64 protein-coding genes, 1 tRNA gene, 1 rRNA gene, 3 pseudogenes and 1 riboswitch are annotated in these 56,150 nt (G+C 41.3%); of the genes and pseudogenes, 56 read left to right on the top strand and 13 right to left on the bottom strand.

Features of this window, described 5'->3' with window-relative positions; genetic code table 11:
- Position 1 precedes the first annotated feature (1 nt).
- Both C6344_RS10070 and C6344_RS10065 read left to right on the top strand, forming a co-directional pair.
- Positions 2-1,033, top strand: a complete 1,032-nt coding sequence (locus C6344_RS10070) for a nitronate monooxygenase (RefSeq protein ID WP_060597197.1) — start codon at positions 2-4, stop codon at positions 1,031-1,033.
- 24 nt (positions 1,034-1,057) lie between these two features.
- Positions 1,058-1,306, top strand: coding sequence for a hypothetical protein (locus C6344_RS10065; RefSeq protein WP_106071465.1), 249 nt, complete (start codon positions 1,058-1,060; stop codon positions 1,304-1,306).
- A 21-nt stretch (positions 1,307-1,327) separates the two neighbouring features.
- On the opposite strand, the gene C6344_RS10060 is transcribed toward C6344_RS10065, so the two are convergent.
- Positions 1,328-2,068, bottom strand: a complete 741-nt coding sequence (locus C6344_RS10060; RefSeq protein WP_060597195.1) for a protein-glutamine gamma-glutamyltransferase — start codon at positions 2,066-2,068, stop codon at positions 1,328-1,330.
- A gap of 156 nt (positions 2,069-2,224) precedes the next feature.
- Here C6344_RS10060 and C6344_RS19240 point away from each other — a divergent pair.
- From C6344_RS19240 to C6344_RS10035, 8 genes and pseudogenes are all read left to right on the top strand, one after another.
- Positions 2,225-3,274, top strand: a pseudogene (locus C6344_RS19240) (HAMP domain-containing protein); the annotation flags it as partial.
- The gene (locus C6344_RS19235) at positions 3,266-4,216 is read left to right on the top strand and encodes a methyl-accepting chemotaxis protein (protein WP_370876321.1); all 951 of its coding nucleotides are present in this window, start codon (positions 3,266-3,268) and stop codon (positions 4,214-4,216) included. The pseudogene C6344_RS19240 and the gene C6344_RS19235, both read left to right, overlap by 9 nt.
- Positions 4,217-4,341: 125 nt before the next feature.
- Positions 4,342-5,388, top strand: a pseudogene (locus tag C6344_RS19230) (cache domain-containing protein); the annotation flags it as partial.
- Complete coding sequence (locus C6344_RS19225) at positions 5,383-6,333, top strand: methyl-accepting chemotaxis protein (protein WP_374955724.1); 951 nt, start codon at positions 5,383-5,385, stop codon at positions 6,331-6,333. The pseudogene C6344_RS19230 and the gene C6344_RS19225, both read left to right, overlap by 6 nt.
- Before the next feature lie 176 nt (positions 6,334-6,509).
- Complete coding sequence (locus C6344_RS19300; RefSeq protein WP_106072922.1) at positions 6,510-8,486, top strand: methyl-accepting chemotaxis protein; 1,977 nt, start codon at positions 6,510-6,512, stop codon at positions 8,484-8,486.
- A gap of 165 nt (positions 8,487-8,651) precedes the next feature.
- Positions 8,652-9,695 (top strand): annotated as a pseudogene (locus C6344_RS19210) (HAMP domain-containing protein); the annotation flags it as partial.
- Complete coding sequence (locus C6344_RS19205; protein WP_411265999.1) at positions 9,687-10,640, top strand: methyl-accepting chemotaxis protein; 954 nt, start codon at positions 9,687-9,689, stop codon at positions 10,638-10,640. The pseudogene C6344_RS19210 and the gene C6344_RS19205, both read left to right, overlap by 9 nt.
- 90 nt (positions 10,641-10,730) lie before the next feature.
- A complete protein-coding gene (locus C6344_RS10035; protein WP_106072920.1) occupies positions 10,731-11,255 on the top strand; it encodes a type 1 glutamine amidotransferase domain-containing protein in 525 nt (174 codons plus the stop codon).
- Positions 11,256-11,316: 61 nt separating this feature from the next.
- Here C6344_RS10035 and C6344_RS10030 read toward each other — a convergent pair whose 3' ends face one another.
- Entirely contained in the window at positions 11,317-12,321 is a 1,005-nt protein-coding gene (locus tag C6344_RS10030; protein WP_066030481.1) for a Gfo/Idh/MocA family protein, read from the bottom strand.
- A gap of 201 nt (positions 12,322-12,522) precedes the next feature.
- On the opposite strand from C6344_RS10030, the gene C6344_RS10020 reads away from it, so the two are divergent.
- The 4 genes from C6344_RS10020 (at position 12,523) to C6344_RS10005 (ending at position 15,935) form a co-directional block, all read left to right on the top strand.
- The gene (locus tag C6344_RS10020; protein ID WP_060597179.1) at positions 12,523-12,915 is read left to right on the top strand and encodes a DoxX family protein; all 393 of its coding nucleotides are present in this window, start codon (positions 12,523-12,525) and stop codon (positions 12,913-12,915) included.
- 65 nt (positions 12,916-12,980) lie between these two features.
- Positions 12,981-14,123, top strand: coding sequence for an AI-2E family transporter (locus C6344_RS10015; protein ID WP_106048260.1), 1,143 nt, complete (start codon positions 12,981-12,983; stop codon positions 14,121-14,123).
- A gap of 127 nt (positions 14,124-14,250) precedes the next feature.
- Positions 14,251-15,084, top strand: coding sequence for an undecaprenyl-diphosphate phosphatase (locus C6344_RS10010; protein WP_050944681.1), 834 nt, complete (start codon positions 14,251-14,253; stop codon positions 15,082-15,084).
- A gap of 377 nt (positions 15,085-15,461) precedes the next feature.
- Positions 15,462-15,935, top strand: a complete 474-nt coding sequence (locus C6344_RS10005; protein ID WP_060597177.1) for a hypothetical protein — start codon at positions 15,462-15,464, stop codon at positions 15,933-15,935.
- Between the two features lie 41 nt (positions 15,936-15,976).
- On the opposite strand, the gene bioB is transcribed toward C6344_RS10005, so the two are convergent.
- From bioB to C6344_RS09990, 3 genes are all read right to left on the bottom strand, one after another.
- Positions 15,977-16,972 carry a biotin synthase BioB gene (bioB, locus tag C6344_RS10000; RefSeq protein WP_034659758.1) on the bottom strand — a complete coding sequence of 332 codons (996 nt, stop codon included), beginning with the start codon at positions 16,970-16,972 and terminating at the stop codon, positions 15,977-15,979.
- 162 nt (positions 16,973-17,134) lie between these two features.
- Entirely contained in the window at positions 17,135-17,485 is a 351-nt protein-coding gene (locus C6344_RS09995) for a hypothetical protein (RefSeq protein ID WP_034659757.1), read from the bottom strand.
- Between the two features lie 198 nt (positions 17,486-17,683).
- Entirely contained in the window at positions 17,684-18,061 is a 378-nt protein-coding gene (locus C6344_RS09990; protein ID WP_060597175.1) for a helix-turn-helix domain-containing protein, read from the bottom strand.
- A 158-nt stretch (positions 18,062-18,219) separates the two neighbouring features.
- Between C6344_RS09990 and C6344_RS09985 the strand changes: the two genes are divergently transcribed.
- The 18 genes from C6344_RS09985 (at position 18,220) to C6344_RS09905 (ending at position 29,481) form a co-directional block, all read left to right on the top strand.
- The gene (locus C6344_RS09985) at positions 18,220-18,483 is read left to right on the top strand and encodes a helix-turn-helix transcriptional regulator (protein ID WP_106072919.1); all 264 of its coding nucleotides are present in this window, start codon (positions 18,220-18,222) and stop codon (positions 18,481-18,483) included.
- Positions 18,480-18,632 (top strand): hypothetical protein, encoded by a 153-nt coding sequence (locus C6344_RS18845; protein WP_164847178.1) that lies wholly within the window; start codon positions 18,480-18,482, stop codon positions 18,630-18,632. The genes C6344_RS09985 and C6344_RS18845 overlap by 4 nt, the downstream gene beginning before the upstream one ends.
- Positions 18,610-18,852 carry a hypothetical protein gene (locus tag C6344_RS09980; RefSeq protein WP_106048262.1) on the top strand — a complete coding sequence of 81 codons (243 nt, stop codon included), beginning with the start codon at positions 18,610-18,612 and terminating at the stop codon, positions 18,850-18,852. The genes C6344_RS18845 and C6344_RS09980 overlap by 23 nt, the downstream gene beginning before the upstream one ends.
- 50 nt (positions 18,853-18,902) lie before the next feature.
- The gene (locus C6344_RS09975; RefSeq protein WP_034659754.1) at positions 18,903-19,301 is read left to right on the top strand and encodes a RusA family crossover junction endodeoxyribonuclease; all 399 of its coding nucleotides are present in this window, start codon (positions 18,903-18,905) and stop codon (positions 19,299-19,301) included.
- The gene (locus C6344_RS09970) at positions 19,298-19,504 is read left to right on the top strand and encodes an XtrA/YqaO family protein (protein ID WP_066030484.1); all 207 of its coding nucleotides are present in this window, start codon (positions 19,298-19,300) and stop codon (positions 19,502-19,504) included. The genes C6344_RS09975 and C6344_RS09970 overlap by 4 nt, the downstream gene beginning before the upstream one ends.
- 126 nt (positions 19,505-19,630) lie before the next feature.
- Positions 19,631-20,149 (top strand): sigma-70 family RNA polymerase sigma factor, encoded by a 519-nt coding sequence (locus C6344_RS09965; protein WP_106072918.1) that lies wholly within the window; start codon positions 19,631-19,633, stop codon positions 20,147-20,149.
- 152 nt (positions 20,150-20,301) lie between these two features.
- Complete coding sequence (terS, locus tag C6344_RS09960; RefSeq protein WP_060597166.1) at positions 20,302-20,946, top strand: phage terminase small subunit; 645 nt, start codon at positions 20,302-20,304, stop codon at positions 20,944-20,946.
- Positions 20,947-20,954: 8 nt separating this feature from the next.
- Positions 20,955-22,256 (top strand): PBSX family phage terminase large subunit, encoded by a 1,302-nt coding sequence (locus C6344_RS09955; protein ID WP_189313029.1) that lies wholly within the window; start codon positions 20,955-20,957, stop codon positions 22,254-22,256.
- Positions 22,253-23,710 carry a phage portal protein gene (locus C6344_RS09950; protein WP_095285856.1) on the top strand — a complete coding sequence of 486 codons (1,458 nt, stop codon included), beginning with the start codon at positions 22,253-22,255 and terminating at the stop codon, positions 23,708-23,710. Before C6344_RS09955 ends, C6344_RS09950 begins: the two co-directional genes overlap by 4 nt.
- Before the next feature lie 38 nt (positions 23,711-23,748).
- Positions 23,749-24,837, top strand: coding sequence for an XkdF-like putative serine protease domain-containing protein (locus C6344_RS09945; protein WP_106072916.1), 1,089 nt, complete (start codon positions 23,749-23,751; stop codon positions 24,835-24,837).
- 22 nt (positions 24,838-24,859) lie between these two features.
- Entirely contained in the window at positions 24,860-25,783 is a 924-nt protein-coding gene (locus C6344_RS09940) for a phage major capsid protein (protein ID WP_034659746.1), read from the top strand.
- A 13-nt stretch (positions 25,784-25,796) separates the two neighbouring features.
- Positions 25,797-26,180, top strand: coding sequence for a protein YqbG (gene yqbG / locus C6344_RS09935; protein WP_060597160.1), 384 nt, complete (start codon positions 25,797-25,799; stop codon positions 26,178-26,180).
- Entirely contained in the window at positions 26,177-26,533 is a 357-nt protein-coding gene (locus tag C6344_RS09930) for a YqbH/XkdH family protein (protein WP_034659744.1), read from the top strand. The genes yqbG and C6344_RS09930 overlap by 4 nt, the downstream gene beginning before the upstream one ends.
- Positions 26,530-27,027, top strand: coding sequence for an HK97 gp10 family phage protein (locus C6344_RS09925; protein ID WP_060597157.1), 498 nt, complete (start codon positions 26,530-26,532; stop codon positions 27,025-27,027). The genes C6344_RS09930 and C6344_RS09925 overlap by 4 nt, the downstream gene beginning before the upstream one ends.
- Before the next feature lie 4 nt (positions 27,028-27,031).
- On the top strand, positions 27,032-27,487 hold the full coding sequence (locus C6344_RS09920) for a phage tail terminator family protein (RefSeq protein ID WP_106072915.1): 456 nt from the start codon (positions 27,032-27,034) through the stop codon (positions 27,485-27,487).
- Complete coding sequence (locus C6344_RS09915; RefSeq protein WP_003212736.1) at positions 27,474-27,686, top strand: YqzN/YkzM domain-containing protein; 213 nt, start codon at positions 27,474-27,476, stop codon at positions 27,684-27,686. The genes C6344_RS09920 and C6344_RS09915 overlap by 14 nt, the downstream gene beginning before the upstream one ends.
- Positions 27,687-27,689: 3 nt before the next feature.
- Positions 27,690-29,036, top strand: a complete 1,347-nt coding sequence (locus tag C6344_RS09910; protein WP_106072914.1) for a phage tail sheath family protein — start codon at positions 27,690-27,692, stop codon at positions 29,034-29,036.
- A gap of 1 nt (position 29,037) precedes the next feature.
- Entirely contained in the window at positions 29,038-29,481 is a 444-nt protein-coding gene (locus tag C6344_RS09905) for a phage tail tube protein (RefSeq protein ID WP_003213309.1), read from the top strand.
- A gap of 292 nt (positions 29,482-29,773) precedes the next feature.
- On the opposite strand, the gene C6344_RS09900 is transcribed toward C6344_RS09905, so the two are convergent.
- Positions 29,774-29,863: a putative holin-like toxin gene (locus tag C6344_RS09900; RefSeq protein ID WP_081311383.1), complete on the bottom strand. Its 90-nt coding sequence runs from the start codon at positions 29,861-29,863 to the stop codon at positions 29,774-29,776.
- A 152-nt stretch (positions 29,864-30,015) separates the two neighbouring features.
- Here C6344_RS09900 and C6344_RS09895 point away from each other — a divergent pair, with 152 nt between their 5' ends.
- From C6344_RS09895 to C6344_RS09810, 18 genes are all read left to right on the top strand, one after another.
- Positions 30,016-30,456 (top strand): phage tail assembly chaperone, encoded by a 441-nt coding sequence (locus tag C6344_RS09895; RefSeq protein ID WP_008344099.1) that lies wholly within the window; start codon positions 30,016-30,018, stop codon positions 30,454-30,456.
- A gap of 41 nt (positions 30,457-30,497) precedes the next feature.
- Positions 30,498-30,635 (top strand): hypothetical protein, encoded by a 138-nt coding sequence (locus C6344_RS09890; RefSeq protein ID WP_095285871.1) that lies wholly within the window; start codon positions 30,498-30,500, stop codon positions 30,633-30,635.
- Positions 30,636-34,757 (top strand): transglycosylase SLT domain-containing protein, encoded by a 4,122-nt coding sequence (locus C6344_RS09885; protein ID WP_223254323.1) that lies wholly within the window; start codon positions 30,636-30,638, stop codon positions 34,755-34,757.
- The gene (locus C6344_RS09880) at positions 34,750-35,418 is read left to right on the top strand and encodes a LysM peptidoglycan-binding domain-containing protein (protein WP_003213616.1); all 669 of its coding nucleotides are present in this window, start codon (positions 34,750-34,752) and stop codon (positions 35,416-35,418) included. Before C6344_RS09885 ends, C6344_RS09880 begins: the two co-directional genes overlap by 8 nt.
- Before the next feature lie 11 nt (positions 35,419-35,429).
- Complete coding sequence (locus C6344_RS09875) at positions 35,430-36,440, top strand: XkdQ/YqbQ family protein (RefSeq protein ID WP_106036562.1); 1,011 nt, start codon at positions 35,430-35,432, stop codon at positions 36,438-36,440.
- Complete coding sequence (locus C6344_RS09870) at positions 36,437-36,703, top strand: DUF2577 family protein (RefSeq protein WP_034659738.1); 267 nt, start codon at positions 36,437-36,439, stop codon at positions 36,701-36,703. Before C6344_RS09875 ends, C6344_RS09870 begins: the two co-directional genes overlap by 4 nt.
- 14 nt (positions 36,704-36,717) lie before the next feature.
- A complete protein-coding gene (locus C6344_RS09865) occupies positions 36,718-37,140 on the top strand; it encodes a DUF2634 domain-containing protein (RefSeq protein WP_106048270.1) in 423 nt (140 codons plus the stop codon).
- Complete coding sequence (locus tag C6344_RS09860; protein ID WP_106072913.1) at positions 37,133-38,182, top strand: baseplate J/gp47 family protein; 1,050 nt, start codon at positions 37,133-37,135, stop codon at positions 38,180-38,182. The genes C6344_RS09865 and C6344_RS09860 overlap by 8 nt, the downstream gene beginning before the upstream one ends.
- The gene (locus C6344_RS09855; protein ID WP_106048274.1) at positions 38,166-39,089 is read left to right on the top strand and encodes a YmfQ family protein; all 924 of its coding nucleotides are present in this window, start codon (positions 38,166-38,168) and stop codon (positions 39,087-39,089) included. The genes C6344_RS09860 and C6344_RS09855 overlap by 17 nt, the downstream gene beginning before the upstream one ends.
- Before the next feature lie 11 nt (positions 39,090-39,100).
- Positions 39,101-39,484, top strand: coding sequence for a phage tail-collar fiber domain-containing protein (locus C6344_RS09850; protein WP_003212666.1), 384 nt, complete (start codon positions 39,101-39,103; stop codon positions 39,482-39,484).
- Between the two features lie 273 nt (positions 39,485-39,757).
- The gene (locus tag C6344_RS09845; RefSeq protein WP_066030496.1) at positions 39,758-40,906 is read left to right on the top strand and encodes a hypothetical protein; all 1,149 of its coding nucleotides are present in this window, start codon (positions 39,758-39,760) and stop codon (positions 40,904-40,906) included.
- A gap of 2 nt (positions 40,907-40,908) precedes the next feature.
- Positions 40,909-41,256 carry a hypothetical protein gene (locus tag C6344_RS09840; protein WP_066030497.1) on the top strand — a complete coding sequence of 116 codons (348 nt, stop codon included), beginning with the start codon at positions 40,909-40,911 and terminating at the stop codon, positions 41,254-41,256.
- Complete coding sequence (locus C6344_RS09835; RefSeq protein ID WP_081311384.1) at positions 41,257-41,403, top strand: XkdX family protein; 147 nt, start codon at positions 41,257-41,259, stop codon at positions 41,401-41,403.
- A gap of 146 nt (positions 41,404-41,549) precedes the next feature.
- Positions 41,550-42,635 carry a pyocin knob domain-containing protein gene (locus C6344_RS09830; RefSeq protein ID WP_066030498.1) on the top strand — a complete coding sequence of 362 codons (1,086 nt, stop codon included), beginning with the start codon at positions 41,550-41,552 and terminating at the stop codon, positions 42,633-42,635.
- 135 nt (positions 42,636-42,770) lie between these two features.
- Complete coding sequence (locus C6344_RS09825) at positions 42,771-42,983, top strand: BhlA/UviB family holin-like peptide (RefSeq protein ID WP_066030499.1); 213 nt, start codon at positions 42,771-42,773, stop codon at positions 42,981-42,983.
- A 12-nt stretch (positions 42,984-42,995) separates the two neighbouring features.
- Positions 42,996-43,259 (top strand): phage holin, encoded by a 264-nt coding sequence (locus C6344_RS09820; protein WP_034659731.1) that lies wholly within the window; start codon positions 42,996-42,998, stop codon positions 43,257-43,259.
- A 19-nt stretch (positions 43,260-43,278) separates the two neighbouring features.
- The gene (locus tag C6344_RS09815) at positions 43,279-44,088 is read left to right on the top strand and encodes a peptidoglycan recognition protein family protein (protein ID WP_060597133.1); all 810 of its coding nucleotides are present in this window, start codon (positions 43,279-43,281) and stop codon (positions 44,086-44,088) included.
- A 112-nt stretch (positions 44,089-44,200) separates the two neighbouring features.
- Positions 44,201-44,389, top strand: a complete 189-nt coding sequence (locus tag C6344_RS09810) for a hypothetical protein (protein ID WP_060597132.1) — start codon at positions 44,201-44,203, stop codon at positions 44,387-44,389.
- Positions 44,390-44,441: 52 nt separating this feature from the next.
- Here C6344_RS09810 and C6344_RS09805 read toward each other — a convergent pair.
- Positions 44,442-44,513 (bottom strand) — tRNA-Ala (locus C6344_RS09805).
- A 72-nt stretch (positions 44,514-44,585) separates the two neighbouring features.
- Positions 44,586-45,143 (bottom strand): transcriptional regulator GbsR, encoded by a 558-nt coding sequence (gene gbsR, locus C6344_RS09800; RefSeq protein ID WP_034659712.1) that lies wholly within the window; start codon positions 45,141-45,143, stop codon positions 44,586-44,588.
- Positions 45,144-45,349: 206 nt separating this feature from the next.
- On the opposite strand from gbsR, the gene betB reads away from it, so the two are divergent.
- Both betB and gbsB read left to right on the top strand, forming a co-directional pair.
- A complete protein-coding gene (gene betB / locus C6344_RS09795; protein WP_060597130.1) occupies positions 45,350-46,819 on the top strand; it encodes a betaine-aldehyde dehydrogenase in 1,470 nt (489 codons plus the stop codon).
- Between the two features lie 27 nt (positions 46,820-46,846).
- A complete protein-coding gene (gbsB, locus tag C6344_RS09790; RefSeq protein WP_034659709.1) occupies positions 46,847-48,055 on the top strand; it encodes a choline dehydrogenase in 1,209 nt (402 codons plus the stop codon).
- Positions 48,056-48,095: 40 nt separating this feature from the next.
- Here the strand turns inward: gbsB and C6344_RS09785 are convergent, their stop codons facing one another.
- A complete protein-coding gene (locus C6344_RS09785) occupies positions 48,096-48,575 on the bottom strand; it encodes a DinB family protein (protein WP_060597213.1) in 480 nt (159 codons plus the stop codon).
- 204 nt (positions 48,576-48,779) lie between these two features.
- On the opposite strand from C6344_RS09785, the gene C6344_RS09780 reads away from it, so the two are divergent.
- The gene (locus C6344_RS09780; RefSeq protein WP_060597128.1) at positions 48,780-49,310 is read left to right on the top strand and encodes an NfeD family membrane protein; all 531 of its coding nucleotides are present in this window, start codon (positions 48,780-48,782) and stop codon (positions 49,308-49,310) included.
- An 11-nt stretch (positions 49,311-49,321) separates the two neighbouring features.
- Complete coding sequence (floT, locus tag C6344_RS09775; RefSeq protein WP_106036566.1) at positions 49,322-50,869, top strand: flotillin lipid rafts scaffold protein FloT; 1,548 nt, start codon at positions 49,322-49,324, stop codon at positions 50,867-50,869.
- Between the two features lie 30 nt (positions 50,870-50,899).
- Here floT and ftsW read toward each other — a convergent pair whose 3' ends face one another.
- The 3 genes from ftsW to C6344_RS09760 are packed head-to-tail and all read right to left on the bottom strand — an operon-like array spanning position 50,900 to position 53,843.
- On the bottom strand, positions 50,900-52,033 hold the full coding sequence (gene ftsW, locus C6344_RS09770) for a putative lipid II flippase FtsW (RefSeq protein WP_106073043.1): 1,134 nt from the start codon (positions 52,031-52,033) through the stop codon (positions 50,900-50,902).
- 5 nt (positions 52,034-52,038) lie between these two features.
- Complete coding sequence (gene rodA, locus C6344_RS09765; protein WP_106072912.1) at positions 52,039-53,193, bottom strand: rod shape-determining protein RodA; 1,155 nt, start codon at positions 53,191-53,193, stop codon at positions 52,039-52,041.
- Between the two features lie 14 nt (positions 53,194-53,207).
- Positions 53,208-53,843: a helix-turn-helix domain-containing protein gene (locus tag C6344_RS09760; protein WP_066030505.1), complete on the bottom strand. Its 636-nt coding sequence runs from the start codon at positions 53,841-53,843 to the stop codon at positions 53,208-53,210.
- Between the two features lie 171 nt (positions 53,844-54,014).
- On the opposite strand from C6344_RS09760, the gene C6344_RS09755 reads away from it, so the two are divergent.
- On the top strand, positions 54,015-54,569 hold the full coding sequence (locus tag C6344_RS09755; RefSeq protein WP_066030506.1) for a GNAT family N-acetyltransferase: 555 nt from the start codon (positions 54,015-54,017) through the stop codon (positions 54,567-54,569).
- Positions 54,570-54,809: 240 nt separating this feature from the next.
- Here the strand turns inward: C6344_RS09755 and thiT are convergent, their stop codons facing one another.
- Positions 54,810-55,385, bottom strand: coding sequence for an energy-coupled thiamine transporter ThiT (gene thiT, locus C6344_RS09745; protein ID WP_106039159.1), 576 nt, complete (start codon positions 55,383-55,385; stop codon positions 54,810-54,812).
- A 98-nt stretch (positions 55,386-55,483) separates the two neighbouring features.
- Positions 55,484-55,585, bottom strand: a riboswitch (TPP riboswitch).
- A gap of 435 nt (positions 55,586-56,020) precedes the next feature.
- Between thiT and C6344_RS09740 the strand changes: the two genes are divergently transcribed.
- Positions 56,021-56,150: ribosomal RNA gene (locus tag C6344_RS09740) — 16S ribosomal RNA — on the top strand; the annotation flags it as partial.

The following is a 56,150-nucleotide window of genomic DNA, read 5'->3' as shown; positions in this document are numbered from 1 at the left end:
AATGGGAGATATCACGAAATTACTGCAAATCAAATATGGAATTATTCAAGCGCCAATGGCAGGAGGCGCCGTGACATCGCAGCTGGCAGCCGCTGTTTCACAGTACGGGGGACTTGGCAGTTTGGCAAGTGGATATGTGCAGCCTGACAATTTGAGGCAGCAGATCAGACAGGTCAAACAGCTGACAACTCGCCTGTTTCAGGTCAATGTATTTGTACCAGAGCCAATTCCAGAAGTCAAAAAAGAGGATGTGGCATTTTGGGAGAAGAGACTGCCTGCACGACCAGCCGCTGATAGGCTGCCGAGCCAAGAGGAATTGTGGGATGATTTTGAACAGAAAATCAACATTATTCAGGAAGAAGACGTACCGGTCGTTTCCTTTACCTTCGCTTGTCCAAATGAACAAACGATTCATCGCTTAAAACAAAAGGGGATCTTTTTAATTGGAACCGCCACAACAAAAGAGGAAGCACTGCTTTTAGAGGAAAAAGGGATGGATGCCATTGTTCTGCAAGGAAGTGAAGCAGGGGGGCACCGAGGTACCTTTTTACCTGCAAAAGGAGATGCCCTGGTGGGACTCTTTAGTCTGATCTCTGACGTCAAGCCGCTCTGTCATGTGCCATTGATCGCCGCAGGCGGGATCACAGAACGAGCAGGTGTGAAAGCCGCTCTAGCGCTTGGAGCGGATGCGGTTCAAATCGGCACACGATTTTTAGCCAGCCAGGAAAGTGCTGCGGCAGACGTATACAAAAAGGCGATTTTACAGGCAGAAAGCAGTGAAACAAAGATCACGAGGCTTTTTTCTGGGAAAAGAGCAAGAGGAATTGTGAATCAGTGGATGGAGGAAGAAAGACAGAATGAAGATAGGGTTCTTCCTTATCCGGTTCAGCATGTATGGACGACACCGATGCGAAAAGCAGCCGCGGCTGCAGGAAACCCTGATCAAATGGCTCTTTGGGCAGGACAGGGCGTTAGCCGTATTCACTCGATTTTAACCGTTGAGGAGATCATGCATGAACTGACGCATATATAAATTCATGTTGGGTGGTGTGAAAGGATGGACATCTTAAAGCATTCATACCGAAAAAAAGGACAAATTGAATTTTGGTTTGATGAATTTCCGTACTCTTCTGCCGTCCTTACGCCCATTCGTCATTACTATTTTGTTCGTTACGTAAAATGGAGCCGGCACGATCCGCCGGTCACAAGAAAAGACTTAGAAAAAATGGAGATCCTTGCGAACAAGATGCTTGGCACGCTGCAAGATTATCGTAAACGCAAGGCATACAAAAGCCCCTTGTCATAACCAATAGACAAGAGGCTTTTTTTAGCTGCCAAACATTTGCCTGAGATAAATCACATCCATCCGGGTGGTCTGCGGCAATAGATAAGCAGATTGAACAGCACCTGGCCGCCTTCTCTTATTCAATTTGTCGATAATTTCTGCCGCTGTTAAAATCCCAAGTCCATGTCCGTAATATTGATCTTCTCCTAAGTAAATCACATTTTCCCCGCGCCACTGTGACTGCTGATAGCTAAACTCTGGATTTTCAAAATATAAGCAATCCCCATAGATAAAGTCATTCCCGCGTTCTGTATAAATCGACAATGTATCATAATGCCAGTCATACAGGGTTAAGCTGCGAAGCCTTCGGTTAAACTTCTCGTCTCCTACCGTTTGCAAGACCCCCATATAAAATACGATCACAATGGCTGTGGCACATTCAAATGCATATTGTGAGCCATTTTCAAAAATGTCTTTAATTCCTCTAGATGGTTCCACTTGATAGCGCAGCTCTAGTGCTCCTGCTTCCGATACACGCCAAAAGGCATCATTTGCACGAGATTTTTGGAAGATGGCAAATGAGGCACCACTTTTATGCAAATCTCTTGCAGCATTCATAATGTTCGATCTCAATGTGACCTCAAATAACAAATCAGATGCTTGCCTGTAGCGGAACGTATCATTTGAGGCTTGTAACTGCATCAAAATGATCCGCTTTTGTCCCTCTAGCTGAAATGAAGCCAGCTGCTCATTTGTCACTGGCTGTCCTGAAAGAATAATCATATGAAAAGCGCCCCCTTTTGTATTAGCGTATGCAAGATGCTTGGGCAAGGAATCAATTTGTGAAAATAAACAAAAAGGCATCCTTTTTAATTGAAAAACATGAAAATAATATGAAGATGTCCGATATATAACATATCGTTTAAAAGGAGGAAAAACATGAAAAATGCAATAAAATGGTTGAAAAAACCATCGATTTCTAAGAGACTGATTATTTCATTCACGCTCGTTCTTGTCTTGCCAATTATTACACTCAGTACGATTTCATATCAGATTGCCAAAGAAGAATTAGATCATGAAATCATGTACGGAGCAAACACAAGAGTCAATGAACTGAATGACATGATTCAGCAAAAGCTTATCAATAAGGAAAACGCAGTAAAACTCTTTACTGAAACATCTACTGCTGCAGACTTTAAGAAGAACAACCAGGACGAACTGTATGAGCATTTCGAGATATACAGTAAAATCAATGAAGATGATGTGGTTGGCTTTTATGCAGCAAGTAAAAAGCGTGATTTCATTCAGTTTCCTAAAGTAGACATGCCAAAAGGCTATGATCCAACAACGCGTGATTGGTATCAACTAGCTATGCAGGATGACAGTGGTAAGCCAGTTGTTACTAATCCATACATCTCTGCCACAACAAACGGCATGGTTGTCACGATTGCCCAGCGTCTGAAGGACGGGTCGGGAGCGATCGGAATTGACATTGATGTGCAAGACATTGTCAATAAAATAAAAGAGATTAAAATTGGACGACAAGGATATCCAATTATTGCGAATAAAAATAAACAAATTGTGGCTCATCCAGAAGAAAAGTCAGGATCTAAGGTCACTGAAAATATTTCATCTATCCTTTACAGCGGAAAAGAAGGAACGTCAACTTATGAGAATAAAGGAGAACAAAAGCGTCTTGTTTTTGTGACAAATGATTTAACAGGTTGGAAAATTGCTGGAACGATGTTTGTATCAGAAACAGAAGAAGCAGCACAGCCAGTTTGGAATTCTGCCATTATTCTTTTAATTTCTTCATTTATCCTTGGCGGCGTTGCGATCTTCTTTATCGTTCGATCCATCACAATTGGACTTCGAAAGCTTGTTGATTTCTCAAACAAAGTGAGTGAAGGGGATTTAACCGAAACCCTTGAAACCAAATCGAAGGATGAAATAGGAGAGCTGACAAGAAGCTTTAGCAAAATGAGTGAATCCCTCCGTGACGTCATTCGAGCGGTACAGCAATCTGTCGACAATGTGGCTTCCGCTTCCGAGGAGCTGACGGCAAGTGCCAGCCAAACAAGTCAAGCAACTGAACATATCACGATGTCGATTGAACAATTTTCAAATGGAAATGAAGCACAAAACGAGAAAGTCGAATCTAGTACGAATCAGCTTGTGGCAATGAATGAAGGGTTACAAGACATGTCACATACGTCATCAGAAGTGGCTGCTGTCTCACTTCAATCGACAGAGGCTGCTGGTCAAGGCGGCCGAATTGTTGAAAGCACAGCGAGCCAAATGAAACATATTGATACATCTGTACAAGAAGCAGAACAAGTCATGAAACAATTAGAATACAAGTCTAAAGATATTACGAGCATTTTAAATGTTATTAACGGCATTGCAGATCAAACGAATTTACTTGCGCTAAATGCAGCCATCGAAGCAGCAAGAGCAGGTGAATCAGGACGCGGCTTCTCCGTCGTTGCAGAAGAAGTGAGAAAACTAGCTGTCCAATCCGCAGATTCAGCGAAAGAAATTGAAAAGCTCATTCAAGAAATTGTGTTAGAAATTGCTAAATCTCAAGATATGTTCAAAACGGTCAATCGAGAAGTACATGCAGGACTCGGTATGACAGAAGAAGCAAAAGAAAGCTTCCAGAACATTTATGAGGCGGCAGAAGGAATGTCGAAAAAACTGACTCAATTAAACGATACAGCGATTGATCTATCGAGCGGTTCAAAGCTTGTCTCACAAGCTATGCAGGAGATGCGCCAAGTCTCTAGAGAAAGTGCGGCAAACATTCAGGACATTGCGGCTTCTGCTGAAGAGCAGCTGGCATCTATGGAAGAAATCTCATCTTCTTCTGTGACACTTGCTAACATGGCAGAGGAACTAAAAGAGCTCACAAGTCAATTTAAAATTGATTAAAAAATGATGAAAAAATACCCAGAATTGTCTGGGTATTTTTTTTATGTTTAAACATCGTTTTCAGCCTGTAAAAATAAACCTTTCATCCGATAATAACTTTAGAGAAGTAAAGGGGGAAAGAGAAAATGGGGAAAATGATCCAATGGTTAAAAAAACCATCCATTTCAAAAAAATTAATTATTGCCTTTTTGGTAGTCCTTATCCTGCCAACCACTGCACTGACAATTAGTGCATTTTTTACATCAAAGACAGAGCTAGACAAACAGATTATGGGCAGTGCGATGAGTCAAGTCAATGCATTTGATACCTTAATCAATGAGAATATAGGAAACAAAGCAGATGCTGTGACCCTGTTTACAGATACACTCAAAGCGTCTAATCTTCAAGAAAAAAATAGAAATGCGACCATTAAAGAATTGCAGCAATTTGGAAAAATTAATGAAAAAGATGTTTCTGCTATCTATGCAGGCTCCGAAAAGGGATTGTTTATGCAATATCCTGTTCAAAAGATGCCTGATGGCTACGATCCAAGAGAGCGTCCATGGTATCAAGAGGCACTCAATGCAGAAAACGGCAAACAAGTCATCACAAAACCATACGTAGCAGCCTCCACAGGGAAAATGGTCATCACCATTACTCAAAAAATGAAAGATGGTTCAGGTGTTATTGGAATTGATTTAGAAATTGACACCCTACTGCAAAAATTAAAAGAAATCAAAATTGGGCAAAAAGGCTATGCCTTTATCATGGAGAAGGATAAAACAGTTTTAGCAGATCCGACCCAAAAGCCAGGAAGTCAGGTAAATGAGAATCTGGCGAATATTATTTTTAAAAACAAAGAAGGAAACGGCAGCTACACACTCAAAGGAATAGATAAAAAGGTTGCGTATGTGACCAATGAATTAACCGGCTGGAAAATCGGTGGAACGATGCTCGTATCAGAAGTAGAAGATGCAGCAAAGCCCGTTTTCAATACAGCCATTATTGTGTTCAGTGTGACACTTATCGTAGCAGGTACCCTTATCTTCTTTATCGTCCGCTCTATATCTAAAAGATTATCCAACCTTGCCCGCTTCTCGAAAAAAGTCAGCGAAGGTGATTTGCGCGATAAGCTTGAGATCCAATCAGATGATGAAATTGGCCAAGTTGGGAAAGGCTTTAATACAATGATTGACTCATTAAGAACCCTCATTGGTGCCGTCCAAACCTCGGTCGAAAATGTCGCTTCTTCATCAGAAGAACTGACCGCCAGCGCAGGGCAAACAAGTAAAGCAACAGAGCATATTACACTATCCATTGAACAATTCTCCAATGGAAATGAAAGTCAAAATGACAAAGTCGAATCCAGCTCAGACGAGTTAGAAGAAATGAACCGAGGCCTTCAGCACATGAATGAGTCGGCTGAATCCATTACTGCTTCATCGATCAAATCAACAGATATCGCAGGGGAAGGCGGACAGCTTGTGGAAAAAACCGCTTCTCAAATGAATGTGATTGATCAGTCCGTGAAAAAAGCAGAGAATGTCATCAGCGCTCTTGAAAGTAAATCAAAAGACATTACACAAATTCTAGGTGTCATCAATGGAATCGCTGACCAAACGAATTTACTTGCGCTAAATGCAGCAATCGAGGCAGCAAGAGCTGGGGAATCTGGCAGAGGCTTCTCCGTTGTAGCAGAAGAAGTAAGAAAACTGGCTGTTCAATCAGCCAATTCGGCGAAAGAAATCGAGAATTTGATTAAAGAGATCGTTCAAGACATCGATGTATCACAGGAAGTATTCACTGCGGTGAATCGAGAAGTTCAATCAGGCTTAAGCTTCACTGAACAAACAAGAGTCAGCTTCCACAATATTTTCGAAATGACAAAAGAAATTTCTGACCAGCTTCAAACGATGAATCAAACGGTTATCCAGCTTTCAAATGGCTCTGCCCATGTGTCAGAGGCTGTCCGTGAGATTGCAGACGTCTCACGTGAAAGCTCCGCAAATATTCAAGACATAGCGGCTTCAGCGGAAGAACAGCTGGCATCAATGGAAGAAATCAGCTCATCCTCTGCTACGCTCTCATCAATGGCAGAAGAATTGCGTGATTTGATCAGCAAATTTAAAGTCGAATAGACATAATGAAAAGAGTCCTACAGCTAGAGGGCTCTTTTTTCATTAAGTAAATCAAAAGAAATAGGTGAATTTAATCATTTTGATTAATTTTCGAACATTAAGTCTTGAAAAATAATTCTTATTACCTAAGAATAGAAGGGGAAGACCACAAATCATAATTCAAAAGGAGTAGAGTCATGAAAAAAATCAACTTTTTTAAGCACTTTACAATGTCGAAGAAATTAATTACTGCATTCTTAGCGATTCTCCTAGTGCCAATTCTCGTATTGGCAGCATTTTCTTATGAAGTGGCATCAAAGTCTCTCAATGATGAGATTATGTCTAGTGCTGCAAATGGTGTTCAGCAATTAAACGAACTCATTAATAAAGATGTACAGCCTAAAATTGATATCGTTTCCTATTTAGCCAAATCGGTAAAAAAGAGTGAATTGGCTTCTAAAAACAAGGATTTACTCAAGGTAAAATTAGAGCAATTATCGGAAACAGATGAAGATGTGGTGGAAGTATTCATTGCAGATCAAAATGGTAAACTAACCGAATATTCCAAGATTCACAAAGGTAGTGCCTCGAGCGCAAAAAACGAATCGTGGTTTCAACAATCGATGGGAGATGAGAAACTCATCATTTCAGATCCTTTTGTCGGCAAGTCATCAGATGACCTGCTCATCACAATATCAGAACAATTAGCAGATGGTTCTGGTGTGATTGGGATCAATGTGCGCTTGAACACGATCGTGAAAGATACAAACAGCATCAAAATTGGCAAAGAAGGCTATGCGTTTGTCGCGACTGCAGATCAGCATTATATTGCCCATAAAACAGACAAGCCTGGGGCGAAATTGACAGGTGATTTCATATCGAAATTGTATGATAAAAAACAAGGCAGCTTCAAATATGAATACAATGGAAAGCCGAAGCAAATGTTTTTTGACACAAATGAAGCAACAGGCTGGAAGCTTGCTGGAACAATGTATACGGGCGAAGTCAAAGAAGCTGCACAGCCAGTTCTCGACTTAACAATGATCATACTGGCAGCTGCGATTGCCATAGGCGGAATCGCGATTTATTTTATTATTAAATCGATTCGAAAGCCACTGATAGAGCTCTCTGAATCGGCTGAGAAAATCAGTCAGGGTGATCTGACCCAGCATATTGAAGTTCGTACACACGATGAAATCGGGAAGCTTGAGCAGAGTTTTAACGAGATGTCAGCAAAGCTGAAACACGTCATTCAAGCTGTTCAGAATTCCATTGAAAATGTGGCCTCCTCTTCTGAAGAGTTAACAGCAAGTGCAGGACAGACCACCCAAGCGACTGAGCATATCACATCATCTATTGAACAGTTCTCAAACAGCACTGAACACCAAAATGATATGATCGAAAAAAGCTCAGTCCAGTTGAACGAAATGGATCGCAGCTTATCCCATATGGTCGATACGACCTCACATATGATGGAATCGTCGATTGATTCGAGCAAAACGGCTCAGGCTGGTGGAGAACTCGTTCAAAAAACAGCAGGTCAAATGCAAACCATCGAGCAGGCAGTGAAAGAAGCAGAGCTTGTTATTCAAGGCTTAGAGCAGAAATCAAAGGATATTACTAACATTCTGGGTGTCATTAACGGCATTGCTGACCAGACCAATCTCCTTGCTTTAAATGCTGCGATAGAAGCCGCTCGGGCAGGAGAAGCAGGCAGAGGTTTCTCTGTTGTTGCAGAAGAAGTTCGTAAGCTGGCAGAGCAATCAGGAAGCTCTTCAAAGGAAATTGAAAGCCTGACGAACGAGATTGTGGAGGAAATTGAAAAGTCACAGAAAATGTTTAAACAAGTAGCAGGTGAAGTACAAGCTGGATTAAACATTACAGATGAAACGAAAGTCAGCTTTGAGAAAATCACCGATAAAACATCAGAAATGACAGAACAAATGAAACAAATGAACGGAACCGCCAAAGAACTCTCGCATGGCTCAAATGATATTTCACATGCGGTGAATCAAATCAAAGAGCTTTCAAGAGAAAGTTCCGCAGGCTTCCAAGATATCGCAGCATCCGCAGAAGAACAGCTGGCATCTATGGAAGAGATCAGCTCATCCTCTGCCACGTTATCTCAGATGGCAGAAGAGCTAAGAGAGCTCATTAAACAATTTAAAATGTAAGAGATATAGGGAAGCACCTGACGTTTTGACGTCAGGTGTTTTTCCATTCGATGCATATAATTTGGGTGTTTTGGACTTATTTAGACTTTAATAAATTAAAAAAGTAAACAACCTAGTAGTACTTCCGATATATATACTATCTTACTAAAAGGAGTTTTCTTTTTTATGAAATTCATACAGTATTTCAGGAAGCCATCTATTTCAAAAAAGCTCGTATTCTCTTTCTTATTTATTCTCTTATGCCCAATCATTGTATTGGCATTCTCTTCATATCATACGGCGAGCACCTCCTTAAATGATCAAATCATGCAAAGCGCCAAGGAGAACGTAGAGCAGCTAGATAAAAATATTACGAAGGTTGTGAAAGTGAAAACAGACGCAGCCGATTTCTTTAGCAAATGGATCACGGAGAAAAAGCTTAAGCAAAAAGGCACGACAGATATTCAAGGGCGCTTTGAGCAGTTCATGAGTATGAATGATGACACAGAAGGCATTTTTGTCGCTTCAAGTGATGGCAAAGTGTTTTCAAGATATCCTAATAAAAAAATGCCTGCTGACTATGTCGCAACGGAGCGGGATTGGTATAAAGACGGCTGGGCGAAAAACGGGGAGCTGTCTGTTTCAGCACCGTATCCAACGGCTTCAACCGGTACGCTTGTGGTCACAATCTCTAAAAAGTTAGAGGACGGATCAGGAGTCATTGCAATGAACCTAGACATTGCGAATCTAGTAAAAGAATCAAATAGCATAAACATTGGGAAACAAGGCTATGCCTTTATCGGAAGTCCGGATCGTACCTTTGTTGCCCATCCAACGAAAAAAGCTGGATCCAAATTATCTGGTGAATGGCTAGAAAAGCTTTATTCACAAGATGAAGGTTCTATGAGTTATATGTTTGAAGGAAAAGAAAAGCAAATGGAGTTCACCACAAACAAAGCGACTGGCTGGAAAATTGTCGGTACGATGTTTGTGACGGAAGTAGAAGAAGCTGCACAGCCAGTCTTTAACATGGCCGCTATCATTTTAGCAGGCGCGCTCATCATTGGCGGGATTCTGATCTTCTTGATCATCCGTTCCATTACAAAACCACTTTCTATACTTGTCTCTTCCTCAAGGAAGATCAGTGAGGGAGATTTAACAGAAAAAATTGATGTCCGGTCAAAAGATGAAATTGGACAGCTAGGCACAAGCTTTAATGAAATGAGTGAGTCATTAAGAGATGTCATCCAAGCTGTACAAACATCTGTAGAAAACGTGGCTTCTTCATCTGAAGAACTGACGGCAAGTGCAGGTCAAACAACAAAAGCAACCGAACATATTACATCATCTATTGAATCATTCTCAAACGGCAACGAAAATCAAAGCGAAATGGTGGAACAAAGTGCGTCTCATTTAAAACAAATGAACGAAGGACTGAACGAAGTCGCAGAAACGTCTGATGTCATCACAGCGTCATCTATTCAATCAAAAACAGCCGCGGAATCAGGCGGGCAGCTTGTGGAGCAAACCGTTGGCCAAATGAAGACGATCGACCATTCAGTGAAAGAAGCTGAAGGGGTGATCAACGGGCTGGAGCATAAATCAAAAGATATCACAAACATTCTAGGCGTGATTAACGGCATTGCGGATCAAACGAATTTACTTGCACTCAATGCTGCCATTGAAGCAGCACGTGCAGGTGAGTCAGGCAGAGGCTTCTCTGTTGTCGCAGAAGAAGTGCGTAAACTTGCAGTTCAATCATCGGATTCAGCAAAAGAGATTGAAAAGCTTGTGAAAGAAATCGTATCTGAAATCGAAACATCTCAAAATATGTTCAAATCAGTGAATGAAGAAGTGAAGAATGGTCTTTCCATTACAGATCAAACGAAAGAAAGCTTCTCACAAATTAATCTGCAAACAGCGGAAATCGCAACAAGAATCAATGAAATGAATACAACAGTACGCGAGCTTTCAAAAGGATCAGAGCAAATTTCTAAAGCGGTGAATGAAATTGCCGATGTATCACGAGAGAGTTCAGCAAGCATCCAAGATATCGCCGCATCTGCTGAAGAACAGCTTGCTTCTATGGAAGAGATTAGTTCTTCATCTACGACTCTTTCCCAAATGGCGGAAGAATTACGTGATTTAATTAAAAAATTCAAGATCAGCGAATAAGATCAAGTGGTTCTCCTCAAGGGGAACCGCTTTTCTTTTTAAGAGGTCATCTCGTACAATAGAGGAAATCGAAAGAATAGGAGAGATGTTATGCGTTTATCAGATAAGAAGGTCATTGCGTTTGTCAGTGATGATTTTGAAGATTTAGAGCTATGGTATCCGGTTCTGCGTTTAAGAGAAGAAGGGGCAACTGTGCATCTTGTAGGAGAAAAAGCAAATCATGAGTACATCGGAAAATACGGTGTGCCGGCTGTATCTGATGCAGATTTTTATTCCATTCAAGCGGATGAATATGATGCTGTACTTGTCCCTGGAGGATGGGCACCAGATAAACTGCGCCGTTATCCAGAAGTGTTAAACATCGTTCGTTCATTTGATGAAAAGGCGAAACCAATCGGGCAAATTTGCCACGCTGGCTGGGTGCTGATTTCAGCAGGAATCCTGCAAGGCAAAAAAGTAACAAGTACACCTGGTATTAAAGATGATATGACAAATGCTGGAGCGGACTGGTTTGATGAAGCAGTCGTTACAGATGGCCACCTCGTCTCGAGCAGACGTCCGCCGGATCTCCCTCCATATGTGAAAGCATTTGCGGATGTGTTAGCGGCAACATAAACAAAGGATCCCAAACAAAAAACAAAGGGCGAACTTGCACATCATGTTCGCCCTTTGTTCATCATTTCATGCCCCATTCATTTTGTCTATCGGCAGGATACATCACGCCCATTTGTTTTCTCGCCTCGTCCATGACGGACATGGTTTGAACAGATAAGGCAAATGTATTGACTGGAGACTGCCCCATTCCTTGCTGAATACACTCAATAAAATGACAGATTTCATAATACATGGCTGGCTGATCATCTTTGAGAGAGATATCGGTTTGATGTCCTTGACGATCGTGGATCGTGATACGCGAAGGACGGTGGAATTGATCAATCACCATCGTGGCGTCCTCTCCTTGAATTTCCGCAGATAAATGAGACGTTGAAATTTTAGAATGAAAAAGGAGTGCTTGATGCCCGTCATATTGTAAAAGGACAGAGCCGCTCCCATCTACACCAGAAGAAAGCTTATAGCCTCTCGCGGTGATTTGATTCGGCAGACCAAATAAATAGATCGCCGGGTAGACAAGATACACACCGATATCCATTAAAGAACCATTGGATAATTCAGGCTTAAAAGCATTTGGAATCTCGCCATTTCGGTAAGCATCGTATCTTGAGGAATATTTACAGTAATGAGCGACCACTTGCCGAATGGGCCCGAGCTGATCAAGATGCTGTTTGATTTGCAGGAAGTTTGGCAGAAATGTCGTTTTCATCGCTTCCATTAAACACACTTGATGTTTTTTCGCTGCAGCAATCATCTCTTCCACTTCTTTTCGGTGAGAGGCGAATGGTTTTTCGCATAAAACGTGCTTTTGGTGCTCCATCATCAACATGGCCTGCTCCTTATGAAGGGCATTTGGACTTGCAATATACACGGCATCAAACGCATCACTTTCCGCCATTTGATGTAAGTTCGTAAAAACTGTATCAATCCCGTATTTTTCGGCAAATGCCTGGCCTTTTTCAGCGGACCGTGAATAGACGGCTGTACATGTAAAATCAGCTGCTCCTTCACCGGCCTGTAAGAATCGATCTGTAATCCAGTTCGTTCCGATGACAGCAAATCGAATCATGTCATTCCCTCCTTCTGCTTTTCTCTGATTATACATCCTTTGAAAGCGTTTGTATGAAAGAACATTCTTTTTATTGAAGAGCGGATGAAACCTTTATATAGGCTGATGCGTCTTACATAAAGGATATAAATGTACGTAAAGTGGGTAGTTTCTTCCTTTATTCGGGTAATACTCTGATAGAAGGGAGAGGAGGAAACGAACATGAAGCGCACCCTGCATATAGGAAGTACATACGTCTTTGCGCTTTTATTCATAGCAGCCGGTATTTTTCATGTGATAGAGCCGAGCGGCTTTGCCCGTATGATGTCAGGCTGGCCATTTCCATATGTGATAGTCTATGCGACTGCATGCTTTGAATGGCTGATGGCTGTTTTGCTGCTTCTGCCAAATGTCAGGATTGCAGCAGCAAAAATCATGGCTGTCTATCTTGTACTCATTTTCCCTGCAAACTTATTTGCTGCACGAGAGGGAATTCCAATTCCAGGTCAAAAAAGCACAGAGCAGGCCTTGCTATGGATAAGGCTTATTGGACAGCCGATTCTCATTATATGGGCGATGTCCATTGCGAAATGGGAAAAAAAGCTGAAACAATGACCACCATATCATGATCAGGTAGTGTACAATTTATTAATAAAATAGTTCGAGTTTGGAGGAACGATATGAATTCTATGCAAATGTGGAGCAGTCGATTTAAAAAATTTTTTCTTGATAACAAGTTTGTTCTCTTTTTACTCGTCCTGCTATTAATTGGATTGAATATCCTTGTTTTCATGAAAACATCTTTTATTTTCACACCGCTCATTGTACTCGTCAAAACCATCGCCTTACCGATTATTTTAACGGGGGTCGTGTATTATTTATTAAATCCGATTGTCAACTTGTTAGAGAGGTTTAGAGTCAAACGGATCTTTTCAATTTTGCTTTTATATATTGTCATTATTGGTATCATTACAGTGACCATTGTGTCTATTATTCCTTTTTTACAAGCACAAACGATGAGTCTGTTTCATAACCTTCCGAAATATGTTGATACGGTAGAAGAACAGATTCGCCAACTAACGGGAAGCAACTTTATTAATCAAGCGCAGAAAGCGATGAATTTTAACGTCTCTGAATTGGTGAGTAAAGCGTCAAGTCAAGCGACGAAGATTTTGGAAAGCACCTTTACCGGAGTGGGGACTTTCTTAGGGGCGCTCACCGAAATCATCATTTCGATCGTGACCGTTCCGTTCATTCTGTTTTATTTATTAAAAGACGGCAAAAAATTACCTGACTATTTCCTGAAATTTATTCCGAATAAGTTTAGAGATCATACACATATCGTGCTTCACGAAATGAACCATCGCCTGAGCTCTTATATTCTCGGACAGATCATTGTCAGCTTCTGTATTGGTGTTCTTCTTTTAATCGGTTATCTGATTATTGGACTTGACTATGCGTTGCTGCTGGCGATCATTGCGGCATGTACAAGTGTGGTGCCTTACCTTGGTCCAACGATTGCGATTACACCAGCGATTGTGATTGCGCTTGTGACATCACCAGTGATGCTTTTAAAACTCATCATTGTCTGGACAGTGGTTCAGCTCATTGAAGGGAAATTTATTTCACCTCAGGTCATGGGGAAAAACCTTCATATCCATCCGATCACGATTATTTTTGTTCTATTAACAGCAGGTAAATTGTTCAGCGTAGTCGGCATCATTGTCGCGATTCCAACATATGCCGTCCTGAAGGTCATCACGACCCACTTGTTTGATTGGTTCAAAATGCGATCCAATTTGTACAAAGAAGAAAAGGTTTAATGTCATAATCTTTTTTTGAAAAAAATATAGTATCATAAAGACGAGCTTTCGATGAAGAAAGCTTGTCTTTATGTGGACATAGATGGTTGGACTGTTCAAAAGATCAGAATTGAAAGGAAAGAAAATCATGAATCTATGGGATTTATTCGTGGCACTGGTTTTAGGAATTGTCGAAGGATTAACAGAGTATGCACCTGTCTCATCTACAGGTCACATGATCATAGTCGATGATCTATGGTTAAAATCAAAGGAAATCATTACGCCAGAGGCGGCAAACACATTTAAAGTCGTGATTCAGTTAGGTTCTATTTTAGCAGTCATGATTGTGTTCAAGGATCGTATCTTGAACTTGTTAGGCTTAAAGAAAAATATCACCGAAGAACAAAAGCGCAGCGGGCATAAGCTGACCATTGCTCAAATTGCAGTAGGACTCGTCCCAGCCGTCATTTTAGGATTCTTATTTGAAGACTATATTGATAAATACTTGTTTGACGTGAGAACAGTCGCTGTCGGTTTGATTTTAGGCGCAGTGTTGATGCTTGTCGCTGACTGGATCAATAAACGTAAAACAGAAACAAGCTCTGTCGATAACATGACGTACAAACAGGCGCTTTATATCGGACTGTTTCAATGTTTGGCATTATGGCCAGGCTTCTCTCGCTCAGGTTCGACGATTGCAGGCGGGGTTATTCTTGGTTTGAATCACCGTGCTGCAGCTGATTTTACATTTATCATGGCGATGCCGATTATGGCAGGCGCAAGCTTGTTAACACTTGTGAAAAATGCCGAATATTTAACAACAGACATGCTGCCATTCTTTATCGTCGGCTTTGTGAGTGCATTTGTTGTGGCTCTCTTTGTTGTTCGATTCTTCCTAAAACTGATCAATAAAATCAAACTTGTGCCTTTTGCGATATACCGAATTATCCTAGGTGTGATTTTATTTATCCTGTTCATGTAATGCTGTAAACTACTCTTATAAAAGAGTAGTTTCAGCGTATAGACAAACCTTCGCATTCGTTGTCAGGTCTGCGCGCCGGTGCTCACGAATGTCAAATTCGCTCCGCGCCGGTGCTCGTCCTTCCTAGACTGCAAAGGTTTTCAAACACGCTGAGCTGAAAAGAAGACAAAGGGCTAAAATAAAGATCATTTTAGCCCTTTGTCAACAATCTGAAACTACTCTTATAAAAGAGTAGTTTTTTTGTTGTTTCAGCTCTTTTAAACAGTAAAATCACCCTCTTAATTGGTAGAAAAAGAAGTTTTTTCATAATTTAGTGTTTAAGAGACAGAGGAAGGGGTAGTACATAAACATACCAATTAAAGGAGGAGTTAGAAATAATGAGAAAAACAAGCAAATTTGTTGTTAGTTCTATGATTGCTACGTCAATGGTTGCTGTCCCTCTATCTCTTACGACTTTTGGTCAAACGGCTGAAGCTGCTACGACAACAGGTGTTGATGGAAGTGTCTCTATTGATCCAGTAGCCATTGCCGATAAAATTGAACAAGCAGTAAAATCATCTCAAAATCGTGATGGATTTGTAAAAAATGCGGCGTACAGTGCCTTCTATGAAGCAGGTCAAAACTATAACGTAGTTGTCCAAAACTTAAGCCAAGATCATGACTTTAGCGGACTGAACAATGTTGTCTACTATGATAGTGTTGAATATGATGGTATTACGTTTGGTATTTGGGTATTTGAAGATGGTACGTTCGTCAACAATGGTGACGGCGGCTATATTAACTGGACATTTGTTGGCAGCTTTGACCGTGAGGAAGGAAGCGGCACTGTCGATTTCCATAAAAGATTCTAATCTTATTGCCAAAAGTCTGCCGATTCACCGGCAGACTTTTTTTATAACGCACATTCTTCTATGTCAAAACCTAAATCTTCAATGATGTGATGATCCGTTTGGACTTGCTGGCCTTTTGTTGTTAAATAATCGCCTACGAAAATGGAATTTGCCGCATAAAGGGCAAGCGGCTGAAGCGTCCGTAAATTGAACTCTCTGCCTCCAGATACTCGAATTTCCTTGGTTGGATTGACAAATCTCATGAGTGCTAACACTTTCAATGCTTTGATCGGATGTGTTCGTTCTTGATGCTCAAGCGGTGTTCCCTCGATTGCATGAAGAAAGTTGACTGGAATGGAATCCGCATCAAGGGCTCTGAGCGCAAAAGCCATTTCGACAATTTGCTGGTTGGTTTCACCCATCCCAATAATAACCCCTGAGCAAGGTGACATGCCGGACTGTTTGACCTCCTCAAGGGTCGACAAACGATCATGATATGTATGAGTTGTCGTAATGTGAGCATGATGATCTTGATGTGTATTGATATTGTGATTATACCGATGAACCCCTGCTTCCTTCAGCCGCCTCGCTTTGTCTTCATTTAATAACCCAAGACATGCACACACCTTCAAAGGCATGGTCTCAGTGATCTCTTTTACTGCTGCCGTCACCTCATCTAACTCTCTGTGAGAAGGTGCTCTGCCGCTTGCGACAATACAATAAGTCCCCGCTTTTCTCTTGAGCGCCTCACGCGCGCCAGCCACAATCGTTTTTTGATCAAGCATTGTATATCTTTCAACCGGTGCTTTTGAAATGATCGACTGTGAACAATAACCACAGTTTTCAGGGCAATAACCGCTTTTTGCGTTAAAAATCATATTTAATTTCACCTTGTTTTGAAAAAAATGAAATCGTACTTGATAGGCTGCATGCATCATAGATAATAATTCTTTATCGTCAGCTGCAAGAATGTCTAGACCTTCTTGCAGCGTGATCCGTTCATTTTTCAGCGCTTTCTCCGCCATCGCTTCCCAAGACAAAGATATTTGTTTTCCCATCATAAGCTCCTCTCATTATGTTAACTTATTTTTATTAAAAGTTAACATAAGAGATGGTCGTTGGCAAGCATAGGATAAATGAAGTCTATGAATATACATGTAGACACACAAAAAGGCGATGATCATGAAGTCATCGCCTTTTCATATGTAAAGCAATATGGCTTATCGAACAGTAATATAGTTAATCACACGTTCTCCAAGTGAATTATAGTAAGAAACCGTCACTGAACCGCGTTGTACGGCACGAATCCAAGTGAAGTTTGGAGCTGTTTGATCTAATTGAATCGCATAAGTTGCGCCCGTCACAGTAATTTGGCTTGCTGGAAGAGAGACGGCGATCGAAGAACCTACAGGAAGCGTACGGGTCAACGTAATCACTTTATTCATAATAGGAGCTTTTGCTATGACTGGTTCTTTTGGCTGTGCAGCTGCATGAGCACCTTCAGTTTGGAAGAACGTAAGAGCACCTAAAGCAGCTAAAGACAATGTACAAGCTTTCATTAATTTTTTCATCGGTAACACTCCTTTTTTTGGTATATACATATATTAATAATAATAGAATTATATGTCAATAAAATTATGTAGAAAAAAGAGTATTTATGGTGAAAATTGTCATGTATTATTCATATGCCTTCTCTTTTTTAGGGGAAAAAGAGGCATAAAAAAAAGCTGGGCTATCCCAGCAATGTAAAGCTTTATGAAAAGAGATCATCAATCGTCGTCTCGCTGTTTTGGCTGACGGCCTTTTAGCTTCTCTTTTTCTCTAATGTAGTGAATAAAATCGATGGTTTGTCTTCGCGCTTCTTCGGAAAAATCGGAGGCAGCTTTAAACGCAATTTGCAAATCAGGATCGTTTGCAAGGTCGGCATCAGTTCCGCCTTTGTCCTTACCTGTGAGAAGATAATCCGTTGAGACCCCATATAACTCGGCGATTTTCACAATCATCTCACCGTCAGGCTTTCTCAAGCCATATTCCCAATTTGCATAAGTGGACATCGCCTTTAATCCGAGTTTTTTAGCAACCGTTGACTTGCTCCATCCATGCTTCTCTCTTAATTCAGTTAAAATCTTTCCAGTCAAATTATCCATTGGAAACACCTTTTTTCATGTTATGAGTAAATTTTATCATGAATTACACGGAAAAGATAAATAATTACACAAAAAGAATAAAAAATGATTGACTTACTCGTTTCGTGTATATTATCATAATGAATATAACTTACACATATTGAGTAAGAGGTGGAAAGATGAAACTTGAACATTTACGAGAAGAACGCATTTTACAAGGAAAAACACAAACCTATATGGCGAAAAAGTTAGGATATAAGTATACGAGCGGCTATGCAAATATAGAAATGGGCAGAACGAAGCCTAGCTTAGAAATCGCAAAGCATATTGCAGATCTGCTGAATAGGGGTGTTCAAGAGCTTTTTTTTGACCAAAAGTTACACGAAAAGAGTAATTCTCTAAAGGAAGAGCATTTCTTAGAAAAGGGGAGACGAACAAAATGAATATTGAACATCCAATGGTAGCGCAGATGAATGACTTTGGATATCCAAAAAGCTACTGGTCATATGACATGAAACGTTATGGATATCAAACAGAGATTGAGGACAGTCTGGAGGGGTTTGAAGAAGATGAAACATCAGATGACGTTTGATGCCAGAAAGGAAGCGCAGCTTTGTTTAGTCCAAGCTGGCGGCTGGATCACCTTTCATCATCAGAAACCGGTGTTTGTTTTTTCCACAGCAGAAGACAAGCAAACATACATGACCCTCTTGGCGGAAAAGTTCGCTGAAGCAAAAAAGGAGGAATCAAGGCGACGTGAAACGATGGAAGCAAATTATGACAATTCTCAAATGCTTGCTCAAAGCGAGTAAAAACGAACAAGACATCCGTCAGTGGGAAAAGGATGACGGGAGATCATAACATGGTCATCCATTTCATCATTGAGGCAGAGTTTTTAACAAAAGATACATTGATAAAAAGAATACGAGCAGCTGCAAAAGCACAATGCCCGCATAAAATAAAAGGCGCACTATCACTCGAGATTCGCTTATTTGACGACATGCCGCTTGACATAGCTGACTGTCAAAACAAGCGTACATACGCAGAAAAAGGTTTGATACGCCCGGTGCACGTCAGCATCTTTCAGCCAAGACTACAACATATTCAAGAAGCACTTCATTCTATTGCTGATAAGGTCCCTCTACAGATTGTCGATTTAAGAGTTTCCCAGTTTTATAGTATGCGTCCAAGAATTGAAATCATTTTAAATACGATAGGTGATGGCACGAAATCCTCACCAAATAAGGAGACAAGCATATGAACGAGCCAAAACAATTACTCATTCAAGAAAACCAGACATTTGTCGGTGAGATGGAAACAGGAAAAATTCAAGTCATCGTGTTAGATGGGAATGTAGGAACGGCTTATAAGATGGATGTACCTGAACATGGAAAAACCATTATACAAACGGCAAAAGGTCATTTTGCAAGAGTAGATCACGAGATTGGTTTTAAAATCAGCTAGATCACTGAACAAATCACAACATCATACGTCCAAGACGGAAAGCCTGCGGACACTGATCAAGACCCTATGAAAAGGGGACTGATTGGTGTCCGTTTTTTATTTTCTTAAAAAAGGGAGAGAGCCAATATGCAAGATTTACTTATCGAATACAAACGGGCATTAAAGGATGCTAGAAAAAGATATGCACCATATAGAGAAAAAGAAGACAAACAGCTTTCAGATCAAGAGAAGCATGATAAAAAAATTATCGCCAGTATGGTCAGCGATCTCGAATACGTCGTGGAATGGCTTCAAATCGGCAGACAGCCAGGCGCACGCAGAGGATTAGACAGACGTTCAGTCTATCAGCGTACCATTCTAGCAAATCCAGAAGTGTTAGAGGCTTTATCATATGAATATACACTCATCCAAGAAAATGAAAGAGAATTCAGTGAGCGGGACAAGAAACGAATTGACGAAGCCTTGTCCGTTTTAACGGATCGAGAAAAGGATGTATTCTTCATGCACACAACACAAGGATTATCGTTTAGTGAGATTGCGATTATGCTGGATGTGAAAAAAGGAACTGTCCAAAAACATATGGAGAGAGCTCGGACAAAGATGTCCAAAAAAGTACAAAAACGCCTATTCGAAGCAGCTGAATAGGCGTTTTTTCTTTTACAAAATAAATGGAGCAGCACTTGTCTTACAGTTGCCACCTATAGTTAGAAAGACCAAACGGATGTTTGCTAGCCCTACACAAATGATTCCTTCACAGGAAATCGTTCGAATTAAAAGGAGGCGGCAGGTGAATGTAAATGAAAGATAAACGGATAGGAGCCAAGCAAGATTATATGAAAGGGATGACGTACCAGCAAATTGCTGATCATTACAATGTCTCGATCCATACCGTGAAATCATGGAAAAGACGATACGGATGGCAAAGGCAAAAAGATTCGTCAAAGCAGGCACACTCGATCTTCAATCAGTTTCTGTCAGATGAAACGATTGAAATCATGGAGAAAATGGGCGGGCGTACATCGCTTGATTTAATCTGGGATCAAATTCAAATTCAATATGCTGCCATTATTCGGGCGCAGCGCATCATGTATGTGTCAGATCAAGAGGACATGATCAAAGAGCTGAAAAAGGCGGCATACAAGCCTTCTTCATTAGAAGAAACAGTAGAAGGCATTCAGCCAGAACAAGAAATCAGCACAGAAGAATATTCGTTTCAATTTTCGTGGGATCGGCATGCCACCTTTTTAAATGCCCAATCCCGTGCAATGGGAGAGCTCAGGCGTCTCATTAAACAGTTTGAAGAGCTCGCACATGCGAAGGATGAACGAAGATTAAGGCTAAAGCAAATTGAACTGACCATCGAAAAAACAAAAAAAGCAGTGCGTGAAGAAAAAGAGGAAGATCTTCACATCATGATTAAGCGGAAAGAGGATAACTCATGACGCCATTGATTGAAAAAGAAGTCAATCCTCACTTTGAACACTTTCTATTCGATTGGAATCAGAAGTTTCAATTTTTAGTAGGCGGCTACGGCTCCTCCAAAAGCTATCACATTGCGTTGAAACTCATTTTAAAGCTGCTGGAAGAAAAACGGACAGCACTTGTCATTCGAGAAGTATATGATACGCACCGTGAATCAACATTTTCTCTATTACAAGAGATCGTCAGCGATCTTGGCATCGATCGTGTGGTGAAGTGCCGAAGTTCGCCGCTTGCCTTGACGTTTCGAAATGGCAGCAGCATCTTATTCAAAGGACTGGACAAGCCTGAGAAATTGAAATCGATCAACAACATCTCGATCATTTGGATTGAAGAGTGTTCAGAGGTTTCTTATGAAGGCTTTAAAGAGCTGCTTGGAAGGCTGAGGCATCCGTCCTTACCGCTTTATATGATGTTATCGACCAATCCTGTTGGTCAAGATAATTGGACGTACAGACATTTCTTTCGAGATGAACAGCTGAAGCGATTTGTCCTAGATGACGAAACCTTATACAAAAAGCGCACCGTTGTCATCAAGGATACGTACTACCATCACTCCACAGCGGAAGATAATCTATTTCTCCCTAAAAGCTATGTGAAGCAGCTGGATGAGCTGAAAGAATACGACCCAGACCTCTATCGAATTGCGAGGAAGGGCTATTTTGGCATCAATGGAACAAAGGTTTTTCCTCAATTTGAGGTGAGAAATCATTCTGATGTATTAGAAGCGATTCAGCAGATTGACAGGCCGCTGAAACGAGCAGGCATGGATTTTGGATTTGTTGAATCGTACAATGCGCTCATTCGATTAGCCGTCGATCATGAAAAAAAGTACTTATATATTTACTGGGAATATTACGACCGCGGGAAAACAGATGATGAAACAGCTGTTGACCTAAAAGAGTTCATTGAATCAAAGGAACTCATCAAAGCCGATGCAGCAGAGCCTAAAACCATTCACTATTTTCGGCAGCGTGGATTTCAGATGGTGGCAGCACATAAGTTCCAAGGCTCGCGTTTGCAGTATACGAAAAAGATCAAACGGTTTAAGAAAATCATTTGCTCTGATGCTTGTCCGTACACAATCTATGAACTTCAATCACTGACCTATAAGGCAGATAAGGATGGCCGTTTAGAGGAAGATGAATTTCAAATCGATCCACACACATTATCAGCCATTTGGTATGCGCTGGATGATTATGAAGTGACGGATTTGAAACAGACCGCCTCGGAGCGTGTCCGCCCAAACAGAGAGAGGAGGTCTATACAATGAAACAATTGAAAGCAACGATTATGAAGGCAAACATGTCTGATCATACAAAACAAATGTATGCAGATGAATTTTCATACGAAAAAGATGACATTGTTCCCCCGCCTTACAACATCAATGAATTAAAAAGCATGGCAGAATATTCAACCATTCTTCAGCAATGTATTGATGCGTACAAAACCAATATTTTAGGCTTTGGGTTTGGGGTAGAATACGCCTTTGACTTTAATGCAGAAGGTGTAAAACCGGCAAAAAAGAAGGCTGCAGAAAAGGAATGGACAAGACTTGAAGAGTTTACGAAGTACATGAACTATGATGAGTCCGCTGATGTGATTCTTGGCTATGTCCTCGAAGACCGAGAGAAAACGGGCAATGGTTTTTTAGAGGTGCTGAGAGATGGACAAGGAAAGCCGGCAGGAATCGAGTATTTAGATGCGCTTCATATCCGCATTTGCAAGCTTAGTGAGCCAGTCGACGTCGAATTCAGGTACACCGAAAATGGCGAAATGAAGACAATGAATCGAAAGAAACGATTCCGTAAATATGTACAGGTGATCAACGAAAAGAAAGTCTTCTTCAAGGAGTATGGTGATCCGCGCATTTTGCACTGTGAAACAGGCAAATACGATGACACCACACCAGAGCCGCTTCGCGCAACAGAAGTGATTCATTTTAAAATTGGCAGTGGAACGTATGGGATTCCCCGCTGGATTGGCAACATCGTCAATATGTACGGAGCACGCAAGGCAGAGGAGCTGAACTACCTTTATTTTAAACAAGGGCGGCATGTACCAGGTGCCATTATTGTCGAAAATGGCATGCTGTCAGAATCCTCTTATCAGCAGCTTCAAGATTATATGGACGATATTGAAGGATCTGATCATGCACATAAGTTTCTATTGCTTGAAGTTGAAGGTCTACCGACAGAAAAAGGGTTAACGGGAGAAGAAGATGTCTCAAATGTCAAAGTGAACTTTAAATCCCTAGCCGAGATCCTGCAAGAAGATGCGCTCTTTTTAGAATACGATGAAAAAACAAGAAACAAAATCCGCTCTGCGTTTCGCCTTCCTCCAATTTACACAGGTGAGTCTCAAGACTATAACAAAGCGACAGCAGATACGGCGCGTAAAACAACAGAAGAGCAGGTATTTCAGCCGGAACGGCATCTCATCACAGGAAAACTCAATACTCTTTTCCTGCCGGATCTTGATATTTGGCATGTCCGTTTTCTATTAAATGGCCCTGATTTTAGAGACCCATTAGAGATTGCCAAGGTACTGACGCCATTTATTCAGGCGGGGGCAGTGTCACCTAACGATTTGCGCGATCTAGCAGGAAGAATTCTCGGAAAAACGCTAGAAGAATGGCCTGAGGAACTATATCACCGACCTTTAGAAAGCCGCATGAAATCAGCTGAAGAAAAGCCTCAACCAGAGCCGGATCAGCTGACGAAATAAACAGAAGCGCGTGCACTTTTTTGAAAGGGGGTGAACATATGCCAAGAGAACTAAAAAACGCTAAAATTACGCATGTTTCCTACGTGGACAAAGCAGCGAACAAGAAGAAATTCTTTTTGATGAAAGCAAAGAAAAAGCGGCCTGACTTTCAAAAGGAGGTCAGTGTCCTGACAAAGGCAGAAGATGCTCATCGCCTCGTGTACGGTGTCGTGTATGAGCCGAATACGCCTGATGCACATCAAGACTTTATGACAGCCAAGGAAATTGAAAGAGCGGCACACGGCTTTATGAAGGATGCCCGTCATATTGACAAGCAGCATGATTTTCAGGATGGTGTTGGCGAAGTGGTTGAATCGTATATTGCTCCGGCTGATGTAGAGGTAGGCGGCGAGCTGATTCGAAAAGGGTCTTGGGTGCTTGTGACAAAAGCTTCCCAAGAGATTTGGGATCAAATTCAGAAGGGCCACATTACAGGCTATTCAATGGCTGGAACGGCGGATTTCGTCGCCATAGAAGAACAAGATCAGCTTCTATCTCAAGGCACGAATGAGAGAGGGCTTTTTTCTTTGCTGAAAAATTTCTTTTTAAAAGAGGAAGGTGCAAACATGTCACAATCATTTTGGAACGTTTTAGACCATCTGCTGGAAACCTTACAGTCAAGTGATGGTGATGAGGCGGATGTAAGAGCTGCCTTAGAACAGCTCATTCCAATCATGCAGGATATCCTGAAGACAGAGGATGTACTTCAAACGATTGGTGAAAGGCCAGCCGCCGTACAAAAGGAAGATGCTGCTTTGACGACAGATCAAGTACGAGAGCTCGAAAAAGCAAAAAAGGCCATCGAAAACGTCTTACAGCAGGCTGAACAACAAGAAACAGATCAAACCGGGGAAGAACCTGTCCAAAAAGTGCTCGAGCAAGTCGTTGCACCGATTCGTCAGCAGCTCTCTTCCTTAGAGAAATCAGCCAGCAGAGAAAAAGCAGCGGTGCAGGAAGTGCTTGAGCAGCAGCTTTTGCCTATTTCAGAGCGGATTCACATGCTTGAAAAGGCGCGGGGCATGTCAAAACAAACAATCCACGATACACAAAACGACACAACAACACCCATATGGGATGGCTTACTATAAGCCTAAATAAGGAGGAAACAGTGTGAGAAATCAAGAGTTGATTCGCAAGGCTGAAATGACACTTGCCAGCTTAAAAACCGGCGGTCTCATGAACGCAACCCAATCCAACACATTCATTAGAATGATGCAAAACACACCAACCGTTTTAAATGATGCACGCATCATTCCGATGGAAAGTGATTCACAAAAAATCGAAAAAATCGGCTTTGGCCAGCGTATTTTGCGCCCAGCAGAAGAAGGCCAAGCGCTTGATGCAAAAGACCGTGTTGTCCCAGCGACAAGCACTGTCCAGCTAAATGCGAAAGAGGTCATTGCAGAGATTCACATGACCTACGACAGTATTGAAAACAATATTGAAAAAGACGGAATCCAGCAGACAATTATGCAAATGCTGGCTGAACGAGCGGCGGTCGATATTGAAGAGCTCATCGTCAATGGGGATACGACTTCATCAGATCCATTTTTAGCCCAAATGGATGGCGTGAGAAAACAAGCAGTATCTCATATTGTTGATGCAAATGGAGCGGAAATTAGCCGCCAAATGTTTAAACAAGCCTATAAAGCGATGCCGTCAAAATATTTACGTGTACCTCAGGATTTCCGTTTCTACACATCCCCAAGTTTAGAGGTTGAGTGGAAGGATCAAGTAGCAAACCGTCAGACAAATCTCGGAGATGCGGTCATTCAAGGCGGACTTTCTTCTGCATTCGGTGTGCCAGTCAAAGGTCTTGCCAATATGCAGCCATATGACGAAGCGGGAACAGACGTATCAGATATTTTGCTGACACACCCTAAAAATATTATCGTAGGTTTTTCTCGTAATATTCGAATTGAAGTAGAAAAAGATATTCGCAGCCGTAAATTTATTATTGTCCTGACAGCGAAGCTAGACAGCAAATTTGAGGAAGAGGATGCTGTAGCAAAAGTGATGAAAGTGAAAGAGTAGGTGACGGCAGGCCATGATTATTTCTCCTGAAGAACTGCAAGCCTATTCTGTATTTGAGCGTGTGAAAAATCGATCTGTAGAAAGACTGACAGCAGATATTATCGAAGCCGAAGCTGCGGTATTTCAGATCGTAGGTCATGATTTCTCAAGCGAAAAATATCAGCCCCTTCCTGAAAAAGCAAGAATCGCATTATTAAAAATGGCCCAATATTTTGCCATGCTGAATGATGACGAATCTATGATGAAAGGCTTTACGTCAGAAAAAATGGGTGATTATTCATATGCGAAGGCAGCTGATCAAGTGAAAGGCAAACCTTATGTATATGCCCTGCTTGTCGATTACATTGAACCATCATTAACTGGCGGCAGTACCAAATTAAAGGTGAGATCATTATGAGTTATCACTCTTTATTAACAGACCGCTGTGATCTTTTTCACCTTGAACATCAGGAGGCTTCCCGAGGAAAATTCGGGGTTCCAGCTGATGACTTACAAATGACTCTTTCCTATCCCGATGCTCCTAGCCTGACAGATCTGGCTTGTTATGTCATAGAAAAGAATCAGTCCCTTGTGCAAGAAGAGCCGAATACAGTTATTTATCAGTCCTATCTTGTCCATTTCCCTTTAGCAAGTGATATTCGCCTGCATGACAAAATGGTGTGGAACGGCGTCTCACTTAAGTTGCAGCAGCCCAAAATAGTGAAAAATCATCACATTGAAGTGATGGCAGTCAGGAAGGAAAATCTATGAAAATTGATGGACTTGACCGGCTGCTTTCACAGCTGGAAACAGCGTGTGCCGGCGGCTTAAAAGCAGAATATCAAGATTTGTTGCAAGACATGGGCCTAGAGCTTTTGGACATCATTCAGGATGAGCTAATCAAGGAGAATGCTGTCGATACAGGCCGGCTTCTAAGCTCCTTTACGCAAGGAGACAAGGAGAATCATTTTCTTATGTCAAAAGGTGGTCTCACGCTTGAAGTGGGAACGCAGCTTGAATATGCCTCCTATGTTAATGACGGACATGCTACTTCTTCAAGTGGAGAGCGAAGATGGGTGCCTGGCAGATGGGCTGGCAGCCGCTTTGAATATGATCCGAATGCAAAGACAGGAATGATGCTTGCCTCTCAATGGATAGATGGAAATGGCTACTGGGATCATGCTGTCATGCTCTATGAGCAAATGTTTGAACAGTCGCTGGATCGAAAGCTTCAAAGCTGGTTCGATCGACATTTTGGGAGGTGATGAAATGAATCAAGAAGTCGGGGCAATCATGCATTATATTTACACACACTTTCCTGTGACAATGTATGATCGACTTTTGCCAGAGCGTTTTCAAGTGCCATCCGTTTATGTGCCGCCCGTAACAGTCATCAGCGGTCCAGATACGGTATCTACGTTTATGAAATCTTATTCGCTGCAAGTAAAAGTGTTTCATATGGATACAGAAAAAGCGCATGACGCGGCAGAAACAATTGTTGATGCATTGCTTGCTGATCGTCAAATGATTCAGATGATGAGTGAAGATGGAGATGTGCTTGATGATTATGTCCGCATAAAAAGAGTGGAAACCAGAATGATAGATCAAGGCGTAGCAGCGATTGTCCTGACGTGGGATAGCAGTTATTGGTACAACCGAGACAAACAAGCAAGCCTTGAAGATATCAACTTTTCAGATGGAGTGATCAAACGTGAGCAAGACTAAAAAAGCAGAGCCCGCTCAAACAGCTGGCGAAGAAAAAGAATTTGGCTTTTCATTTGAAGCCTTAAAGGAGCACAGTAAGGATCTTTTTGGGGTTAAACCAGAAATCCTTGAAGGTGCTCTTTTTTATATCAAACATCAACCAATTACAAAAACAGAAGCGAAAAAGCACATTGATGCTTTTTTGTCCAAGGAGGTTTAAAGGATGAACGGAGGCACATTTACACCAGGTACAGAGAAAAAGCGTCCTGGCATTTACTTTAATTTTAAAACAACAGCAGAGCAGCGAATTACTTTAGGCGATCGAGGTACGGTGGCACTTCCTCTTGTGATGAGCTGGGGAGAACCAAAAACCTTTATTTCCGTTTCCAATATGGAAGACTTAAATAAAAAGGTTGGACTCAACATTGATGACAAGTCACTTCTTCTTTTCCGTGAAGCAAAGAAAAAAGCACAAACGGTCTTGCTTTACCGCCTAAATGAAGGGGAGACGGCCAAAGCTGAAATCGCAGAAAACTTTGTGGTCACAGCCAATTATGGCGGTCTAAAAGGAAATGAGATCACTGTACAAGTGGCAGAAAATGTACTTGATAGCACAAAGCGTGACGTCATCACTTATCTTGGAACAGATATTGTGGATAAGCAGGTTGTCACGGATGTCAAAGATCTTGTGAAAAACAAATATGTTCAATTTTCTGGTGAAGGTGAAGCCGTCATCACGGCTGGTGTGGCACTAAGCGGCGGGAAAAATGGTGTGGCAAGTGTCGCAGATTATACAGCTTTCCTAGAAGCAGCAGAAACAGAATACTTTGATGTTATTGCTCTCCCGATCGATAATAGTGAGCAATTAAAAGCGACCTTCGCTTCATTTATCGAGCGTTTACGTGATAAGCAAGGACGTAAGGTGCAAGGAGTTGTGGCCAACTATGCAGCTGACCAAGAAGGCATCATCAATGTGACAAGCGGTGTTGTGCTGGAAGATGGAACAGAACTAACGCCTGATCAAACAACAGCATGGGTCGCAGGTGCAAGTGCAGGTGCAAACTTCAATCAGTCACTGACCTTTGTAGAATACGAAGGAGCAGTGGATACATTAGAACGCCTTGATAATGATCAAGTAGAATACCGATTATCACAAGGGGAGTTCCTGTTCACCTTTGATGCGAGAGATCGTACCGTGAGTGTTGAAAAAGATATTAACTCCTTGACAAGCTTTACAGCTGAAAAGAACCAGCAAATGGCGAAAAACAAAATCATTCGTGTGCTTGATGCGATCAACAATGATTTGACGTTCGAATTAAAAAATCTGATTAAATTACGCAAAGCCAATGGCAATGACATTCCAGCATCAGATGATGGGGTGCAGCTTGTGAAAACACTGATTACTCAGTATCTCACACAGCTTCAAGATGGCAGCGGCATTACAGGCTTTAACTCAGAAACAGATATCGTGATCGGTCTCAATGAAGATCGTGATGGATTTATCATCGATCTAGCGGTTCAACCAGTAGATGCAGCAGAAAAATTCTATTTCAATGTGGAGGTGAAGTAAGATGGCTTTTAAAGCGCAAAATACAATTTCAGGTAAAGAAGGTCGTCTTTTCTTAGAAGGTGAGGAGCTTGCCTTTATCAAAACGTTTGAAGCAAACGTGGAGAAAAACAAATCAGAAGTCAATGTGATGGGCCGCCGAATGACTGGTCATAAAACAACAGGGGCAAACGGAACAGGAACGGCAACATTCTATAAAGTCACGTCACGTTTCGTTCAATTAATGCTCAACTATGTGAAAAAAGGGGAAGACCCATATTTCACTCTTCAGGCTGTAATTGACGATAAGTCATCAGGCCGAGGCACTGAGCGTGTGACATTATTTGATGTCAACTTTGATTCAGCTAAAATCGCTGGACTGGATGTTGATTCAGAGGCGCTTGAAGAAGAAGTTCCGTTTACGTTCGAGGACTTTGATCTTCCTGAAAAGCTGAAGAATTCTTTCTAATTACAATTGAAAAAGGCATTACGAATGACGAAAATATATGTTATTTTTATTTTATTCAACGATATGGTATAATTTTTCATAGTTACAGAGTAGCTACAAAAGAGTTACTGTGTAACCTCAAAAAGTTTCTTAGAAATATGTTTACATGCAAAGTACTTTGCATAAAATAAAAAGAAGCCAGGATGCGTCAACATCCCGGCAATGTACAATGAGGCCCTCAAGGGGCTGGCTAATCAATTAGATAGTTTTAAGGATAGACTTTCCCTTCAACCGTCCAAAGCTCAAGGGGAGTCTATTTTTTGTCTATATACGTCAACAGGGCAACGATAAATGACCCGAATGCAAGCATTAACATAAGCGCTTGAAATGTTGACATGAGCATCACCCCCTTCCTATCGGGGATGAGCCAGACACCCTTGAGCAAGCCATTCAATTGTACAAATTAAATTATACATGAAAAGATTGGAAAGCACATTCAAAAAATGGATGTGCTTTTTTGCATTCAAAAAAACATAACAAAGGGAGTTTTTAAACATGAGCGAAAAACAAACATTTGATCTTTCATTTTTTATGCCAGGACAAACAGTAGAAGCGGAAGAGGTCAAAGTACCGATTTCTAAGCGTTTTGTTGATAAAAAAGGGAATGTCATTCCTTTTGTCTTTAAAGCCATTACAACTGAACGCATTGATGAACTGGAAAAAGAAAATACGACCTTCAAAAATGTCAAAGGCAGAGGCCGCGTAAAGGACTTAGACAGTCAGCGCTTCTACGCACGAATTGCGATTGAATCGACCATTTATCCAGATTTCCGCTCAAAGGAATTAAGGGAAGCCTACAGCACACAAGATCCAGTTGAAGTAGCAAAACGCGTCCTGTCAGTTGGCGGTGAATATGCGAACTGGTTAAACAAAGCCATTGAAATCAACGGATTCGAAGACGAAATTGAAGATTTAGAAGACGCAGCAAAAAACTAATAAAAGATGGGGATAAAGAAGCCGTGTTTTTATATTACGCCATGCACGAGCTTCACTACTCCCCATCTGAACTCCTAGATTTATACGAATCACCAAGACCGTTCAAAGCATTCCTATTCGGACTCATCAGCTACAAACTAGACATGCTAGAAAAAGAAGCAAAGAAAGGAGGGAAATAATTGGCGAAACTCACTGCACGATTTGAATTAGAAGACAAAGTATCGAAGAAGCTTATGCGCATTCAAAAACGATTTCAAACGTTTGAGAAGCAGCTAAAACCATTTAGAAAACCAGTGAAAATAAACCTGGAAATAGATGAAAAGAAGTTAAGAAACTTCAGTTTATCGCTTCGGAAAATTTCAGTATTTTCCATGAGACTGGATAAGGGAATCTATCGTGATTTAAAAGCATTAAACAATCAGTTAAATATGCTCCCAAATCATCTGGTCATATCCATTCAAGCGAAAGGACTAGATGTCATTAAATACAGCATAAACCGTTTAAAACAAGCGGGAACAAGCCCCATTCTGCTGACGTTTAAACTAAACGATCAATTGTCAGGTAAAATGTCATCGATCAAAAAATCTATCTATCAGCTCATGAACAGAACGTATTATATGAGATTAAACATGGTTGACCAAGCCACCGCTGCAATTCAACGAATCAAAAAGACACTCAAAAGCTTGACGATGTCTAAACACGAAATCAGAGTGTCTGTTCAAGACAATGCAAAGAGTAAGTTGAAAAAACGAGATCAGGCTGAGTCGATTGTGAAAGAACAAAACATAAAAAAAGAGCCTGAGGCTGTTAGTCCATCAGTGAAAACAGATGAATCTAAACAGAGTTGGCTTCAAAACCTTGCCAATAAAGGATTAAATGAAATTCAAAAATATGCAGGTGACGTTGCAGACAAAGTGAAGGAAAAATTGAGTCCTAGAAAGTTTTGGGATGAAAAAGCACTTCCTTGGGTTGAAAATAAAATGGAAGATTACAAACAAGATGTGATCGGAAGAATTAAAGAGAAGATTAAATTTAATCCTGAAGAAAAACTAGATCAATTGGTGAAGACTGGATTAGATCGTCTCTTTGGTGCAAGTGATCAATCAAGTGAAAGTGCCACTCCAGCACCAACAACAGCACCAACAACAGCACCAACAACAGCACCAACAACAGCACCAACAAATCCAGCTCCCAAAACGAAACCTCAGCCGCGAGGTGGAAAAGGCTTGTTTCGCAATAGTTGTTGCCCCTGTTGTGCAAGAGGTTTAAGCAGGGGAGGATCTACTAAAACTAAAAATAGAAATGGTCAATCACCAAGACAATCTACAAACCAAAATGCCACAACAAGAACCGAAATGAATAGAAGACCTCCAAGTAAATTAGGGAAACTGAAAACAAATGCAGGTAAATTATTTGGAAAAATCCCTAGTGGACTAAAGAAAGGTGCGGGTATCGCAGCTTCAGTTGGCGGACTTACGGGTTTAGTGAAAGGTAGCAAGGGGTTAAGTGGATTAGGGGATGCGGTGAAAAATATAGGTAAAGGGAGCGGCAAGTTATTAAAGAAAGTACCTATTCTAGGAAGTGTACTTAGTGCAACAAATCTAATCGGTATGAACAAAGAGAATGCTGGTGAAAAGATTGGTACGACTGGAGGCGGAATCGCTGGCGGGATGGCAGGTGCTGCAGCAGGTGCAGCTATTGGAAGCGTAGTTCCAGGGGTAGGTACAGCCATCGGCGGTCTAGTAGGCGGCATCGCTGGAAGTATGGGTGGAGAATCTATCGGTGAAACAATTGGAAAATGGTTTGATGGCGGCGGATTTGAAAAGATTGGCCAAAAAGCCATTGAAATCAAAAATCAAATTGTCGAAGTTTGGTCAACAGTTGCGGCTTGGTTCACAGAAAATGTATGGACACCATTAAGCAATACGGTTGTCACAGTAGCGTCATCCATTTGGTCAAGTTTAGTCAATGCATGGACATGGATACAAGAAACCTTCAGTGCAGTTGCAGGCTGGTTTATTGAAAATGTATGGACACCGCTAAGCGATACAGTCGTCACAGTAGCAACGACCATATGGACAAGTCTAGTCAATGCCTGGACATGGATTCAAGAAACATTTAGTGCCGTAGCAGGCTGGTTTATTGAAAACGTTTGGACACCTCTCAGCGACACAGTCGTTACGGTAGCAACGACCATCTGGTCAAGTTTAGTGAATGCCTGGACATGGATTCAAGAGACATTTAGTGCAGTTGCAGGTTGGTTTATTGAAAACGTTTGGACACCGCTAAGCAGCACAGTCGTTACAGTCGCTACAGGGATTTGGACAGCATTATCAAATGCATGGAAAACGATACAATCAATCTTTGGAGCTGTATCGTCATGGTTTATGGAAAATGTATGGAACCCACTTGTAGATACGGTAGGAACCATTAAAGATAGTTTCGGTAAAAAGTTTGAAGAAGCGTATAAAGTCGTGACAGATATATGGGATGGATTATCCAAATGGTTTGAGGACAACATTCAAAAGCCGATTGTAAAAGTAGCAGAAGCTATTAGTGATGGGTTTTCTGCAGCATTTGGTTGGGTTAAAAAGATTTTTGACAAAGCAGGCGGTATTGTAGATGTAGTCATAAATTGGATTGTTGGGAAGAAAAAACCTGATAACAATGCCACAGGCGGCTATATCACCCAGCCAACCTTATCATGGGTCGGAGAAGCAGGTAACGAATTTGTTATTCCAACTCAAAATAACCGAGGACGCGGGAAGATGCTGCTTGCTCAGGCTGCTTCTCATCTTGGAATGTCTGTTATGCCAAGCGGAGCAGCTGGAAATCAAGTATCAAGCTCTCCAGCTCCTACAGCAGTAGTTTCATCATCTTCTGTCGGTTCAATAGACGGATCTGTCTCGATGACTGGGAACATTCAAGCCTCCAGCATAGGCGAGCAATTTAATAAGGATTTTGAACAAGGATTAAATCAAAAAGTGATTACACTTGATCAATGGAAGCAAAAGAATATTCAGCAACCTTTTGCTCAATTGACCTCAGACTCAGGTAAGTATGGTCAGCAAACAGTTGCTGCTTTTGCGAATGGTCAGCAGGTGACACCCACAGGAACAGACAGCTTTTTGCAAAGTCGTGTAAAAGCACCATACCAACAAGTGATGACAGCATCACCAACTTGGGGTTCTGGAACAGTTAATGGTTTTGCCACAGGTCAAAATGCCACATCAGTTGGTACTAGCCAATACGTAGATCAGCACATCAAACAACCATTCCTACAAGCAAAACAAGAATCACCAGGCTGGGGCTCAGGAATGATGGATGCCTTTAACAACGGCATGCGTTCAAAAGCAAGTGAAGTCACACAAGCTGCCAAAGAAATGGCGAAGAAAGTAGAGCAGGCGTTTAGAGAGGAATTAGACATTCATTCCCCTTCACGCGTCATGATGAGTCTTGGGAAATTTGCATCGATCGGTGTCGTTAAAGGGCTCGACTCAGTGGATGTGAAAAAGTTTGCTGAAAATCAGGCTGGTTCATTAATCGGAGCTTTCAGTGGTATGGGGGTTTCAGGTCTTAGTGTTCAGCAATGGCTCATGGCAGCTCTCATGGCAACTGGTACATCGATGAACTGGCTTCCAGGTCTTATGACCATTGCACAGCATGAATCGAATGGAAATCCGAGAGCAATCAACTTATGGGATTCCAACGCTAAAAAGGGAACGCCTTCTAAAGGCTTAATGCAAACCATTGGACCGACGTTTAACTCCAATAAAGGCAAAGGTATGAATGACATTTGGAACCCAATTCATAATGCTGTAGCAGCCATTAACTACATTAAGGGCAGATATGGAACAGTCTTCAATACACCGGGATTACGAAGTATGAGAAGAGGCGGGCCTTATAAAGGCTACGCAAATGGTGGACTGATTACTCAGGAGCAGGTTGCTAGAGTCGGAGAAGGAAACAAACGCGAATGGATTATTCCTGAAGAAAGAGGGATTCGAGGGAGATATTTATTAACGCAGGCAGCCAAAGCACTTGGGATGCAAGTATATGACCCAGCAAATGCGTCTGCTCCTTTACCAGAATCACAAATGCAGCAAGTCACCTCAGCTCAGTCTTCTAGTCGTACAGCATCGTCAAGTAATAAGCAAATCACCATTCAATTCAATGGGGATCAGCATTTCCATAATGGACAAGATCAGCAATCGCTTGTCGAAAAAATTAGACAAATGCTCGTAGATGAACTGGAAGTAGAGCTTCATACAGGAACGAAGGGGGTCGTGATCGATGGGTAAATCAGTGTATCAATTGTGGATTTCCCAAGGAAAGGACAAGTTGCGATTCCCTGTCCTTCCATCCGAACTTGAAATCACAAATAACGTACAAAATGAAACGGTAAAGGTTGCTTCTTTTGGAGAACTGACCTTTATTGATGTCCCATCGGCTAAGCAAGTATCATTCACTTCATTATTTCCTAAGAAATATTCGCCAATTGCTGAATATAAAAGCATTCCATCACCGGAGAATGCGATAGCGAAAATAGAACGAATGATGCGTTCAAAGAAGTCGGTGCGGCTCATTGTAACGGGGACAAAAATTAATATGACGTGTAGCATTGAAAGCTTCACCCATAAAGAAGGGTCATATGATATTGGCGATCGTGAATTTACGATCGAGTTAAAGGAATACAAAACCGCATCGCCTAGGAAAATTAAACGAAAGAAAAAAGCAAAACAAACGAAAAAGAAAAGGCCTTCAAAAACACCACCAAAAATGTACACCGTCAAAAAAGGGGATACGCTATGGGCTATTTCAGGCAGATTTTATGGCGACAGTACAAAATGGCGGCGTATTTGGAATGCCAATAAATTAGCGATGATTAAACGTAGCAAACGCAATATTAAGCAGCCGGGGCATTGGATTTTCCCTGGACAAAGGTTAAAAATACCACAATAGGGGGGCTGGCATTGATCGAGCTTTTTGCCATCAGAAGCGGCACCATGTATGAGCTTGTCACAGAGAGTGTGACACTTCAGGGGCAAAGGTATCAAGCCCCTCGCTCTATTCAGGCAAATATTATCACTAAACAAGGCAGTCAAACATATTACCGTGTCTCAGAAGGGGACACGGTTCTTTTTAAATGGAAAGGAAAAGAGCTGTTCAGAGGCATTGTGTTTTCCCGGAGGCCTGTTGAAGGGAAGCTGACCTTTACCGCATACGACATGCTTCAATATTTGGTGAAAAACCAAGATGTCTATGTTTTTTCAAAACAAAGAGCAGATCAAATCTTGAGGCGGATAGGGGCTGACTTTCAAATTCCAATGACCTCCATCGCCAATACAGGACATGTCATAAAATCACTAGTGTTTAAAAACGATACGAGTTTGTATGACATGATTCTGAAAGCGTTAAAAGAAACAAAGCGTCAAACTGGTAGAAACTATCAAATCTATTCTGCTAAAGGAAAGATGGGGCTGAGAGCTTGGCCAGATCCAGAGGACGTATGGGTCATTGAATCAGGCGTCAATCTCATTGGTTATCAGTATAGCACCTCGATTGAAGAGACAGCCACTCGTGTCAAACTGCGCACGTCTGCAGATGAACAGGGAAAGAATAAGAAAAAAGGCAGCAAATCAGAGATTGTGGTGGTCGAACAGGATAAAGCAGGTCAGAGTAAATACGGTATTTTACAGCATGTTGAGACGGTTACAGGGCAAATCAACCAGCCGCAGCTACAAAAAAGAGCCAAAGTACGGCTGGCAGAGAAAAAAGGCGTCAAGCAAGAAATCAAAAGCATACAAGCGCTAGGCATTCCTGAACTGCAAAGCGGTCTTCCAATCTATTTGAAAATCCCTGAAATCAACGTGAAAAAAACCTACTGGATCGATCAAGACAAACATGAATTCAGTGGGGTGAAACACACCATGACAATTGATGTCGTTGAGAAAAATTCCATCCCAAAGGGTGATCAAGCGTGAGATTAAGTGAAGCGATTAAACGATTAGCAGTGAATGCTGTAGATGCCGCCTCTCCAATTGATCTGGTGGTTGGAGAAGTCACGGCAGTTTCTCCTGTAAGCATCCGGTTAAATGAAAACCATAAGCTAGTCATTCCGGAAGAATTACTGATTTGGCCAAAGCGCCTAAATAAGGGTGAGGATGATGAACTGAAAAGGGGAGACAGCATTATGGTGCTGGCAATGGCAGGAGGGCAGTCCTTCTACATCATCGACAAATTGTAAGGGAGGTGATGAATGTGGCACTTTCACCAGAGGAAGAAATCGAGGAAATAGAAGAAGAGGAAGAGGTGGAAACCTCGATGACGTATCGAATAGATGTTGAAACTGGCAGACTGACAGGTGAAACCATTTCAGGCATTGAAGCAATTCGTCAATTCGTTTATATGACACTCAGGACAGAGCGGTATGCACATCCTATCTACAGCCACGACATTGGCACTGAAATCCAGGAGCTCTTGACGGATACAGAAGCCACGGATGAATACAAAGAAATGGAGATTCCGAGGCTGCTAGAGGAAGCATTGATTGTCGACGAACGGATTGATCATATTGAAGAATTAGAGGTCACAAAGCAAAATGACTCGTTTCATGTCAAGCTAGCTATTGTCACAGATGAAGGCACATTAGAAATAGAGGAGGTGATGGAGAGCGATGTTTGAGGAACAAACGTACGAAGCATTAATGGAAAGAATGCTAGACAGACTGCCAGATGCCATAGATAAAAGAGAAAACAGCGTCATTTGGAATGCCTTGGCACCTGCTGCAGCTGAACTGGCCCAGTCCTATATTTGGCTTGATCAAGTATTCGAGCTGGTCTTTGCAGATACAGCACAAGGAGAGTTTCTAGATCGGCGGGCTGCTGAAGTAGGAATTGAAAGAAAACCAGCGACTAAAGCGATTTGGTCCGCAGCTATTCAGCCGGAGGATATCAACATCCCAGTTGGCTCACGGTTTTTTATTGAAGACGTCTATTTCCAATATTCGAAAGAAGGCACGCTAGAATGCGAGACACCTGGCAAGATCGGCAATGGTCAATTAACAGATCAGCCGCTGCTATCACTTGATACAATTCCAGGACTCGAATCGATTACCATGAAAGAACTGGTGATACCAGGACAAGAGGAAGAAGATGACGCTTCGTTATATGATCGCTACTTAATACGTGCTAGGCGGGAGGCTGTCAGTGCCAACAAGGCGCATTATAAAAAATGGGCTGAGGAAGTGACAGGGGTTGGCAGAGCGAAAGTATTCCCGCTTTGGAACGGAGAAGGGACGGTCAAAATTGTCATCACAGACGGCAATCTAGATGTTGCATCAGATCTGCTTGTTAAAAGAGTACAGGAATATATCGACCCAGTACCAGGCGAAGGGGAAGGACAAGCGCCTATTGGTTCAAAAGCAACCGTCGAAAGCGCCAAATGGCTGGATATTGACATAGAAGTAGCCGTCGAACTTCAAATGGACTGGACCCTTGAAGGAGCGCAGAAAGAAATAGAAGAAAAGGTCAAAGCGCTGTTGAAATCAATCGCATTTGAAAAGAGTACCATTCGAATGTCCGCCTTAAATGACATTCTGTACCATTCAGAAAGTGTATCAGATTATGCAAACGTGTTATTGAATGGGGAATCGAAAAACTTAGTGTTACAGGACATTGAGATACCGCGTCTGAGGCAGGTGAAGGTTATTGAGCAAACAGGATGAAATGAAAAACTACTTGCCGCCATATTTTACAGAGATTTATGAAGTAGATCATCTACTCAAAACAGAAGCACCGGAGTTTGAGCAATTGGATGAATCCATTTTCGATTTAACGGATCAGTTCTTCCCTTTAACTGCGACATGGGGATTGAATAGATGGGAAAGAATGCTGAAGGTGCAGCGAGAATCAGGTGACTCCATTGAACTTCGCAGGGCACGCTTACTCAATATGATGTCAAACATTCCACCGATCACGTATCTTTCATTAGAGAAATCGGTGAATCGCTTTCTCAAAAATCCAAGTGCCATCATCCGTCTCACCACCAATCGCTATCATTTCGCCTTACGTGTGAACCTAGATGACCTGCAAAACACTAGATATATTGTAGAAATACTTGAAACGTTAAAGCCGGCTCATTTGGCTTATACGTTCACTGCATTTCATCATACCGATGTACATGAAAAAAATGATCATCACGGGAGGCTTACACTGCGAAGCAGAGTGGGTTTTTTCGATCATATCCCGATTTTACTGAATGGTGAATTTGTATTAAATGGTACGTTTTATCTTAGCGGGACAAGAGGTACAACAGAGGTTCCGACTCGTTTTCGACATTCGTTGAAGTTGAGAATGCCGCTTCAGCATAAGTCAGAGAACACATATCGAATGAATTATGTCATGACTGGAGCGGTACATGAAACAAAGCAAAAAGCGACACTGACATTACGCACAAAAAACCAGCTGTCACATCAAACCAAAAAGAAAATGACGTTCCGATTTCCAGTACAAGTCCAAACTGAACAGGGCGGCAGCTTACTGATCAAGGATCATTACTGGATTCTCGATGGATCTGTTCCGCTTGACGGATCAAAAATGCTAGCAGCAACTTCTCAAAAAATAGAGCTATAAGGAGGATCACAATGGCTGATCAATTAACCGTAACAACATTATATGCACGTCAACAAATGGCAAAGGCAAGAGCAGAGGGAACAAAACTCACAAAAGTCGTCAAAATGGCATTTGGAAACGGCGGGACGAAGGATGGCAAACCGATCTCACTAGACGGCACTGAACAAAAACTGAAAAAAGAACTCGTCCAAAAAGAGATTGATTCGTTTACCTTCATGGAACCAGCAAAAATCCGCTACACCTGCACGATCGCCGAAGGAGAACTTGCAGGAGAAGTCATCAACGAACTAGCACTTGTCGACGAAGCCGGCAAATTCACCGCCATCCGCACCATGACAGACAAACAAAAAGACGGCGACATCGAATTTGTTTTTGAGATTGATGATATTTATTAATGGAGTGACTTCAGGAAATAACCCAGTGTTTATTTTGCCAGAAGAATACAGCCAAAGCAGGCGATCTACTTTATAGGAGTTGCTTTGAGTATAAAGGCACTAGGAGCACTTCAATCACATCGTTAGATCAATTTAAAGGTATGTGTGCATCTTTCTTCATATAAAGCCAATCCCACTGGGTTTTAAGTTTAGTAAAAGGTGAAGTCATATATCATTACAAGTAAAAATAGATTAAACAAGCGATTATAGATTTTGAAAGGAGAATGATCAAACATGGAGATTAAGACACCACGAACTTTTAAAACAACTGATAAAGCCCATGCCGACCTATTTAATAATATAGTTGAAGACTTTTTTGACAATGATGTAGGACTATTAGAAGCAATCAATCAACATATTGATGATACAAATCCACATACGTCTGAAGCAGAAAAGAAAAAATGGAATGATTCTCAGAGCTATAAGATTACTGCTGATAATGGTAGTCAGTTAATTAATATTCCTGCTGATGAAAGGATTTTTGACGCGATAAAAGGGAAAGGAATGTGTACTTTTTATGCAGCTTCTGGAGTTGAAGATTCCCCAACTCCAGCGAATATTTCATTAAGAGGGTTACAGACAGTAGGTCAAGATAACATTGGAACTGGCTTTGCTGTAGATATTGCTGGTAATGCTTATAGTTTTTATTATAATGCTGCGCATACTTCTATTAACTGGACAAAGCTTCCGACAGATGCGGAGAGAAATAAATGGAATGAAGGCCAATTATCTAAGATCACTGCGGATAGTGGAGGAGTGATTATATCTGTTTCTGATGGTGAAGATTTACTCGAAAAGTTAGTTTCTTTAGGTCCGAGGCATGGTACATTTTATGTCACAGGTAAAGCACTAAACACCCCAACAACAAGATCTTGCCGAGGTATGTATCATTTTACTTCTCAAGATAGCAATGGAAAAGGGACATTTGGATGGGTTATGGCCATAGATTATAACAACTACATGTATACGAACTACCTTGATTTAAATTTGGGGTGGCAAGGCTGGAAACGTGTTTTAACAAATGTAGAGCAAATAGAATGGAAGTTTCCGACAACAATAATAAACGGATGGAAACAATATGGCACTCAAAAAGTGCAATTTTATAAGAATCCATTTGGAGAGGTAGAGTTAATTGGTTCTATTACAGGGGGTACTATCGGTTTTGCAGTACCTGTTTTTACATTGCCTAGTGGTTATCGTCCTATACAGGATATGCATTTTATAGGGGTAGCATCTAGTATCGGCACTGGTTCAACACCACAAACACACAGAACACATATTGATACTAAAGGTAATGTGTATATACAAGGCGTCTCCAATTCAACAAACCCAAATGAATTTATCACGTTCGGCTTTAAATTCATGGCGGCTCAGGAGGGATGAAAATGAAATGGATATATAAATACGATGAAAAATTCAATTACCTTCCAGGAGAAGAAATAGAAATTGAAGAGCACGAAGACCTCCCAAAAGGATATACAGATGTAAGACCTCAAGATGGTTTGTACAAAGGTAAATACAATGAAGCGAAAAAGTCATGGTATGAGTCGGCTACACAAAAATACATTGATAGCTTGCGACCAGACCCGCTACCATTGTCAGAAATGGATCTATTAAAACAGCAAAATGCTGATCTGCTTCAGCAACTGGCAGAGTCAGAAAAGAGAGCAGAAGAACAATCAAGGAATTTATCAGAACTTATCATGCTGCTGAGGGAAAAGGAGGTCATTTAATTGGATTGGTTCCGCAGTATTTCATTGTTCTATCAATGGAAATGTTATGAAAATGAGGACGTAGCAAAATTTGTTCGTTTCGAGAAGATTACGCCGAAACAATACAAAGAAATAACAAACGAAGAATATCCAACTAACGCTGAATAGGCGTTTTTATTTTGCCTTTGGGAGTAGGATGGAAATGGATTTGCCTGAATATTTAATGACACAAGGCCCATTGCCGTTCTCTTTTGCTGGATTCTGTCTTAATCTCATTGAAACAACTTACGTAATGGTAGAAAGGAGAGTACACATTGGATATAAAAACTCCACGTTCTTTTGAAACGAGTGATAAAGCTCATGCTGATCTATTCAACGAGATGTTGAAAACATTGCTTCATAACGACACTAGGATATCAGAACAATTAACTCTTCATATGGGGGATTCGAGACAACACTCTTCAGAAGTAGAAAAAAAGAAATGGAATGAGTCGCAGCTGTATAAAATTACAGGTGATGATGGAGTACATCTTCTAAATATTCCTGTCGGATCAAAAATCTTTGACTCAATTAAAGACAAAGGGACTTGTACATTTTATGCACCTAGTGGAATAGAGGATAGCCCTTCACAATTTGCCATTAGAGGGATTCAGACAGTGGGACAAAATAATGTTGGAACAGGTTTTGTGATAGATACATCAGGTAATGCATATTACTTCTACTACAATTCTAGCCATATATCTATCAATTGGACTCAGCTTCCGACAACTGCTGAAAAAGATAAATGGAACAATGGACAGCTGTATAAATTGACTCAAAACAATGGTAAGCCTATGTATAAAGGGGTAAGTGAAACCACTGACTATAATGAGATTACAGAAACAGGAATGTATCTCATTTATAATGCTGGTCTAAATGGTCCTAAAGAGATCAAAAAGGCATTTATGATAGTGATTAGTTATGGAAATACCCTATTACAAACTATTTATGATGCAGTCAACGGTCTTAATTCTTTTTATAGAATTAGGAAGATTGACTATACATGGACTGAATGGGAAAGGCAGCTTACATCTACAGATTTAAATGCCTCCTGGTATAATGTAAATCTAAATAGTAATATAAAGCAATATTTAGTCAACCCATTAAAATATTCTGTTAGACAAAATATTTTATATTTGAGAGGATCATTTGAGCAAGTTCCGGCTAATGAAACAGAAATTGCAATTTTAACGCAGAAACCTTCTTCTTTAACCGTTTTCACTTGTGCGACGGTTGGTTCATACGGATCTGCAAGGTTGTCTTTATCTAAAGATGGTATTCTAAAATTTGATGGATTAATTGCAAATGATCCGTTAAATGTAACCCGTATTGAAATTAATGAAGCAATTCCACTATGGTAGCTATAATATGGGCAAGCTACTATGACTTTTTTATGTAGTTAATTTGAATCACCGCAGACGACTACCAAGATATAACTGGAGAAATGTACAAAGCCTAATGGCTTTATTTTTTTGCCGGAAAGAAGGTGATTTCAAATGGAAGTAGATGTCGTCCAAAACTTAATGACACAAGGCCCGTTTGCCGTTCTCTTTTGCTGGATTCTGTTTTATGTTCTCAATACAACAAAAGAAAGAGAAAGTAAACTCAATGAGCAAATCGAGGCGCAAAATGATGTGTTAGCAAAGTTTAGTGAAAAGTATGACGTTGTGATCGACAAACTCGACAAAATTGAGCGGAATTTAAAATAGGAGGTAAAAATCATGAAAACATTCGACAAAGGCACTGTGATTCGCACAGTGCTTCTTTTTATTGCTCTGATCAATCAAACGCTAGTCATGTTTGGACAGACGGTGCTGCCGATTAGTGAGGAGCAAGTACAAACCGCCGGTGAGGCACTATATGTAGCAGGTTCCACCATTTTTACGATGGTTACAGCCGTTATCGCTTGGTTTAAAAACAATTATGTGACCTACAAAGGTCAATTACAAAAAGATACCCTGAAACAAAGAGGGCTAACAAAATAATAGTTGAAGGAGAAACAATATGGTCAATATCATTCAAGCCTACATTCCAAAACACAACCGCAACAGACCAGGAAATAGGATGAAGCCGCTCTATATTACGGTGCATAATACCTCTAACACTGCAAAAGGTGCAAATGCGGGAAGTCACGCTGCGTTTGTTGCACGTTCAAGTACTGGGGTCAGCTGGCATTACACTGTCGACGATCAGGTCATTTATCAGCATTTACCATTAAACGAGAACGGCTGGCACGCAGGGGATGGCAGAGGCGATGGCAATATGAAATCAATCGGAATTGAAATTTGTGAAAATACAGACGGCAACTTTGAACAAGCAGTCGAAAATGCTCAATGGCTCATTCGGAAACTGATGGGCGATTTGGGGATTCCTTTATCAAATGTAGTGCCCCATAAACATTGGAGTGGGAAAGAATGTCCAAGGAAATTGCTCGGACGATGGGATCAATTTAAAGCTGGAATAGCCACAGCTCATACCGACAGCAAAAGCACAAGAAAGCCAGTCCGAACAGAGAGCCTGAGCCACAAAGACAAAGCACCCGTGACCAAACAGAAATCGTCAAATTTGCCATCTGGCATTTTAAAAATAACCAAGCCCTTGACAAAAGGATCTCAAGTGACAGCCGTGCAAAAAGCCTTATCTTCCCTCTATTTTTACCCAGACAAAGGAGCAAAAAACAATGGGATTGATGGCTATTATGGACCGAAAACGGCGAATGCGGTCAAGCGGTTTCAGCTCATGAACGGCTTAGCGGCAGACGGGATTTACGGACCAAAGACGAAGAACAAAATGGAACAATTGCTGAAAAAGTGATCATTCATAAAGTGCTATCAGCAGGTGAAGGGATTTTTCCTTGCTGATAGCTAATAAAAAATGACATCATTTGTGATATAATCGACCGAATCTATCATAAGGTGAGAATAAAATGAAAAAGGAACTGTTCCAAGTCATCATGCTGTCAGTGCTGCTCATCTATTTCGTTTATCACGGAATGACGAGCGATTTTCCTGTGTCTTACACAATCATTCTCATCACGGCTTATGTCTCTGTGATCATGTACCGAATCATAAAGATAATAAGGTTAAGAAAAAACAAAGAACAAACACAACTGTAAGAAATATATACATAAAAAACCATCCTTGATTTCTCAAGAATGGTTTTTCGTATGGAGCGTAGGGGATTCGAACCCCTGACCCTTTCGCTGCCAGCGAAATATTCTCCCACTGAACTAACGCCCCGATGTATGACGACATAATTTATTATAATCAATCCTCCTGTAAAATTCAAGCTGTAAAACGCAAACATATCGCCTATTTATCTTTCTGATCAATCGGAATATAGTCGAAGATCTCCCCTGATTGTACAGAGTCCGCTAAGCGTCTCAGCCAGTCATAATAGGCTTTCGAGCTTTCAAGCTGTTCAAGAAGCTGCTGCGCTTCCTCTCTTACATGTTCCTCCAACTGATCATCACTAGCAACCTCTTGAAGCCGCTCTTGCGCTTCTTCAATCGCCGCTAAATTGACCTCGACCTCCCGTTCCCATTTTTGCGGAAAGAAGTTCGTGAAAAACTTAAAAAAGTCTTTTTCAGCAACAAAGCTGTGTTTTCTTCGGCCCCGGTGAAACGTCTTTTTGACAATATTCATATCTTGCAGTTTTTTCACACCCGTACTCATACTTGGCTTGCTCATTTGCAGCTCTTCACGCATTTCATCGAGCGTCATTTCCTCATTTAAATACATGGTCCCATAGAGAATACCTGCACTTCGTGTAATGCCATAGAGATCCATTGTTTCAGCTATGGAATCAATGACTAGATCTTTAGCAGCTAAAATACGATCTTCTGCTTGTGGCTGTTCCTGCTTTTTCATCTTGTCCCTGCTTTCTATTAAGAGAATTCAATACGTTCAAAAAAATCTTTATGGACTATATGTTAACGAAAGAATACAAAATGTCAAAATAAATGAAGCCTATCTCCCTTTGACAGAAAAATTTGAACATGATAAGTTAATTATGTTCAAAACGTTAAATTTTTATTTAACAAACTTACCAAAGAGAATCAGAGGAGGTTCCTTCTATGAGTCAAACACTATTTATAGATGGACAATGGGTTGGCGCCAAAAGTGGCGACACACGGGATATCATCAATCCATTTAATCAAGAAGTGATCGCGACAGTCAGCGAAGGATCAAGAAATGATGCGCAGCTAGCCATCAAAGCAGCGAGAAAAGCCTTCGATCAAGGGGACTGGGCAAATCAGCCTGGACTTGAAAGAGGAAATATGGTGTTTAAGATTGCTGAGTTGATTAGACGTGATCTTGATGAACTAGCCAAATTGGAATCGCTTGATACTGGTAAAACATTAGAGGAAAGCAAAGCAGATATGGACGATATTGCGAACGTGTTCCAATATTACGCAGGTCTGGCTGACAAAGATGGCGGGGAAATCATTGCGTCACCAATCCCGAACTCAAAAAGTGAATTAGTCAGAGAGCCAGTCGGTGTATGCGGGCAAATCACTCCTTGGAACTATCCATTGCTTCAAGCAAGCTGGAAAATCGCTCCTGCTCTTGCAGCAGGGAACACAATCGTTTTAAAACCAAGTGAAATTACACCACTCACCACGATCAAAATATTCCAACTCATGGAAGAAGCAGGAATTCCAGCAGGAGTTGCAAACCTAGTCCTTGGACCAGGGGCAACGGTTGGCGATGAGCTTGCTGTGAATGAACATGTAGATTTGATTTCATTTACAGGCGGTATTGAAACAGGCAAGAAAATCATGCAGGGAGCCAGTGGGAATGTGAAGAAAATCGCCCTTGAGCTCGGCGGGAAAAATCCGAATATTGTGTTTCAAGATGCTGATTTAGACGTAGCGGTTGACCAGGCAATGAATGCTGTGTTTTTCCATGCAGGGCAAGTATGTTCAGCAGGTTCACGTTTGCTAGTGGAAGAATCCATTCATGATGAATTTTTAGAAGAACTGGTGAAGCGTACGAAAAAAATCAAGCTAGGCAACGGCTTTGATGAAGAAACCCAAAGCGGGCCGCTCATCTCAGCTGAGCATCGAGAAAAAGTAGAGAAATACGTCAGCATTGGGTTAGATGAAGGCGCAAGATTAGAAACAGGCGGAAAAAGACCTGACGCAGAGGAGCTTTCAAATGGGTTCTTCTACTTGCCAACGATTTTCTCAGGCTGTACGTCAGAGATGCGGATTGTCCAAGAAGAAGTCTTTGGACCAGTATTGACAGTCGAATCCTTCCGAACAGAGGAAGAAGTGATCGAGCTGGCAAATGATACGATTTATGGATTAGCAGGAGCTGTGTGGTCTTCTGATATTGGAAAAGCCGAAAGAGTGGCTCGTCAATTAAGATTAGGCACAGTTTGGATCAATGATTTCCATCCTTATTTCGCTCAAGCACCTTGGGGTGGATATAAGCAGTCAGGTCTTGGACGTGAATTAGGACGCACCGGACTTGAGGAATATACGGAACTGAAGCATGTATATCGAAATACGAAACCTGAAGCGGTTCATTGGTTTAAATAAATATCACACATTTGGAGGAGATTCTATATGACATTAAATATGAAAATTGAAAGCATGCAGAAATTCCACACATTTGAAATCCCGACTGTCATCAAACATGGCATCGGTGCAGTGAAACATGTTGGGGAAGAAGTGAAAGCATACGGTGTCTCGAAGGTATTGCTTGTAACAGACCCTGGTATTTATCAAGCGGGCGTAGTAGACCCAGTGGTTGCTTCATTAAAAGAAGCACAAATCGATGTGATCCTATTTGATAAAGTAGAGCCAAACCCGCCAGTCCGTTTAGTGAATGAAGGATCTGCGTTATATGAAAAAGAAGGCTGTAATGGATTAGTCGCTGTAGGTGGCGGAAGCTCAATGGATACAGCGAAGGCAATCGGAGTAGAGGTGACTCATAAAGGCTCAGTCCTTGATTACGAAGCGGCAGAGGGAAAAAAACCGCTTGAAAACAGAATCCCACCTTTAACCACCATTCCGACCACGGCTGGTACAGGTTCAGAAGTTACGCAGTGGGCAGTAATTACGGATGAAGAAAGAGAATTTAAATTCAACACAGGTGGACCACTCATTGCAGCTCACCTCACAGTGATTGACCCAGAGCTTCATGTATCTATGCCTCCTCATGTGACAGCAATGACTGGAATTGATGCGCTTGCTCACGCTATCGAATGCTATACGATGAAATTTGCTCAGCCTATTACAGATGCGGTAGCGCTCATGGCCATTGAATATGCTGCTCATTATATCCGCCGTGCTTTTGCTGATGGTGAGGACCTAGAAGCTAGATATGGAATGGCACAAGCTGCAATGCTTGCCGGGCTTTCTTATGGAAGCGAGTCAGCTGGAGCTGCGCATGCGATGAGTCAAACACTCGGAGGTATTATTCCTGTAGCGCATGGCCAGTGTGTAGCAGCAATGATGGGACCGGTGATGGAGTATAACTGGAAAGGGTATCCGGAAAAATTCGCTCGTATTGCGCAAGCGTTCGGCATTGATACAAGCAGAATGTCTACAGAGGAAGCAGCAAAAGCTGCTGTGAACTGGATGTATGATTTAGTGGAAGATCTAGAAGTTCCTTCATTAGAAGAACAAGGTGTATCAAAAGATATGATTGACCGTTTATCTAAAGAAGCCATGAAAGATCCGCAAACAATTGGAAACCCAAGAGATCTAAATGAAAAAGCGTACAACTGGATTTATGCTCGCTGTTTTGATCTAACACCGAAAACAGTGTAACAATGAAAAAAGGCTCCCAAAAGGGAGTCTTCTTTATGTCTTATAGCTGTTCTTTAATTTCTTTGATTTGATGAATATGACGTTTTTCGTGTGCGCCGATAAAATCAAGATATTGCTTAAGGGATAACTCTTCAAACACCGGGTGCGCAATGACACGTTTGAAATCTTCCTCAGTAAACGTTGATAAAATTTGATTGAGCTGTTCACGTGCTGTATCGAGCTCATCCTTTAAATGTGTAGGTGTCACATGCTTGCGTTCAGGCTCAACAATTCTAGGCGCAGTGGCTTTTCTAGAACGGTCCTCTGCCATTTCCACCGGCTTTGGCTCATATTCCTTGATCGGTGCTTTTTTTCCCTCAGCAGCTAGATGTTTTGCTGCCATGAGGTCCATCTTCTTTAAGTGATCTGCCACCTCTTGAATACTCCAAGTATCATCAGATAATTTTTGATTCAATTGTTCTTCGTTCAAACCTTGCAGCTTTTGCCACAATTCTTGTCTTGCCTCATGTAATAAACTCATTTTCATCACCTCAAGATCAAATTTTAACATAGTGGTACATGACAATCATTCTTGAGCTATCGGGGAATTCCTGTGAAGAATTGTGAGGAAATTTGAAACCTTTACAAAAGTGGTTCGTATTACCTGTTAGAAGGAATACATTGGAGGTGAGCATGGTCTAAATGAAACAAAGGCTGTTCATTTCATGAAGAAAGGGTGAGGAAGATGGATGTGTTCGGGCTGCCGCTTGAGACGCTGTATTTATACATATTGATGATATCAGGAATCCTGACACTAGTTTTCGTCTTTTTCGGCGATGTATTTGATGGATTGTTTGAAGCGATTCCTGTTTCATTCCTTCAACCAACATTGATCCTCGCATTTCTTACCTTTTTCTCGGCTGGAGGGTTTATCTCTGAAAAAACAGCAATTGTAGGGAGTGGACTTGGCGCAGTATTATCTGCCATCCTCGCAGTGGTCCTTGTGACCTGTTTGAATGTATTTGTCTTAGTCCCGCTTTCCTCTGCTGAAGAATCTCTTTCATATACAGAGGCCGACTTAAAAGGAAGAACTGGGGAGATCATTGTATCTGTTCCAAAAGACGGGTTTGGAGAAGTGCTGTTAATTAGTAATAGCGGGAAAATCTCAAAGCCTGCCGTCAGTTTCGACGAAGAGGAGATTCCATATGGAACCCGGGTGCTGGTCGTCGAAGTGAACAAAGGCGTCTTATCAGTTATACCAAATGAAGAAATCTAGGAGGGAATGCTATGCCAGGAACAACCATTTTGATTATCATTGGAATTGTGCTTGTGATTCTTATTGCACTTATTGGTGTATTTGTTTCGAAATACCGGACAGCAGGTCCAGATGAAGCGTTAATTGTCACAGGAAGTTACCTAGGAAGTAAAAATGTCCACGTGGATGAAGGTGGAAACAAGATTAAGATTGTAAGAGGCGGAGGTACCTTTGTGCTCCCTGTTTTTCAACAAGCAGAGCCGCTCAGCTTACTATCTAGCAAGCTAGATGTTTCAACGCCTGAAGTCTATACCGAACAAGGTGTACCAGTCATGGCGGACGGAACGGCCATCATTAAAATTGGCGGATCGATTGAAGAAATTGCTACTGCTGCAGAGCAATTTTTAGGTAAAACAAAAGAAGACCGCGAAAACGAAGCGAGAGAAGTACTAGAAGGACACCTTCGCTCCATCTTAGGATCAATGACAGTCGAAGAGATTTATAAAAACAGAGAAAAATTTTCTCAAGAAGTACAGCGTGTCGCTTCTCAAGATTTAGCGAAAATGGGCCTCGTCATTGTGTCGTTCACGATCAAAGATGTCCGTGATAAAAATGGCTATTTAGAATCACTAGGTAAACCGAGAATTGCCCAAGTGAAACGCGATGCAGATATTGCAACAGCTGAAGCGGATAAGGAAACACGTATCAAACGTGCCGAAGCAGATAAAGATGCGAAGAAATCTGAGCTTGAGCGTGCTACTGAAATCGCTGAAGCAGAAAAGGTCAATGAGCTGAAAAGAGCAGAATTCAGACGTGAACAGGATACAGCGAAAGCAAGTGCCGACCAAGCGTACGATCTTGAAACAGCTCGTAACCGTCAGCACGTAACTGAACAAGAAATGCAAGTGAAAATCATTGAACGTCAGAAGCAAATTGAATTGGAAGAAAAAGAGATCCAGCGTCGTGAGCGTCAATACGATTCTGAAGTGAAAAAGAAAGCAGATGCGGATCGTTATGCTGTTGAGCAGTCAGCTGCGGCGGAAAAAGCGAAACGCCTCGCTGAAGCAGATGCCAAGAAATACAGCATTGAAGCAATGGCAAAGGCAGAAGCTGAGAAAGTCCGAATTGACGGGCTTGCCAAAGCGGAAGCTGATCGTGCGAAAGGGGAAACCGAAGCAGAAGTCATTAGACTGAAAGGACTTGCGGAAGCCGAAGCCAAAGAGAAAATCGCTGAAGCATTCGAACAGTATGGTCAGGCAGCGATCCTTGATATGATTGTGAAAATGCTTCCTGAATATGCGAAGCAAGTATCTGCACCACTTTCTAACATTGATAAAATTACTGTTGTGGATACGGGAGGTAACGGCGAAGGCAGCGGTGCCAATAAAGTCACTGGCTATGCTACAAACCTCATGTCCAGTCTGCAAGAAAGCCTGAAAGCATCCTCTGGAATTGATGTCAAAGAAATTATTGAGAACTTTTCCGGCAAAGGCAATGTGAAGCAAAGCATTCAGGAACTAACGAATGAAATCAAACAACCAAGAAAAAAAGAGATCGCTGATACTCAAATAGAAGAATAAAATCAATAGACACCTTCCATCAGAAGGTGTCTATTTGGCATTTGCCCAGTATGGATTCCTCTTTACATATGAAGAAAGATTCACGAGAATACCAGCAGATATCATCATGAACACTAGGGAGGAGCCGCCATAACTAATAAAGGGAAGCGGAATGCCTGTGATTGGAAGAAGACCAAAGACAGCGCCTAAATTAAAGACTACTTGGAGCATGATTTGAAACGTGAGCCCGATCGTTAACAGCTTTCCAAAAGGGTCGTGTAAAGCCTGCACAATTCGCATAGCGCGATACATGATGAGTAGATATGCACCAATCACAAACAAAATCCCCATGATTCCCAGCTCTTCACTGATGATGGCCATGATAAAATCCGTATGGGCTTCAGGAAGAAAGCCTAGCTTTTGAATGCTCCCGCCTAAGCCATTCCCTGTCAGCCCGCCTGAATTCATTGCGAGATACGAATGAATCAGCTGATATCCATCTCCATCTTCATACTGAAAAGGATCACGAAAAGAAGTCAGCCGCTTCAAACGATAAGGAGCTGTCACTGCAAAAAATGTGATACCTGCTGCCGCAGTCGATCCTAGCAAAATGAGATGGTGCGTTTTCAGCCCAGCGCATAATAAAATGATGCCGCAGCTTAATAAAATAGACACAGCTGTGCCTAAATCAGGCTGCTTTAAGATCAACAAAAAAACAAGACCTAAAAGAATGAGTGGCGGCAGTACGCCTTTTTTAAAAGATGTAATGTACGCCTGTTTTTTCGCGTACACATAGGCAAAATAGATCACCATCACTAGTTTCACAGCTTCAGAAGGTTGGAGCATGAGAGAGCCCAACTGAACCCAGCGCTGGGAATTGTTTTTGACAACACCGATTCCAGGAAGGAGGACTAGGATCAGGCATAACAATGACAGCATAACAAGCCACCGAATCCATTTACGATAAATCTGATAAGGGAACAGAGCGGCAATGAAGAAAAAGAATCCCCCAATCAGGAGCCATTGCCATTGTTTGATGAAGAAATAGCTGCCCTTTTCATACTTCACTTCTCCTAAAGGATAACTCGCACTGTAAACCATCAGTAAACCAAATAAACAGAGGAACACAATCGTTCCAACAAGAATGCGGTCGACTCTTTTGAGATGAGATAGAAGAAATGTCATCATCTTCAATTCCAATTGTGCCCAAACATATAGGATGATGACCTAAGATTGACGCTAAACACGAGGCCAATGGCGATCATGTTGGTCAAAAGCGCACTGCCCCCATAGCTGATAAAAGGAAGCGCGAGTCCCGTCACAGGCATTAAACCGACTGTCATCCCTACGTTTTGGAAAACTTGAAACACGATCAGCCCAACGACTCCCGCACATATGTACAATCCATAAAGCGTATTAGCATGCATAGCCACATGAATGATTCGGTAAATCATCATTAAGTACAAACACATCAAAAGGGAGGCGCCGATAAAACCAAACTCCTCACCAATAACGGCAAATATAAAATCCGTATGCGCTTCAGGGATATTACCTCCTTGTACTTGATGCCCCTGTGTAAAACCGCTTCCTGATAATTGACCTGATCCAATGCCGAGCATCGATTGTTTCAGCTGATACCCGTATGTTGAATCAAATTCATCAGGAGAGAGCCAGCCATAAATGCGATCAAGCTGATGAGGCTTAATGATTTTTGTAAAATGCTCAAAGTGCTCATTGTGCAAGTAGACCAAAAATGCAAGAAGTGTAAGAAAAGTAGCCATTAATGCGGCCATCATCTTGCTAGAAATCCCTGACACAAGCATCAGTGTAAAGGCGATGGATAATATCACGAGCGCTGTCCCTAAATCAGGCTGAATTAAGATGAGGAAAAAAGGGACAACGGTCAAGCAAACGACTTTACTTGTAGGAATGATGCTTTCTTTAAACGAAAATCGCTGATGCTTGTATTGGTTCAAGACAGCCGCTAGCAGCAGGATCACAAAAATTTTCATGAACTCTGATGGCTGAACTTTGATTGAACCGAAGCTGATCCACCTTTGGGATCCGTTTTGACTCGTTCCGAAAAAATGCACAAGAATAATGAGGAAAATACCACCTGCAAATAACCGAAAAGATAAACGCTCAAGCAGTTCATAATCAAAGTATGCAGCAGCTGCCATGAGGCCGAAACCGACGATATACCAGAAAATTTGTCTTTTGACGAAATAAAACATATCTTGCGTTTCATACTGTCCCGATCCGCTATATACAGCTATCAGGCTGATGACAAATAAACAAATCACAGTGAATAAAAGTACGAAGTCAATGCTGTACTGTTTTTTCATAGCTTCTTGTCCTGCTACCTATTTGTCAGCTGGTCTATGACAATTTTCACAGCCGCAGCATCATCAATATAGCCGATCGGAAAAATATAATCTGGTATTAAGTCAACAGGCATAATGAAATAAAGGAGTGCGCCCCCCATCACCATTAATTCTCGAGAAGTCCCCCGTCCGGTCATAAATAAGCTGTACATGTTTTTCAAATGTTGAAGGAATGGTCCGACGCCGCTTAGCGTCTCCATCTTTTTCTCAAAATTTGCCGAGATCGTTTCTTTTCCCTCGTTTGTTTGGCTATAGGCTTCGTATTCGTTTAACTTTTGTTTCAATTTGGTCTGACTAAATGTACCGTCGTAGACGTCCTGATCTTTCAGTATTTTTTCGATCTCTTCTACCGCTTGAATGAACGTATCACCGTGCACCTTTTCGCTTTTGACTGGAAACCCTGCAGCAGTCAATAGTTGATCTAATGATATGTTCAGAGAATCTGAAAGCCGCTGCAGGTGATTCAAAGTTGGTTTTCTTTTTCCATTCATGATTCGAGACAGTGTCGCTTTATCAATTCCTGTGTATGTGCTGAGATCTCTTAAAGATAGAGAACGTTGTTGCAATCTTTCCTTTAAGAGCGGCCCAAGCTCAGTTGTCTTAAAATCCATCTTTTACGCCATCCTTTGTATGATGTTTCAACTCTTCTATAGAAGAAGTCGTACCCAATATAAAGGTGTGTTGACAAAATGTCAACGAATATCCTTTATTGATTGAATTTTAGGAAATAGGAATTTATCATAATGAAGATAGGGTGAAAACAGTGAGAAGGAGTGGCGCGGATGAAGGTGAGGCATGCTGTACAAAAAGATATTCCTAAAATTGCCGAAATACATGTGAAGAGCTGGCAGACGACTTATCAAGGCATTATTAATCAGGATTATTTGGATGGTTTAAATATAGAAGATCGAGAAGAGAGCTGGAGAAGAAGGTCACTTGAAGGGACGTTTGTCGCAGAAGATGCCGAGGGGGTATTTGGTTTTGCTTCTTTTGGAAAACAACGTGATGAGCGCTATTCAACATATGATGGAGAACTTTACGCGATCTATTTATTGCAAGAGAAACAGAAATCAGGAGCAGGTATCGCTTTAATTGCAGAAGGAGTGAGTTATTTAATAGAGAAAGGGTATCAGAATATAATGCTGTGGGTATTTGAACAAAATTCGGCAAAGCATTTTTATCAAAAGCTTCAACCTCATTTTGTCGTTACCAGCCAGTTCGAGCTGGCTGGCGAGGAACATAATGAAATAGGGTATGGGTGGGAACTGTCTGTATTACATGATCATGTACACCGAATTAAATCGTCAGCTTCCAATAATAATGAGAGAAAAAAGTGAAAAGCACAGCTAGCAAAATATAAGAGATAAAAGGAGAAGCTTCTACTTTTCCTTTTATTCCTGCTATCTTTAAAGCTTCATAGAAACCTGCCAAAAAATAAGCAAGACTGAGAATATAACAGCACAGCATAATGGAGTAAGGGTTCATTGGCGTACCTCCAGCATGAAATCTTCTACTATTAATAGATTCCATAGAGCGGCAATTTATGCATAAAAAAATAACCAGCTGAAATCAGCCAGTTATTTTTTGTGAGGAAAAACCAAACGAGATGCACTTGGTATGAGTATGCAAAGAACGATACTGCAAATAATAAATGAAGGAACCATATATGTGCTGTTATAAATTAAAGAGTAAACCCAACCTGGAGTTCCTGTTGGTGCATAATGAGAAAAGAAAACAACACCAGAGATAAAGAACGTCAACAGTCTAAAGAAACTTGCAACAAATACGGATAAGGTAATATAGAAGAATTGCTGCTTTCGCTTTTGATCCTGAATGGCTTTTTTGATCAATCCAGAAAATAGACCGCTTAGGGAAATGACAACAGATGCGACGAAATAATCGAGAAATCCTTGAACAGGTGTAGCGATAATAGGGCCATTCATCAGCTGAAGGCCTGCAATAAGCACACCAATGATAAACCCGGTTGATATTCCCCATCTAATAGACATAAGAATGACGGGTATCATTATCAGCGCAAGAGATCCGCCATTTGGCATTCTTAAAAATAGACCTGATAAGTAATCTAATACAAGTGCAAGTGAAGTCATAATTGCGATTTCCATCAGTCGTACCAATTGATTTGATTGCTGCATAAAAAAATCTCCTTTTTCATGAATTGAGCAAGGAGAGACCGTGTAAGGATGAGTATGTTATTCATAGAAAAACATATCGAGTTGAATACACCACATGTATTCAATTGAATCCACATTCCTACTTCAGTATTAACTGACAGGTTCAAAGGGTCAGAACAACGAGTGTTCACTCTCAGCACAAAGCTCCCCCTGCGGTTATTTAGTTTTCTTCTATTATAAATATACTAAAGACCTTCAGGATCAACAATAGAGAATTCCTGTGGCAATCAATTTTTGTATGATTATATAGGAAGAGATAAGGAAAAATAAATTATTTAGAAAAAATACTTGTTTCCTCTCTCGAAAGGTGTTATATTTGTATTCGCCGCTAAAACAGCGCGGTTATTAAATAACATAAAGAAAAAAGTTGTTGACTTTATCTTGATAGAATGTTATATTAATAAAGTCGCCTCTGAGAGACGATGAAGATGATCTTTGAAAACTAAACAAGACAAAACGTACCTGTTAATTCGAGTTTTTATAAAAAAATCCTATGATACATCATAGGTAGTCAGTCAAACTGGCGAGGCAGGAAATGATCACATGCTAAGTTCGCTACATCGTGTAGCAACGCATGTGTGATATGCATCCTGCATACCTCGGAGAGTTTGATCCTGGCTCAGGACGAACGCTGGCGGCGTGCCTAATACATGCAAGTCGAGCGGACAGAAGGGAGCTTGCTCCCGGATGTTAGCGGCGGACGGGTGAGTAACACGTGGGTAACCT

This window comes from Bacillus sp. GBSW19, from assembly GCF_002998655.1.
Taxonomy (GTDB): Bacteria; Bacillota; Bacilli; order Bacillales; family Bacillaceae; genus Bacillus.
This window is presented reverse-complemented; position numbering and strand designations above follow the sequence as displayed.

What these genes read in the sequence shown, in the direction of transcription:
- C6344_RS09825 (WP_066030499.1), top strand. Translation starts at nt 42,771, where the DNA reads ATGGAAGTAGATGTCGTCCAAAACTTAATGACACAAGGCCCGTTTGCC.
- C6344_RS09860 (WP_106072913.1), top strand. Translation starts at nt 37,133, where the DNA reads ATGTTTGAGGAACAAACGTACGAAGCATTAATGGAAAGAATGCTAGAC.
- C6344_RS09995 (WP_034659757.1), bottom strand. Translation starts at nt 17,485, where the DNA reads ATGAAAAAATTAATGAAAGCTTGTACATTGTCTTTAGCTGCTTTAGGT.
- C6344_RS09785 (WP_060597213.1), bottom strand. Translation starts at nt 48,575, where the DNA reads ATGAGTTTATTACATGAGGCAAGACAAGAATTGTGGCAAAAGCTGCAA.
- C6344_RS09975 (WP_034659754.1), top strand. Translation starts at nt 18,903, where the DNA reads ATGGTCATCCATTTCATCATTGAGGCAGAGTTTTTAACAAAAGATACA.
- yqbG (WP_060597160.1), top strand. Translation starts at nt 25,797, where the DNA reads ATGATTATTTCTCCTGAAGAACTGCAAGCCTATTCTGTATTTGAGCGT.
- C6344_RS19205 (WP_411265999.1), top strand. Translation starts at nt 9,687, where the DNA reads ATGAGTGAGTCATTAAGAGATGTCATCCAAGCTGTACAAACATCTGTA.
- C6344_RS09845 (WP_066030496.1), top strand. Translation starts at nt 39,758, where the DNA reads ATGGAGATTAAGACACCACGAACTTTTAAAACAACTGATAAAGCCCAT.
- C6344_RS09895 (WP_008344099.1), top strand. Translation starts at nt 30,016, where the DNA reads ATGAGCGAAAAACAAACATTTGATCTTTCATTTTTTATGCCAGGACAA.
- C6344_RS10005 (WP_060597177.1), top strand. Translation starts at nt 15,462, where the DNA reads ATGAGAAAAACAAGCAAATTTGTTGTTAGTTCTATGATTGCTACGTCA.
- C6344_RS09880 (WP_003213616.1), top strand. Translation starts at nt 34,750, where the DNA reads ATGGGTAAATCAGTGTATCAATTGTGGATTTCCCAAGGAAAGGACAAG.
- C6344_RS09945 (WP_106072916.1), top strand. Translation starts at nt 23,749, where the DNA reads ATGCCAAGAGAACTAAAAAACGCTAAAATTACGCATGTTTCCTACGTG.
- C6344_RS09760 (WP_066030505.1), bottom strand. Translation starts at nt 53,843, where the DNA reads ATGGATTTTAAGACAACTGAGCTTGGGCCGCTCTTAAAGGAAAGATTG.
- C6344_RS09905 (WP_003213309.1), top strand. Translation starts at nt 29,038, where the DNA reads ATGGCTTTTAAAGCGCAAAATACAATTTCAGGTAAAGAAGGTCGTCTT.
- C6344_RS09910 (WP_106072914.1), top strand. Translation starts at nt 27,690, where the DNA reads ATGAACGGAGGCACATTTACACCAGGTACAGAGAAAAAGCGTCCTGGC.
- C6344_RS09820 (WP_034659731.1), top strand. Translation starts at nt 42,996, where the DNA reads ATGAAAACATTCGACAAAGGCACTGTGATTCGCACAGTGCTTCTTTTT.
- gbsR (WP_034659712.1), bottom strand. Translation starts at nt 45,143, where the DNA reads ATGAAAAAGCAGGAACAGCCACAAGCAGAAGATCGTATTTTAGCTGCT.
- C6344_RS18845 (WP_164847178.1), top strand. Translation starts at nt 18,480, where the DNA reads ATGAATATTGAACATCCAATGGTAGCGCAGATGAATGACTTTGGATAT.
- C6344_RS09950 (WP_095285856.1), top strand. Translation starts at nt 22,253, where the DNA reads ATGAAACAATTGAAAGCAACGATTATGAAGGCAAACATGTCTGATCAT.
- C6344_RS19225 (WP_374955724.1), top strand. Translation starts at nt 5,383, where the DNA reads ATGATTGACTCATTAAGAACCCTCATTGGTGCCGTCCAAACCTCGGTC.
- C6344_RS09965 (WP_106072918.1), top strand. Translation starts at nt 19,631, where the DNA reads ATGCAAGATTTACTTATCGAATACAAACGGGCATTAAAGGATGCTAGA.
- C6344_RS09840 (WP_066030497.1), top strand. Translation starts at nt 40,909, where the DNA reads ATGAAATGGATATATAAATACGATGAAAAATTCAATTACCTTCCAGGA.
- betB (WP_060597130.1), top strand. Translation starts at nt 45,350, where the DNA reads ATGAGTCAAACACTATTTATAGATGGACAATGGGTTGGCGCCAAAAGT.
- C6344_RS09810 (WP_060597132.1), top strand. Translation starts at nt 44,201, where the DNA reads ATGAAAAAGGAACTGTTCCAAGTCATCATGCTGTCAGTGCTGCTCATC.
- C6344_RS10015 (WP_106048260.1), top strand. Translation starts at nt 12,981, where the DNA reads ATGAATTCTATGCAAATGTGGAGCAGTCGATTTAAAAAATTTTTTCTT.
- floT (WP_106036566.1), top strand. Translation starts at nt 49,322, where the DNA reads ATGCCAGGAACAACCATTTTGATTATCATTGGAATTGTGCTTGTGATT.
- bioB (WP_034659758.1), bottom strand. Translation starts at nt 16,972, where the DNA reads ATGGGAAAACAAATATCTTTGTCTTGGGAAGCGATGGCGGAGAAAGCG.
- C6344_RS09980 (WP_106048262.1), top strand. Translation starts at nt 18,610, where the DNA reads ATGAAACATCAGATGACGTTTGATGCCAGAAAGGAAGCGCAGCTTTGT.
- C6344_RS10020 (WP_060597179.1), top strand. Translation starts at nt 12,523, where the DNA reads ATGAAGCGCACCCTGCATATAGGAAGTACATACGTCTTTGCGCTTTTA.
- C6344_RS09780 (WP_060597128.1), top strand. Translation starts at nt 48,780, where the DNA reads ATGGATGTGTTCGGGCTGCCGCTTGAGACGCTGTATTTATACATATTG.
- C6344_RS09850 (WP_003212666.1), top strand. Translation starts at nt 39,101, where the DNA reads ATGGCTGATCAATTAACCGTAACAACATTATATGCACGTCAACAAATG.
- C6344_RS10060 (WP_060597195.1), bottom strand. Translation starts at nt 2,068, where the DNA reads ATGATTATTCTTTCAGGACAGCCAGTGACAAATGAGCAGCTGGCTTCA.
- C6344_RS09900 (WP_081311383.1), bottom strand. Translation starts at nt 29,863, where the DNA reads ATGCTCATGTCAACATTTCAAGCGCTTATGTTAATGCTTGCATTCGGG.
- C6344_RS09990 (WP_060597175.1), bottom strand. Translation starts at nt 18,061, where the DNA reads ATGGATAATTTGACTGGAAAGATTTTAACTGAATTAAGAGAGAAGCAT.
- gbsB (WP_034659709.1), top strand. Translation starts at nt 46,847, where the DNA reads ATGACATTAAATATGAAAATTGAAAGCATGCAGAAATTCCACACATTT.
- C6344_RS10070 (WP_060597197.1), top strand. Translation starts at nt 2, where the DNA reads ATGGGAGATATCACGAAATTACTGCAAATCAAATATGGAATTATTCAA.
- C6344_RS09985 (WP_106072919.1), top strand. Translation starts at nt 18,220, where the DNA reads ATGAAACTTGAACATTTACGAGAAGAACGCATTTTACAAGGAAAAACA.
- C6344_RS09755 (WP_066030506.1), top strand. Translation starts at nt 54,015, where the DNA reads ATGAAGGTGAGGCATGCTGTACAAAAAGATATTCCTAAAATTGCCGAA.
- rodA (WP_106072912.1), bottom strand. Translation starts at nt 53,193, where the DNA reads ATGAAAAAACAGTACAGCATTGACTTCGTACTTTTATTCACTGTGATT.
- ftsW (WP_106073043.1), bottom strand. Translation starts at nt 52,033, where the DNA reads ATGACATTTCTTCTATCTCATCTCAAAAGAGTCGACCGCATTCTTGTT.
- C6344_RS09890 (WP_095285871.1), top strand. Translation starts at nt 30,498, where the DNA reads ATGCACGAGCTTCACTACTCCCCATCTGAACTCCTAGATTTATACGAA.
- C6344_RS10065 (WP_106071465.1), top strand. Translation starts at nt 1,058, where the DNA reads ATGGACATCTTAAAGCATTCATACCGAAAAAAAGGACAAATTGAATTT.
- C6344_RS19235 (WP_370876321.1), top strand. Translation starts at nt 3,266, where the DNA reads ATGAGTGAATCCCTCCGTGACGTCATTCGAGCGGTACAGCAATCTGTC.
- C6344_RS09920 (WP_106072915.1), top strand. Translation starts at nt 27,032, where the DNA reads ATGAATCAAGAAGTCGGGGCAATCATGCATTATATTTACACACACTTT.
- C6344_RS09925 (WP_060597157.1), top strand. Translation starts at nt 26,530, where the DNA reads ATGAAAATTGATGGACTTGACCGGCTGCTTTCACAGCTGGAAACAGCG.
- C6344_RS10035 (WP_106072920.1), top strand. Translation starts at nt 10,731, where the DNA reads ATGCGTTTATCAGATAAGAAGGTCATTGCGTTTGTCAGTGATGATTTT.
- terS (WP_060597166.1), top strand. Translation starts at nt 20,302, where the DNA reads ATGAAAGATAAACGGATAGGAGCCAAGCAAGATTATATGAAAGGGATG.
- C6344_RS09815 (WP_060597133.1), top strand. Translation starts at nt 43,279, where the DNA reads ATGGTCAATATCATTCAAGCCTACATTCCAAAACACAACCGCAACAGA.
- C6344_RS10010 (WP_050944681.1), top strand. Translation starts at nt 14,251, where the DNA reads ATGAATCTATGGGATTTATTCGTGGCACTGGTTTTAGGAATTGTCGAA.
- thiT (WP_106039159.1), bottom strand. Translation starts at nt 55,385, where the DNA reads ATGCAGCAATCAAATCAATTGGTACGACTGATGGAAATCGCAATTATG.
- C6344_RS10030 (WP_066030481.1), bottom strand. Translation starts at nt 12,321, where the DNA reads ATGATTCGATTTGCTGTCATCGGAACGAACTGGATTACAGATCGATTC.
- C6344_RS09930 (WP_034659744.1), top strand. Translation starts at nt 26,177, where the DNA reads ATGAGTTATCACTCTTTATTAACAGACCGCTGTGATCTTTTTCACCTT.
- C6344_RS19300 (WP_106072922.1), top strand. Translation starts at nt 6,510, where the DNA reads ATGAAAAAAATCAACTTTTTTAAGCACTTTACAATGTCGAAGAAATTA.
- C6344_RS09970 (WP_066030484.1), top strand. Translation starts at nt 19,298, where the DNA reads ATGAACGAGCCAAAACAATTACTCATTCAAGAAAACCAGACATTTGTC.